The organism is Butyricicoccus faecihominis, assembly GCF_024462775.1.
Taxonomy (GTDB): Bacteria; Bacillota; Clostridia; order Oscillospirales; family Butyricicoccaceae; genus Agathobaculum; species Agathobaculum faecihominis_A.
In genome coordinates this window covers 1-57671 of record NZ_JANGCE010000015.1, presented here as the reverse complement: position 1 = coordinate 57671, position 57671 = coordinate 1, and the positions used below count along the sequence as shown (strand labels likewise).

Sequence of the window (57671 nt, the reverse complement as noted above, 5' to 3'; positions counted from 1 at the left end):
ATATCCGCGATATGATTTTAACCTTACAGATCAAGCCGGGCGAGAAGATTCCGGAAAGCTTGATCGCAGCAACGCTTGGCATTAGTAAAGGCCCGGTGCGAGAAGCCATTCGATTACTGTCATGGGAAGGGTTGATTGAAATCACCCCCAACCGCTCCGCCACGGTGACGGTCATTGATGAAAATGCGGTTCAAGAGCTTGCGCTGGTGCGGTGGCAGCATGATGAACTTGCCATTCCGCTGGCCATATATAATGGCAGCATCCGCGAATTTGCCGAGCTGCGCGAGCTGGCAGAGGCCTGTATCGCCGCCAATGAAGCGGGGGATATACTGCGCCGTCATGCGCTTGATGCACAGTTCCATTTAAAAATTATTGAAATTGGGAAGAATAAGCTTTTATATTCCCTCTATAACCGTATCATTTTGATGATACAGCTATGGCAAACCTTACACGTCACCTCGCCGGATAACTTGAAAGAAGGGCTGGAACAGCATCTGCGTATTGTGGACTGTCTGGAAAACCATCAAACGGAAGAAGCGCTCCATATGGTTCACAACCATACGAAAATTTCATATAACGTACATTTTGATGAGGAACTGCAAAAGCAGCTGAACATTGTTTGGCAGACCAAGGAAGCTTATGATGACAGGGCCTCAGAGAAATTTATTTGATTAGCGATCGATCAACGCCCGCAGGAGAATGGGTCCTGTGGGCGTTGATCTTTTTTTAAATGCACTTAAAAAGGCGGAAGCTTTTAGGGAAAAGCTGTTAGTACATCCTAAAATAGTTGGGCTGCTATATGAAAAATGGTGAAATTATATAAACTTTAGCTGCAAAATCAGTATAATTCGGCAATGGGATAAGCATTGACATTTTGTAAATAAAAACTTAATATATATTTATAAATTAAAAAGTAAAAAATAAAATGCATGAAGACGACAAAATAGGGAGGTGTAGCTTTTGGAAAACATACGGCTCGCAAGCAAAGGGAAACAGGCTTCTTTTCAGATCTATCCGTTTAGTGTCATGCCTGAAACGGATCGGATGCGAAGCAGTCAGGGGGAGTGGAGAGCCGGCATACCGCAGATACGTACAGCCGAACATTCCGCAGTCTCTCGGATTAACGCGGTATATGAGATCAAGGCGGAAAGACTGAAAAGAAACAACACATTTTTAGAGCGCCTTTTGTGTGGGGATCTGGATGGAAAGTATTTTCAGGAGCTGTTTCCCAAGCGGACAACAGGGGTGGGGATGATCCTGTTCAGTATGGATGTATCCAAATTGCTCAACATGTCTCTGCTGGATCAGCATGATGCCATTCTAAGCTGCATGAAGCAATGCGGCTGGGAGGGACACGTTTTTTCCGTACCACAGAGCATTTTTACGCTTTTACTGGAGGAAAAACATACGCAAGCGCTGGAACAACGGTTTACACAATTTGCGCAGCAGCTAAACGCGAAATTTGGATTTACTATTTTGACACATATCAGCGCAGCCTGCGAAAATACGGTGCAGCTCGGCGCCGAGCTGCAAAATAGCATGACAAGGATGCGTGCGTGCCAATATTATCATCACTCCTTGCCCGGTATCAGCAGAAGCGTACCCCTAAACGAACTGAAAGCCTGCCGGAGGGAAATAGAAAAGCTGTGTTGCGTCTGTTGTTTTGATCAAGCCGTGCTGCGCTTGAAAGAATTTGTCCAGAAGGCGCATGCGGAATTCTGTCGCCCATCCAGCATCAAAAATGCGGTGATGCGGTTGCTGTACGCTTTCGAGCCGGGGCTGGAAGAAAACGGCGGCGATCGAATTTACGACAGCGGCCAAAGCACGGTGGTGGAGCAGATCATGGAAGCGGATTCCCCGTCTGCAATGGAAGGGGCGCTTGAAAACTTCGGCATCTGTATGCTGAAGATCAAACTGAAGGGCAATCATGACGAATCGGAACCGATCGTGCAGGTTTTGGATTATATCCGACATAACTACTGGAGGCCGCTGCGGCAGGATGAAGTAGCCGTGGCAGCACATTTAAATAAATCTTACCTAAGTCAACTGTTTCAAAAAAAGCTGGGGATGACCTACAGCCGTTATTTGGAATATGTACGCATTCAGGAGGCGAAGCGTTTGCTGCGCACGACAAACAAAACCGCAGCAGAGATCGCAGAGGCGGTTGGATTTTCCGGGCAGAACTATTTTGCAAAGATATTTAAAAGCGAAGTCGGCGTCAGTCCGATCAAGTTTAGGAATGGAGGATGCGCATGAGTTTGTAACGTCAAACGGCTGATAGAAATTTGTAAGAAGTGTTTGCGTAGAAAATGATTATTGAATAAAAAGCCATACAGAGTCAATATCAACGGCGGAAACCATTTGCTATGATAAACGGGAACTGGTATAGGAGGAAAAAAATGAAAAGAAAGCTCGCTTTATTATTGATGACGGCTATGATGACATCGGCAATAGCAGGCTGCTCCGGCGGCTCGCCTTCTTCCGGCGAAGCAGGCGGCAACACGGAACAAGGCGGCGCCAAAACGGTGAATATCGGCGTGCTGCTGCCGCTTTCTGGCGAATCCGCGGTTATGGGCAGCAAGCAGAAGGACGCGATCGAATTATTCTTTGAAGACTACAACGCGGCCGGCGGGATTCAGTCGATGGATGGCGCGCAGGTGAATCTGGTTTTTGCAGATACTTTGGGTAAACCGGAGACCGGTGTTACCGAGATAGAGCGCCTGATCAATCAAGAGGGCGTGGACGCCCTGATCGGACCCTATAACAGTTCCGTCGGCGCGGCAACGGCGCCGATCGCGGAGCGGTACCAGAAACCGTATTTGATTTTAAGCAGTGTGGCAGACGAAATCATGAAGAACGATTATCAATACGTATTCCGCGCCAACTCTTGCACCTCGGATATTCTGGCTACCATCAGCACATTCCTGCAGGATTACAGCGGTCAAAACGGATTTGAACCCAAGACCTACGGCATCGTATATGAGAACACTGACTACGGTATGGAGAATTACATCCAGCTGAAGGATATGGTGGAGAACACCTTGGGCGGCACGTTGGTCCTCGACGAACCCTATCAGGCCAATACCTCCGACATGAGTTCAATCATCAACAAAATTAAAAGCGAACAACCAGACGTCGTGTTTCCGGTATGCTATCTGAACGACGCGATCCTGTTCGCGCAGCAGCTTTCCGAGTATCAGGCGAACACCACCCTGATTGCCACCGGCGGCGGCTTTGCCGTATCTGACTTCTGTACCAATGCGGGCGCGGCGGCTGAGTATGCGATCACCAATGCGGGGTGGAGCACCGGCATCCTTGACTACAAGCCTGAAGAAGCCAAGAAAATCAATGAGAAGTACACGGAAAAGACCGGCATGGAACTTGATGAGTACGGTGCGTTCGGCTACTTCAACGCTTCTGTTATGGCGAATGTTCTGGAGCGCGCGGCAAGCACCGACGCGGATGCAATCAGAGAGGCTTTCCTTGCCACGGATATTACTGCGGATGATCCGGAACTGCTGCTGATGCCTTATGAAGGCGTGAAGTTCGGTGAACGGGACGGCATGACGAACCAAAATATCTATAGTTGCAATATAGCTGTACAGATTCTGGATGGACGTTTCCAACTGGTAGCGCCGTACAGTCTTGTTGGAGATGAATCTCCGTTGGTGCTGCCTGTACCGGCCTGGGCGGAACGCTGATCGCTAATGCTTTTTGGCCTCATCTGCTCTGGTAGATGAGGCTAAATTAATAAAAACAGGGAGGGAAAGTGATGCAACTTCTCCAGTCATTGATCGACGGATTGCTCCTTGGCGGTGTTTACGCCACGATCGCCGCGGGACTGAGTCTGGCATTCGGGGTAATGCGTATTGTTAACTGGGCACATGGCGAATTCCTGATGGTTGCCATGTATGTAGCCAATGTTTTGGTGACGAGCACGGGAGTGGATCCATATCTGTCTATCCTCATTACAGGACCCGTCTTTTTTATCGTCGGTTATGTGCTGCAAAAAGGGCTGTTTAACCGTTTACTCCAGCGCGAAAAGGCCAGAGAGCCCATGAGCGTTATGATGTTTACGATCGGTCTGGCAATGGTGCTCACAAACGGCGCGCTGTTGCTCTTTAGCGCAAACACAAGAATCACGCCTACAATCTATCAGGGCAAATCCATCGTTCTTGGAGAAATGATGATTTCGATTCCGCGTTTCATTTCTTTCATGATCGCGCTGGTCATCACGACGGGCCTTTATTTCTTCCTCATGAAAACAGAGACCGGGCGCGCGCTCCGCGCATCGTCGCAGGATAGATCGTCGGCCACGCTGATGGGCATCAATGAGAAGAAGATATATTCGATTGCTTTCGGCATTTCGTTAGGGCTGGTCGGCGTCAGCGCGTCTCTGCTGATCCCCTTTTTCTCCGTCTATCCGACGGTTTCGCTCGTTTTCGGCTTTAAGGCCTTTGTCATTGTCGTTATGGGCGGTAAAGGCAGTATCCCCGGGGCGCTGCTGGGCGGCCTGATCGTCGGCTTGACAGAGAAGGTGGGCGGCCTGTTTTTCAGCGACGCCTATGCGCAGATTATCCTGTTCCTGCTGTTTGTAGTGATCTTGCTTTGCAAGCCCTCCGGGCTGCTGGGCAAAGAAAAAAGCTGATGACGGAGGCGATAATATGAAAGCAATCAATTTAAAATCCCCCAAGACGATTATCGCGCTTGCCGTCGTTCTGCTTGCGCTTGTTGCCCCGGCTGTGATTGACAACAGCTATATTCTCCAGTCGCTGATCATGATTGTCCTCTATGCATATTTGGCGTGCAGTTGGAACATAATCGGCGGATTCGGCGGACAGTTTTCACTTGGGCATTCGGTCTACTTCGGCATTGGCGCGTACATATCAACGCTTATGTTCAATCTCTATCAGGTTACGCCTTGGATCGGCATGCTGGTCGGCGCCGTTATTTCCGGCCTGCTGGCAATACTGATCAGCTACCCCTGCTTCAAACTGAGCGGATCGTATTTTACGCTTGCGACGATTGCGTTTCTGCATGTGATCCGATTGCTGATTACAACACAGGATAAGATTTTGGGCTTTGAGACCCGAGGTGCGCAGGGCTTGCAGGTAAAGTGGAGAAACGGCGGCCTGCTGGATATGCAGTTTCAAGACAAGAGGGATTATTTGTATGTGATTCTGCTGCTGCTCGCAGTTGTATTGATGGTATCCTATTACATTCGTCATTCCAAAACGGGTTACTATTTGGCGGCGATCAATACCAACCAGAATGCCGCGGAATCGCTGGGCGTGGATGTGACCCGCTATAAACTCAAAGCGATGTTTATCAGCGCGGTTTTTACCGCGATCGGCGGCACCTTCTACGCGCAGCTTATCCTATTCCTCGACCCGCAGCGAATCTTTGGCGCAGACTTTTCCATGGAGATCATGCTGTTCGCCGTGGTTGGCGGCGCGGGTACGATTTTGGGGCCGCTGCTGGGTGCGGTCTTGCTGGTCCCAATCAACGAATTAACACGAAGCTACTTCGGCGCGCAGTTTTCCGGCCTTGGCCCGCTGCTCTACGGACTGATCCTGTGTCTCGTTGTATTCTTCCTGCCCGGCGGTCTGCTTCCCAATATGAAGGCATTTTATAAGAAGCATAGGAATCCGGAACACCGCGAAACAAAAAAGGCGTTGGATTGAAATGGGAGGCGAAGTATGGAACAGATCTTAGCGGTAAGCAATCTTGTCAAAAAGTTTGGCGGTCTGGTTGCTGTCAGCAACATTGATATGACTGTAAACAAAGGAGAAATCGTTGGCTTGATCGGCGCCAACGGCGCGGGGAAGACAACAATTTTTAATATGATTTCCGGCTCGTTTCATCCGACCTCTGGAAAGATCCTATTGGAAGGGAAAGAGGTGCAAAACCTGCCGGCGCACAAAATGTGCAATTTGGGAATCGGAAGAACCTATCAAATTGTGCAGCCGTTTGCGGATTTGAGCGTGCTGGAAAATACCATGGTGGGCGCGCTGGTGCGCGACGCGGACGTGAATCGAGCCCGTACGAAATCAAAGGAGATCCTGAAATTTCTGGGAATGGAAAAGCGCATGCATGTGCTGGGCCGTGACTTGAACCTGCCGGAACTGAAACGTATGGAGGTGGCGCGCGCACTGGCGACCCAGCCAAAAATCCTTTTGCTCGACGAGGTCATGGCGGGACTCAATCCGTCGGACAGCGCTATGGTGATTGAACTTGTCAGAAAGATTAATGAATCTGGCGTGACGATTATTCTTATCGAACACGTGATGAAAGCGGTTATGTCGCTGTCGGATCGGCTCTATGTACTCAATCAGGGTAAATTGATTTCCAGCGGACTACCGGAGGAAGTTTCCAAGGATCCGGAAGTCATTAAATCCTATCTGGGTGAAAAGTCTCGTAAGAATCCACCGCAGAAGCAGGAGGAGTAATATGTTAAGGGTAGAGCATATTGATGTTAGTTATGGAAATTTTAAAGCACTTTATGATGTTTCGCTGGAGATTAATCCGGGTGAAATCGTTGCTCTGCTGGGAAGCAACGGTGCGGGAAAATCCACTACAATCAACACCATTTCAGGCATGACCAAAGTAAACGCCGGAAAACTCTATTTCAATGATACCTGCATTAACAATATGCCGCCGTATGAACGTGTCAAACTCGGTATTATACAGGTGCCGGAAGGACGCAAGCTGTTTCCGTTCATGACGGTGGAAGATAATTTGCTGGTTGGCTCCTATCTCAAGAGTGTACACGACAAGAGAAGTGACACCCTCTCTCTGTGCTACGAAATGTTCCCAAAGCTGTATGAACGCCGCAAGCAGATGGCGGGCTCCATGTCTGGCGGCGAACAGCAGATGTGCGCGATCGCCCGAGGATTGATGCAGCAGCCCAAGCTGTTGATGCTGGACGAGCCTTCGCTCGGTCTTGCGCCGGTCATTGTTGAGCAGATATTTGAAGTGCTGCAAAAGATCAATCAGATGGGAACCACCATCCTACTGGTTGAGCAGAATGTCATGTCGTCTCTGGAGATCGCTTCACGCGGCTATGTTCTGGAGATCGGGCGCAATGTAATGGAAGGAACCAGTCAGGAGCTGCTCAATAATGAAGAGCTGAAAAAGGCATATCTCGGTTTATAGAAAGCAGGGCAATGCGGCGTATTGCCTTAAGGCGCAGAATACACCGGGGAAGGCATACGTGGAGGTGATTTGTAAAACTTCTGAAAGAAGACAATGCTTTCCTGAGAGGGCTTGTCTTCTTTTTATTTGCCTGCAAGGGTCGAAAGAAGGACGATGTGTTGACGAGGATTTTTCATTTTGCAAATTCCAGCCTGTTTTTTTATGCGGATCGGACTGGGATACTGATTGATGGCTTGTTCGGCGCGGGACCGTATCAATGCTTTTCCCCGCTGTCCGCGCCGATCCGAAGGCAAATGCTCAAACGTCAGGGAATATTCGGACATGTGGATGCGCTGCTGTTTACGCATGCGCATGGCGATCACTGTGATAGGGATGCGCTGCACTTTTACCGACACCTTCACGAGCAGCCGCCGGCGGTATTTTTGTTCGGTGAATCAGATGACACGCTGCATGCCGACCGGGTGGACAGCAGAATACAGCGCTTGGAAGTAGGAGCCTTCACGATTTATGCTGTGGCGGCGCCGCATCAATGCATCGGTAAGAAGAATAAGGCATTATTTGCGCTGCCGAACTGCAGTTTTATCGTTTGTCAGGGAACAGAACGTTTTTTTGTAGCGGCAGATTCCCGTTGGAGGGAGGAGGACCTGAGGCTTGTGCAACCGTTTGGGCGCTTCAACGCGGTCTTTTGCAATGCCTATCACCTGATCTGGGATGAATCGAAAAGGTTTTTTGAAAAGCTGGATGCAGAAAGGATATATATTTATCATTTGCCCTTGCAAGAAGATGATATTTATGCATATCACAGTCTGGCAAAACACGCCGCGCAGAATTTTCGGATGCGGAATCAACGCCAACCGGCAATCATGCCGCAAATGGAATGGCTGGGCGAAGAAAAACCCCTCTGGGCGGAGAATCTGCAAAAAGCAAACCAACAGAAGGAAGAAGGCGAAACATGAAGCAAACAATGAAAGCGGTCGTGGTACGGGACAAAAATGACGTTGCAGTACGGAACGATATCCCGATGCCGCAAATAGGAGAATATGAGGCGCTGGTAAAGATGTATTCCTGCGGATTCTGCAATGGGACCGATTTCCACGTCATTGACGGTTCCCTGACCAAAGAAGAGGGCCTCGGGGCATATCCCACCATACTGGGGCACGAAGGCTGCGGCGATATTGTTGTAGTCGGGGCAAAGGTGCGGTATCTGCATATGGGGGATCGGTTGATTCATCCGGTCAACCGTCCCTGCGGCGATTATTCGATGACCTATGGCAATATGTGCGAATATGCGCTGGTTCCCGATCACTTGGCAATGTTGGAAGACGGATGGTCCAAAGATCAACTGCCGTTTAACGGAAATACAATTATTGGGGTAGAGCCGAATTTTGTGAAAATTCCGAAACATATCGATCCGATCGATGGGGGCGTATTGCTCAGTCTGTGCGAATGCCTTGGCGCGGTAAAAGATTTCGGAATCGGAGAAGGGGCAAGCGTGCTTGTCTATGGCTGCGGCCCAATGGGGCTTGCGTCAATGTATATCATGCGCGCGCTCGGCGTGAAGCGTATCGTCGCAGTCGATAGCATTGATTCACGCCTTGCAACCGCTAAAAATGAGGTTGGCGTCGACCAAACGATCAATTTTGAGCGGACAGCAGTGTCGGCGGCGCTGGCGGGGGAAAAATTCGACTTTACTTACGACGCGGTCGGAGCGGTTTCCATTATTGAGGAAAGCTCGCATTATCTGCGGCAGGGCGGAAAGGTTTGCGCGCTTGGGGTGTTGGGGGCAGGAAGAGACTTGCTTAATATGCATAAACTGCAAAACAACACCTCGGTACATATCCATAGCCAGCCGTATAAACGGTTTGGATTCATGACGGAGCTGGTTGCTCTTATTGAAGCGGGTAAGATCAATCCGAAGAATTTTTATTCTCACGTCCTGCCGATGGAAGACGTCCATCAGGCCATGGAACTGGTCAAAAACAAGCAGTGCCTAAAGGTGATCCTGAAGATTGCAGATTGAATTTTGTCAGGAAGCATGCCGAAACGGCTCGGCCGAATATGAAACGATAATGATTTTATAAGGAGTTAAGAACATGAAATACACCAGCAGCGGCTCTTTTGAGCAGGGCTATAATAAGATGATCTCCGCGGTTGAGAACCCGGAAATGAAGGGAATGGAGTTCGGCGTCGTCAAAATGGCGGCGGGCGATGTCATGCACTTTGACTACGCACAGGAGGTCGTTTATGATCTGCTCTCCGGCAAGGTGACTTTTGCGTGGGATGGGAAGAGTGAAACCGTGGCGCGTGAGGATTGCTTTCATGAAGGCGCGATTCTGCTGCATGTGCCACAGTGCGTCAAGGTAACGATCACCGCTGAAACCGAGACCGAGGTGGCGGTTGCGCGCACCGAGAACAAACGCAGCTTCGCAGCCAAGCTCATGCGTCCCGAGGATTGTCTGTGCGCCAACGAGGAACGCGGCGCGGGCCAAATGAACGAATGCTCCACCCGGATGGTGCGTACCTTCTTTGACCGTTCCAACTGCCCGGAAACCAACTTTTTTATCGGCGAGGTCGTGCACTTTCCGGGCAAGTGGTCATCCTACCCGCCGCATCAGCATGTGGAGCCGGAGATGTATTACTACAAATTTTTGCCGCAAAACGGCTACGGTCTGGCGGAGTTTGGAGACGACGCCTATAAGGTTAAGCACAACGACCTGACCGGCATGCCCGCACACGTGACCCACTCGCAGGCGGCGGCGCCCGGTTACGCGGAGTATTACCTATGGTGTATCCGATTGCAGGATGATAAAAATATCGTCACCACGACGGTGAAGGAATACGAGTGGATAACCGCGCCGGACGCCAAGTATTTTCCAGAAATCTAAGGGGGCGAAAGAAATGAAAGCCTTTCAGTTGGCACCAGCAATAGGAGAGTACGCGGATTTCGGAGCGCTGGCGCAGGAATTGCGTTTAGGGAGGACAGACCTGATCCTGACGAACGAATACATCTATCATCCGGCGATCTCGGCGCTCGACCTCGGCTGCCAGACCCTGTTTCAGGAGCGATACGGTGCGGGCGAGCCGACGGACGTGATGGTGGACGCAATTTTGGACGAGCTGCGGGATAAGGAATATGACCGCATCATCGCCGTGGGCGGCGGCACGATCATCGACATCGCCAAGGTGCTGGCGGTCGCGGTGGCAAACGACCGTGTGGACGACCTGTATGACCGCATGGCGTCGCTTACCAAGGTGCACCCGCTCATTATCGTGCCAACCACCTGCGGCACGGGCAGCGAGGTGACCAATATCTCTATTATCAACCGCACAACCAAGGGCGTGAAGCAGGGCATCGTTTCGCCGTCCATGTTTGCAGATGAGGCCGCGCTCATCCCGGGCATGCTGCAAAGCCTGCCGTACGGCGTGTTTGCCACCTCCTCGGTCGACGCGATGATTCACGCGGTTGAGAGCTACTTAAGCCCCAATGCCTGTGCGATCAGCGAGGTATTTTCCGAACGGGCGCTGCACCTCATTCTGTGCAGCTGGCGCGGCGCGGTCGCATCAGGCAGCAAGGACGGCTGGAAGGCTTATGCGGCGGAGCTGCTTCGCGCCTCCAACTTTGCGGGCATCGCCTTTGGGCACGCGGGCTGCGCGGCTGTACATGCTTTAAGTTATCCGCTCGGCGGCGTGCATCACATCCCGCATGGACAGGCCAACCAGCTGATGTTCGCGGATGTGATGCGCAAATATCAGGAGAAAAAACCGGTGGGCAAGCTGAACCGGCTGCAGGAATTGCTCGCAAACGAACTGAACTGCACACCGGAACACGCGCTGGACGCGCTGTATGCGCTAATGGATCAAGTGATCGAAAAAGCGCCTCTGCGCACGCATGGCGTGACCGAACAGGAGCTGCCGGTGTTCGCCAAGAATGTGCTGGAGACCCAACAGCGTCTGCTCGGCAATAATTACGTGGAACTTTCCGAACAGGATATTTTGGAGATCTACCGCTGGGCGTTTTAGGAAGGAGGAGACGAAAATGGACTGGAGAGAACACTATAAGAAGCGCACCATGACCCCGGAACAGGCGGTATCCCTGATCTGCGACGGCGACCGCGTGGTCTTCGGTCACGCGGTGGGCGAACCGATCGTGTTCCAGCGGACGATGGCGCGTTTGGCCGATCAGTTCAGCGGCGTAGAGGTGGCGCACATGGTCTATCTTGGCTCGGGCGAGTATTTGCAGCCCGGCATGGAAGGGCACTTTCGGCACAACGCGCTGTTCGTCGGCGGTCCGGCGCGCAAGGCGATTGCGGAGCACCGGGCGGATTACACCCCCGCGTTTTTCTCCGATGTGCCGCGCATGTTCCGCGACGGCTCGCTGCCGGTGGACGTGTTCGCGTTCACCTGCTCGCCGCCGGATGAGCGGGGTTATGTATCGCTCGGCCTTTCGTGCGACTACGGCGCGCAGGCGGTCAAGTCGGCGCGGACGGTCATTGCTGAGGTCAACCCCAATATGCCGGTGACCTTTGGCGAAACCTTTGTGCATGTGTCGGAGATCGACGCTTTTCTGTGCTCGTGGGAGCCGCTGCCCGAATCGGCGCCCGCGAAAATCAGCGAGGAGGACCGGCAGATCGGCAAGTATATCGCGGATCTGGTGCGCGACGGAGACTGCCTGCAGCTCGGCATCGGCGCGCTGCCCGACGCGGTGTGTACGTTTCTGGGCGACAAGAAGGATCTCGGCCTGCACACCGAAATGATCTCGGACGGCATCATCCCGCTGATCGAGTCGGGCGTGATCAACGGACAGCGCAAGCAGCGCGATATCGGCAAGATCTGCGTGACGTTCCTGATGGGCACCCGGAAGCTGTACGATTTTGTCGACCATAACCCGATGTTCCACATGCTGCCCGTGGATATCTGTAATAATCCGGCGGTAATCTCGCAGAACGACAATGTGGTTTCGGTCAATTCGTGCGTCGAGGTGGATTTACAGGGACAGGTGTGCGCGGAAGCGATCGGCCTGCGGCAGATCTCGGGCATCGGCGGCCAAATGGATTTCGTGCGCGGCGCAAACCTGTCCAAGGGCGGCCGATCGATCATTGCGCTGCACTCGACCACAAGCGACGGTAACCACTCAAAAATCGTCGCGACGTTGACCGAAGGCGCGCCGGTGACGACCAGCCGCTGCGATGTGGGCTATATCGTGACCGAATACGGCGTCGCGGCCTTGCGCGGACAAACGCTGCGTGAACGAGCGAAACGGCTCATCGCCATTGCACACCCCAAATTCCGTGCGGAACTTTCGGAGGAGTTTGAGAAACGCTTCGGCGAAGCGCCCGCATGCTGAATTATTGAAGAAAGAAGGAAAAAACGCCATGATGACAAAAGAGCAATACGTGGAATCCCTGCGGGGGCTGCACCTGAACCTGTACCGCTTTGGCGAAAAGGTGGAAAACGTGGTGGACGACGAGGTCGTACGACCCTCGCTCAACGCCTTCGCCGCGACCTACGAGCTGGCCGAGGACCCGCAGTACGAGGACCTGATGACCGCCGTTTCCAGCTTAACCGGCAAAAAGATCAACCGGTTTACCCACCTGCACCAGTCCGCCGACGACCTGATCAAAAAGGTCAAGATGCAGCGCCTGTTGGGGCAAAAGACGGCGGCCTGCTTCCAGCGCTGCGTCGGTCTGGACGCGGCCAACGCCGTGTTCTCCACCACCTTTGAAACAGACGAGGCCCACGGCACAAGCTATCACGAAAACTTCAAACAGTTCTGGACCGAGGTGCAAAACAACGACTGGGGCGTGGACGGCGCGATGACCGACGTGAAGGGCGACCGCTCGCTTTCTCCTTCCAAACAGGCTGATCCTGATCTGTTCCTGCACGTGGTCGAGCGCACGGCGGACGGCGTATACGTCACAGGAGCCAAGGCGCACCAGACCGGCTACTTAAATTCGCACTACGTGCTCGTCATGCCGACCATCGCCATGCGCGAGGGCGACGAGGACTACGCAATCTCCTTCGCCTGCCCGACCGACGCAGACGGCATCACGCTCATTCTCGGCCGGCAATCCTGCGACACGCGCAAGACTGAGGAGTATAACGATATCGACGTGGGCAACAAGGTATACGGCGGTCACGAGGTGCTGGTCATTTTTGACCGCGTGTTCATCCCGAACGACATGATCTTCCTGAACGGCGAAGTGGACTTTGCGGGCATGATGGTGGAGCGCTTCGCGGGCTACCACCGCCAAAGCTACGGCGGCTGCAAGGTCGGCGTAGGCGATGTACTGATCGGGGCGACCGCGCTCGCGGGCGACATGGCGGGTTCCGCCAAGGCCAGCCACGTCAAGGATAAGCTGATCGAGATGACGCATCTGAACGAAACGCTGTACTGCTGCGGGATCGCGTGCTCGTCGCAGGGCACCAAGACCAAGGCGGGCAACTACCTGATCGATCTGCTGCTGGCCAACGTGTGCAAGCAGAACGTGACCCGCTTCCCGTACGAGATCGCCAGACTCGCGCAGGACCTCGCGGGCGGCGTCATGGTGACCCAGCCCTCCGAAGCAGACTACCGCAACCCCGCGACACATGATTACATCGAGAAGTACTTAAAGGGCGTGGCGAGCGTGCCGACCGAGGACCGCATGCGCGTGCTGCGCCTGATCGAAAACATGACCATGGGCACGGCGGCTGTCGGTTATCTGCCCGAATCCATGCACGGCGCGGGCTCGCCGCAGGCACAGCGCATCATGATCGCAAGACAGTCCAACCTCGAAATGAAAAAGCAGCTGGCAAGGGACATTGCGCGTATTTCGTTATAAAAATAAGGTTCTTCAGATAGCGGCTCAATAGAACTGTGCTTAAGTATGGTAGCGTGTACTCAGAGAGTATCAGATATCTGCCGCTGTGGCAGGGGCTGTAAAAAACTGTTGCAAAATAGAAGAGTACCCAAATGTCATTCTGTACGAAGTGAAGAATCTCGCGCGAACGCGCGTTCCCAGCGTATCGGATGCACGAGACCTCATGCTTTTTCAGTCATTTGTTTTTTGGAATGGGGTACAAATCTGGTTTAGTGGAATACTTGTCTTCGTCTTGTGATGACCTCTGATTAGTGGTATAATAATCAGGCTATCAGAAGCATTGCGGAATGAAAAATGTATCAGGATGTGTCCGCGCATATCGCGGAAAGTGGCACGCTGTAATCTACTGATGGATGCAGAAAAAATTCGATGATCTTAAAAGATAATATAAGTGCGCAAAAAACAGTAAAATTTTCTTGAAATCGCACTGTATTTAGTGTTATAATTGAAAACGCACAGACATAAACGACGTTAAACAGACGTTGCGATCGAGTGTGTAAAAAGTGGCGCAGTATCCTAGTCAGCGCATGCGATTCCCAGGACGGGCCTAAAAATCCGTAGAAGGGCATATCGATGAAGTCTCTGGTGTTTGCTTCTTACGCCCAGTTTGGGGTGGATGCTGGAGGTTAAGGCTCGAGGGCGCGCTTCAATGGCATGAAGTACCGACCCTCCCGCCGTGGAGACCTGTATGCGTGGGACACCTATAGCACCTCTTCGGGGGTTGACGGATGGCCTACGGTACAGGATGAAACCTGTATTGCGGTGCGGCGGCAGCCGCGCGCGACGGGATTGAACCCCGTTTGCGCGGTACGTCAAAGCGCTGTGTGCAGTGTAGCCTGCCTTGCGTGGTTATGGTGGATAAGGTATCCGCCCGCGGTTTCCCGGCCAGGAACGCCGCGGGAATTGACGTTTGAAACCATAGCTGCAAAAGAGGCTAAGAATCGCGTTGCCTGTTGTGGAAAGCACCTAGGCTGTTCCAAAAGAGGCAGACAGAGGATTGCAGTACGGACTAAGTGGCAATTCGGTCCCGGTGATGGTAACATCCCGGCACGGGCTTTAATGGGAAACCCCCATAGCGGCGACGCATGGCAGCCCGCGGGGAAAACCAACCGAACCTCAAGCCGTAAGATTAACTCTGTCTGCCGCCACTTTATTTTATTAACCATCGCCCGTAAGGGCGTTATTTTCGTCAAAAGGGAGTTTCATCCTTGGAAGGAACCGACAAACAGAAGAAAAAACAGCGCGAAGCGCCGCGCCCGCCGCGTCTGATCAATGTGCGATGGGTCGTAACGATCATGGCGGTCAGCTTGGTGCTGAGCATGACAATGTCCTATCTCTCAAGCGAAGCGCTCAACAACGCGAATACGATCACTTCGTTTATCGTGTTGTTTCTTTTCATCGCGCTGGGCATCGTATTTGACATGATCGGCGTGGCCGCCACTTCGGCGACTGAAAAAGAATTTCACTCCATGGCGGCCCGCAAAGTGAAGGGTGCAAGGGAAGCGGTCTGGATGACGCGCAACGCCGAAAAGGTATCCAGCATCTGCAACGATGTCATCGGCGATATCGCTGGCATCATCTCAGGCGCGACCGGCGCGCTCATCGTCGCCCACATGACGGCGGGCGCGGGTGCGCTGCGCGCGGTCATCATATCCCTTGCGATCACCGGTATGATCTCCGCCATGACCATTGGTGGCAAGGCGGCCGGTAAGGGCATTGCGATCGCCAACAACGGCAAGATCCTCGCGGTATGCGGCAGGGTGCTCTCTGTGCTGCCCATCGCGTTCGATAAAAAGAAATAGCCGAAAAAAGGAGCTGCCACCCAAGGGGAAAGTATGAAAAAACGCTACGGAATTTTAGATAATGTAAAAAGCCCGGCCGATCTGCGAAACCTGTCCTACAATTCACTCGACGCGCTTTCAGCGTCTTTGCGCGAGTTTATTGTGGATCATGTTTCAAAGACGGGCGGGCATTTGGCGTCTAACCTCGGTGTGGTGGAGCTGGCCGTCGCGCTGGAACGCGAGTTCGATTCGTCGAAGGATCGCATCATATATGACGTCGGTCATCAGAGCTACGTGCATAAAATATTGACCGATCGGCGCGAAGGGTTTGATTCATTGCGTCAATTCGGCGGCCTTTCCGGTTTTATGAAGCCGGAAGAAAGCCCGGCGGATCCTTGTATCACGGGGCACGCGTCCAGTTCGGTCTCGGTCGCTCTCGGCATGGCGCACGCGCGCACGCTGAAAAATCAGAAATACCATGTGATCGCGGTGATCGGCGACGGCGCAATGACCGGCGGCATGGCCTATGAGGCGCTCAACAGCGCAGGCACCAGCCGCGAACCGCTGATCGTTGTGCTGAACGATAATAATATGTCGATCGCGCGAAACGTTGGCGGACTAAACCGCCACCTGTCCCGCTTACGTGTCAACCCGCGCTATCTGCGCGCAAAGACACGGGTGAAAGGCGTGCTGAGTCGTATGCCCGGCGGCCAAAAGCTGGCGGATGGCCTTTCCCGTATTAAGCGCCGCTTGAAGATTTTGCTGCTGCCGACCTCGATCTTTGAACAGATGGGGTTTGCCTATTTCGGCCCGGTGGATGGGCACGATATAAAATCCGTGTGCGAGCTGCTGCGTATGGCTAAAAAAATGAAAAAGCCGGTGCTGTTGCACATCATGACGCGGAAGGGCAAGGGTTATACGCCGTCCGAACAGGACCCGGAGACCTATCACGGCGTTTCTAAGTTTAATCCAGTGACCGGTATTACAGGCGGAGAGACCAAACAGGATTTTTCCGCCTGCTTTGGCAAGGAGCTTTGCCGGTTGGCCGAAACGGATGGCCGCATTTGCGCGGTTACGGCCGCGATGCCATCCGGCACAGGCCTGACCGGTTTTGCCGAACGCTATCGCAGCCGCTTTTTTGATGTCGGTATCGCGGAAGAGCACGCGGTGGCAATGGCAGCTGGTATGGCCAAGCAAGGGCTTTTGCCCGTATGCGCGATCTATTCCACTTTTTTGCAGCGCGCTTATGATCAGATCATTCATGATGTGGCGATCGAAGGGCTGCATGTCGTTTTAGCGGTCGACCGCGCGGGCATTGTCGGCGCGGACGGCGCGACGCATAACGGCGTATTCGACGTGGCCTTTCTGCGCTCGGTACCGGGCCTGAAAATTTACGCGCCGAGCAACTTTGCCGAACTGCGCGCCATGCTCAGTCATGCGCTGTATCATGATACCGGCGCGGTCGCGATTCGCTATCCGCGCGGCGGCGAGGCTTCCTTCACGGCTTCCACGGTATCCGAACCGTTTGTTCGTATCAAAGAAGGCAAGTCTGCCGCGATCGTTACCTATGGCACGATGCTGGAGGAGACGCTACAGGCGGCCAATACGCTTGCGGATACCGGATGTGAGATCGCTGTTTATAAATGGAACGAGCTTTCTGCGTCGCCCGGCGAAGCGCTATTACAAGAACTGGGCGCCTATCGCGCGGTGCTGGTCGCGGAGGACGTGGTGCAAACGGGTGGCATGGGAGAGTATTTGGCCGCGCTGCTTGCGGCGCGTAGCTGTGCGCCGCAGCGTTTGCTGTTCTGTTCTACGGGCGACCAATTTCTGCCGCACGGCAGCGTGGAGGAGGTGCGCCGGGCCTGTGGCTTGGATGCGGCCAGTCTGGCAAAAACATTGAGGGAGGCGATCGCGAAATGAGTAAACTGCGTTTGGACATCGCGCTGTTTGAGCGCGGTCTTGTCCCGTCGCGTGAGCGCGCGAAAACGACAATCATGGCCGGTCTGGTTTATGTGGATGGCCAAAAGGCGGACAAGGCCGGCATGACCATACCGGAAGATGCCAACATAGAAGTGCGCGATATGGGCAAGACCTTTGTCTCGCGCGGCGGCCACAAAATTGAAAAGGCGCTTGACTATTTCCAGATCGACCCCAAGGGCCTGACCGTGATGGACGTGGGCGCGTCTACCGGCGGTTTTACCGATTGCCTGCTGCGGCGCGGCGCGGAAAAGGTCTATTCGATCGACGTGGGCTACGGCCAGCTGGCTTGGAGTCTGCGGCAGCACCCGCGCGTTGTATGCATGGAGCGCACCAACATCCGCTATGTGACGCCCGAGCAATTACCGGACACGCCTTCGCTGTGTGTGATCGATGTTTCGTTTATTTCGCTTCGTATCGTTCTGCCCGTCGTGGCGGAGCTTCTGTCGGAGCAGGGCCGCGTCGCCTGCCTGATCAAGCCTCAATTTGAAGCGGGCCGCGGCAAGGTGGGGAAAAAGGGCGTTGTGCGCGAGCCGGAGATCCATTTAGAAGTGCTCGAGGGCTTTGTGGAAAATGCGCGCGCTGCCGGATTTGCCGTACGAAACGTCACCTTTTCGCCCATCAAAGGGCCGGAAGGGAACATTGAGTTTTTGGGTTATCTGCAAAAGCAGGGGACGGACAGCGTTCCCGACCTTTCCGAGATTGTGCGTCAGGCGCACGAGGAATTGGATGGATAAAGAATGATCAAAACCATTTTTGTTTACCCTAATATGCGCAAAGAAGGCGTGCGCGGTATCCTGCCCAAGGTCTGTTCGCTGCTGAGCGGGCAAGGGGCGCGTTTGCTGCTGCCTCTACGGCTGCGCGGGCTGGAGAGCACAATCGAGTGCGCGGATTTTCTGGAATCCGTCGATGCCATGCGTGTGTCGGATGCGGCGGTGGTTCTTGGCGGAGACGGCACCATGCTGCGCATCGCGCGAGCAGCGGCGCAGCACGGCGTACCGCTGCTCGGCATCAATTTGGGCCATATCGGTTTCATGACCGAACTGGAGCGTGACGAGCTTTCTCTCATGGAGCGGCTGTTTACCGGCGAATATACGCTGGATAGCCGGATGATGCTGCACGTGGCGATTCGGCGGGGGGATCGCGTGGTCTATGAAAACGATTCGCTCAATGATATCGTCATTGCCAAGGGTACCGCTTTTCGTGTGGTGTGTGTGCGCATTGCGGCGGATGATGAGGATGTCACAGCCTTTAACGGCGATGGCGTGATCGTTTCCACGCCGACGGGTACGACGGCTTACGGCCTTTCCGCCGGCGGGCCGATCATTGAACCAAGCGCGGAAAACCTTGCGGTCACGCCGATCTGCGCGCATGCGCTGCAAGCAAAAGCGTTTGTGTTCGGACCGGAACGCCGCATCACGATCAACGCGCAGTGCGAAGGCGGCAGCGAGGTATTCGTTTCCGCGGACGGCGGACAGGGCTTTGCCATTCGTCCGGAGGATCAAGTGGAGATCACGCGTTCTTCGCTGCGGACGAAGCTGATCCGTCTGAAGGGCAATAGCTTTTACAAGATATTACAGCAAAAATTATAGGGCGAGGAGGGATGCGGCATGAAATTTCAGCGTCAAGCCAAGATACTTGATCTGATCGATCGGTTTGAGATAGAAACGCAGGAGGAACTGACCGACCACCTGCGCACCATGGGCTACAATACGACGCAGGCGACGATCTCGCGCGATATCCGTGAGCTGCGGCTGATCAAAACGCTTTCCTCTGAAACCGGAAAATATAAATACGCCGCGGCTACATCCGGCACAGCGGAGAGCTTTACCGTACGCCTGCGTAATATTTTCCGCGAGTGTGTGACCAGCATTCAGGCTGCGCAGAACATGGTCGTCATCAAAACGCTGCCCGGTCTGGGGCAGGCGGCGGCAATGGCGATCGACGCGATGCGCGCGACCGAGGTCATCGGCACGCTCGGCGGGGACGATACGGTGTTCGCCGTAATGCGGGATAACGAAAGCGCGGAACGCTTTTGCCGCGAAGCGCAGGAAATCCTACAATGAAAATAAGCGGCTGGAAAGGGAGGTGCTGTCATGCTCGAGCTGCTGCATATTGAGAATATTGCCGTGATCGAGCAGGCGGATATCGAACTCGAACCCGGCCTGACCGTGATGAGCGGCGAGACCGGCGCGGGTAAATCGATCGTGATCGATTCCGTGGGCGCGATCCTCGGCCGTCGTGTCAGCCGCGAGCTAATCCGCTCGGGCGCGCAGAAGGGCTTTGTCAGCGCGGTATTTTCCGCGCTTTCACCCGGCCTTAACCGCCTTTTGGCGGAGCTCGACCTGACCGGCGAGGAGCCGGATACCCTGTATATCCAGCGGCAGATCAACGCGGACGGCAAGAGCGCCTGCCGTGTGAATATGAAGCCTGTTACGGCCGCGGTACTAAAGACGCTTGCGCCTTATCTGATTGATATTCACGGCCAGAACGATGGACAAAAGCTGTTGGACGAGCAGTATCACATTGATTACTTAGACGGCTTTGCGCAAAATGAAGCGCTGCTGGCGGAATATCAGCCGCGCTATCAATCGCTTCTGCAGCTGCGCCGGCAGATTACCGCGCTGGAAACCGGCGAGCAGGAACGTCTGCAACGGGTTGACATGCTCTCTTTTCATAAGGAAGAGATTGAGCAAGCTGCGCTTAAGCCGGGTGAGGATGAAACGCTTGCGCAGCAAAAGGCCTTTTTTGACCATGCGGGCAAGATAGCCGCGGCGCTTGAAGAGGCTCGCCTTGCGCTGGCGGGGGATGAGGATGCAGACGATGCGGCCGGCGCGTGTTCTCTGCTCGACCGCGCTGCCGAAGCGCTGGGGGCGATCGGAGAAATATCCGATGCGTATGAAGGCATCGCCGAGCGTGCGCAGGAGCTTCGATATCTCGCCGCCGATCTGCGGGACAGCGTGGCCGGTGGTTGTGGCAACCTAGAATTTTCCGCCGCGGAGCGTGACCAAACGGAGCAGCGGCTGGACGAGATCTATCGCCTGAAGCAGAAATACGGCGGTACGATTGAGGAGATCCTCGCTTATCACGCCAAGATAACGGAAGAACTCGATGGGCTGCAAAACGCAGATACCCGGCGTGACGCTCTGCGCGAGCAGTATCGTGTGGAATTGGCGGACGCCAAGAAAATCGCTGCCCGTCTGACCGAGGCCCGCGTAGAAGCCGCGGGACGGCTCGAGCAGGCGATCGTGCGGGAACTCGGCGAGCTGGACATGGAAAAAGTGCGGGTTCGCATCGCGGTACGTACCGGTACCAAGCTGACGCAGCACGGCTTTGATACGGTCGCGTTCGAGATATCGGTAAATCCCGGCGAGCCGGAAAAACCGTTATCCAAGGTCGCGTCCGGCGGTGAGCTTTCGCGGATCATGCTGGCGCTGAAAAATGTGCTGACGGCAGGCGAGGAGGTCGGCATGCTGATCTTTGATGAGATCGACACCGGCGTCAGCGGTCACGCCGCACAGCAGATTGCGCGTAAGCTGTCCGCGATCGCTGGACAAAAGCAGACCCTGTGCGTGACGCATTTGCCGCAGATCGCGGCGATGGGCGACCATCATTTGCGCATTTCCAAGTCGGTGCGGGGCGAGCGCAGTTATACGGATGTCAGCCAGATGGATGAAGCGCGGCGGATCGATGAGATCGCACGCCTTCTTTCAGGGGAAACGATCACCGACGCCTCGCGCGGCAATGCCGCCGAGCTGCTCCATGAGGCGCAGCGCTATAAGACGGATCGAGAGACCGGCTTTATTGATGAACGCCGCAAGGAACGGGCGCCGTGAATCTATGGTTAAAAAGTATTTAAAATAGATTTAAAAACAAGGAGAACAAGTGACGATGGGTATCTATCAGGAACTCGTTGACCGCGGATTGATCGCACAGGTCACAAACGAGCAAGAAATTAAAACAATGATCGACAATGGCAAGGCCACCTTTTATATCGGCTTTGACCCGACGGCGGATAGTCTGCATGTTGGTCATTTTATGGCCCTGTGCCTGATGAAGCGCTTGCAGATGGCCGGCAATAAGCCGATCGCATTGATTGGCGGCGGTACCGGCATGGTGGGCGATCCCTCCGGCCGTACCGATATGCGTTCGATGATGACGGTTGAAACCATCCAACATAATTGCGATTGCTTCAAAAAGCAAATGGAGCGCTTTATCGAGTTTGGCGAGGGCAAGGCGCAGATGGTCAATAACGCCGACTGGCTGATGAACCTGAATTATATCGAGCTGCTGCGCGATGTCGGCTCATGCTTTTCAGTCAATAACATGTTGCGTGCCGAGTGCTATAAACAGCGCATGGAAAAGGGCCTTAGCTTTTTAGAGTTCAACTACATGATCATGCAGTCCTACGATTTTTACTACCTGTTCCAGCACTACGGCTGCAACATGCAGTTCGGCGGCAACGATCAGTGGAGCAATATGCTGTTCGGCACAGAGCTGATCCGTCGTAAGCTCGGCAAGGACGCGCACGCAATGACGATCACGCTGCTGCTCAATTCGGAAGGCAAGAAGATGGGCAAGACCGCCGCGGGCGCGGTTTGGCTCGATCCGAACAAGACCTCGCCCTACGATTTTTATCAGTACTGGCGCAATGTCGACGACGCGGATGTGCTCAAGTGTATCCGTATGCTGACCTTCCTGCCGCTTGAGCAGATTAACGAGATGGACGGCTGGGAGGGCGCACAACTTAACCGCGCCAAGGAGATTCTTGCCTATGAGCTCACTGCGCTCGTGCATGGCAAGGAAGAGGCGAATAAGGCGCAGGACGCGGCAAAGAGCATCTTTGTCAGCGGGGGCTCCAGCGAAAATATGCCTACCACAAAGCTCACGGATGCCGATTTCATAAACGAAGAGATCGGCGTGCTGACCCTGCTGGTCAAATGCGGTCTCGCCGCTTCAAACGGGGAAGCGCGTAAGCTGGTGCAGGGCGGCGGCGTATCCGTTGCGGGCGCTAAGATAGCCGACCCCAAGCAGATGCTGAACAGATCGGTTTTTGAAAACGAATGTATCATTAAAAAGGGCAAAAAGACCTTCCACAAGGCGACCCTGTGATCAAGATATTTTGAAAACGCAGCCCGGAATGACTTAGCCGAGAATCATGGCTAAGTCATTCCGGAACACTTGAAAAAATGCTTGACAGGAGCACTTAAATTTGGTATTCTAATTAGGCAAGGTTTTGAGTTATTCCTTGTATTATCCGGGTGTAGCGCAGTTGGTAGCGTGCTTGACTGGGGGTCAAGAGGCCGCAGGTTCAAGTCCTGTCACTCGGACCAAAATGGGAAGGCCATCGAATTCAGTCGAATTCGATGGCCTTCTATATTCCAATAGATGTCTTCCGATTTATCTGTTATAATTGTCAAAACGGGGGTGTAAAATGTTTAACAGATATTTTGAAGCAGGTGAGGACAGTATTGAATTTCTCTTTGCCCATCTTGCAGTAAAAAATATTGATTTTGCAAAAATATCCCTTTCATGTATATTGGAACCGAATCACATAGATTATGCGCTTTTTCAAGACGAACATACTTATTTTTTCTTTCATATCCAAAGTATTTTGACGGCTTGCGGCAATTTGTATAACATATTTTACGGAAATGGTATGTGGATGCGATATCATAATAATAGTATAAATCGTCCCTTATTGTTGAGAGAAGCATTCGATATCAATATAAGTCAATTTCCGTTGGTGTTTGATAAGGCTGTCAGGAATACAAATGAACACTTTGATGAACGGTTCGATGAGTTTAGGTGGAACGTTGGCGATTATAACATCTTGGACCATAATACTCCGCCAGATATACGAGCAACAATTTTAAATGATAATCATCTTAGAACTTTTGACCGAAGTAATAATTGCTATTACACCTATATCCGTCGTAAGGGGCAGTTAGTCCCCAAAACTATTGATTTTCGAATATTGTTGGAGCAACTATTAAGGATGCGAACACAAATTATAACTCATCCAGTTTTTGAAAGTCGGTGGGAAGACAGAATGCCTGGGGATATTTTAGGTGGATGATTTTGTAATCTATATTTAAATACAGTTTGCCAATTGCCTACAAACCATTGATATAACTGGGTTTCTACAAATCCTATAATTACACTCCGACCATATAAATGAGACTTGAAAATTCAATTTTCGTGGGTTTTCAAGTCTTTTTCTATGTTGAAATACAAATCTGGTTGCTGTCTCCAACGACAAAGACGGAGCGCTGCGCAAGGTCTTTATACGTCGTGCACCCCGCATTGAGCAAGCGTGCCAATATGTGCAGGATTTTTACGGTAACAGCTATATGTCCGCTTTACGCGTGGCGTACGTGATCAATCCGATCTGAACAGATGCAAATAGACAACCCAATAATGTATTACTGTGACGCAGATGTAACAGACGGAGCGGTTACTCTGGATGTTGCGCCACAACTGATTGACGGACGTGCGATGCTCCCGGTGCGTGCGGCGTGCGAATATTGAAATGCAAAAGTTGACTGGAATGAAGACTCCAAGTCTATTGGGATTTTTCCGATTGCATTTGAAGTGATTGATCCCGGCATTCCCGGAGAATACGCAACGGGCAATATCAATAAGTTTTAAAAGATCGGCCGGTCTATACAGGGGATTAACATGGTATAGCAATAACCACCTTATGAAAATAAGGTGGTTATTGCTATACCTCAGCCAGCGCGCTTCTGCCGTTACTGCGCAAGGTTCCGGCTGCTCTTTTTACGGAGCAGTTGGACTTTCTTTTATATGCATAAATAGTCAAGCACCGGAGTACCTTTCAAAATATGACAAAATGCGATACGCTTCTTTTGATAAATAAAAGGAGGTATCCCATGTTAAAAGACATCGTTGCAAGAAATGCATTGCGGGTGCGGGAATTAAACCGGCCCGAACCGGATAAGCCGTTATCGCGCACCAATGTATATCCACAAGACGAGGCGGCAGCCAGCGCTGGCATATCGATAAAACTTCTAGGCAAAATAGAGCGCGGGGTGCAGAATACAACGCTGAAAACGATCAGGAAATTGAAATTTGGTTATAACCTACGTGATTATGAGCTACTTGACGAAAATGGAGGCATCGAGGGTGCACAACCGTGCTATGCCACGCTTAACTGCTTTGCCCGGTACTGTGTGAAGCGCTCAGATCATACGCCGGATACGGAACCTTCACACCTGCTCGATGATTTGGACAATGAACTGCTTGACCATTTCACTCTTGAAAGAATCGAAACGCTTGCGGTACGACAGCATATGAAAGAAGAGAAACTGGCGAATGGGAACATAGCGAGGCGAAGCTAACGCTGCTTCGCCCTTCATGGAACTCCTGTTTCCACCTGTATTTCCATATGAACCATATTTACGGCGTATTGAGGCGCATTATGCGGTTTTGACGTCGCGTTTTTTAAGCCAGAGCACGCCGAATGCGCAAGCTGCTAAAAAAAACAGGGTAGAGGTGGCCGCAAACAGCTGGGGAGCGCACTGCATCGGTTCATCCGGTTTGTTCGTGCACATGCTAAGCTGCAAAAGAGAAAAAGGAAAATACGCGCCAATGCCCTTGGCAAAAGCGGCGATTCCGCAGAAGCCGCCTAAAATGCCCAGACCGACAGGGATGGCGAATGATCGGATTACCAGCGCCACGCATAGAAGAAGAGCCGCCTCCACGGTCAGCGCCCACCAGCCGCGTATCAGCCATAAGTAGAGTTCGGGCGGCACGGGCGCGGTCAGCCCAGCCAGCTTGCCTGAAAGCAGGAACAATGCACCGATCAGCAACTGTGTCAACGCGGAAAGCAGGGAAACGATGGCGAGCTTGGCGAAGAAAATATGCGCCGGTGCGACCGGCATGGTCATTACACTGTTCCAGTTGCGTCCCAGATGCTCCAACCGGCACACATAAGCGCAGTATACGCCGGTTAGCGCGGGTGCGAATAGGGCGCAGTAAAACAGCGAATGCTGGGTCCAGAGCGAATACCACTGCTGGGTCAAAATACCCAGATTGTTTAGATAGTTAAACGTACCCATTACGGCGGAGAGCAGCGGCAGCACGGCAAGCGCCAGCCAAATAAAGGAGCGCCGCAGTTTGATGCTTTCGGCGCGAAACGATCTGATCAGCATACTTACACCTCCTTGCGAATAAACAGCCGCCGCCCGATCGCATATAGGGCAATGAAAAACAGGCAAATACAAAGCAGACCTGTTGAATCATAGCGAACAAAATAATAATCAACCACACGGGTCGCGCGATCCCAATCCATTCGCACGGTATAAAGCACGCCGTAATACGCCCAGATCAACAGCTTTTGGAATGATTGCGGGAAAAAGAGCGAGAACAGCCCGATGAATGCGCCGACCAGACCGAGGATCATGCCGATCATCTGATTGGGCACCAGCATGGACAGAATCAGCTGAAACAGCAGAATGGTTAGAGAGACCGCTAATGTGGACACGAAATAAAGCGCAATCTCATCGACCGGCGGGGCTCCCGCGAAGCCGCGCAGCGTGCCGAAAACCGTGATCGTCACCGTCTGCAGCACGATGGCTGCCGTAAGCCAGACGGCGGCGCAGAGCAGCTTGGCATCGAACAGCCGCCCGGGAGAAGCGACGGTTTGAAGCAGCTTATAGGTATTGCCCTTATGCTCGATATCGGCCGCGCGCGATGCGATCACCGCGGCGATCACCGGGGTCATCATCGCGTTGAGCATCGGAAAGTTATATAGGATATTGGCCCAGCCTTGTGAAAGCTCCTTGGCGCTCATGTCAGAAAAGGACCACAGCCCCCAAAGCAGCTGCGCGGTGAGCATCAGCAGCGGAGCGAGCCATATTTTACGGCGCTTTAGCTTATAAAACTCCATTTGCAATACTTTCACAGACTGGCAGCCCCCTCCGTCAGCTCTAGAAATAGATCTTCCAGATTTTTTTGCCGGTCCTCCAGCCGTACGATACCGATATGGTTTTCAAGCAGCAAGCGCATACACCATGCCGTCTTTTCATCCGCAAAGGGTGGCAGCAGCAGGTAATCGTCCAGCGTTTCACAGGGTACGCCGTGACCGGATAGCACGCTTTGCGCCTGCGTGTTTTGCAGCGTGCGCAGAGCGAGTCGGTGCTCGCTTCGCTCGTGCAGCCTCTCGATTCGATCCTGATACACCAGCGCGCCGTCCGCGATCACGCCGACATGGGTCGCCATCTGGTCGATCTCGCTCAGCAAATGGCTGGATACCACGACTGTCATGCCAAATCGACGCGGCAGATCGCTGATCAGCTCGCGCATCTCCTGTATGCCCGCCGGATCAAGACCGTTGGTCGGTTCATCCAGCACGAGCAAACGCGGCCGTGACAACAGCGCGGCCGCCAAGCCCAGCCGCTGTTTCATGCCCAGTGAATACTGCGATACTTTTTTATCCTTTTGTCCGGTCAAACGCACGATTTGCAGCGCCTCGTTGACCGCTTGCTTCGGCAGCCGACGCAGGGTCTGTAAAATATGCAGGTTTTCCTCCCCGGTCAAATGCCCATAATAGGAAGGGGATTCAATCAGCGATCCAACGCTTTGCAGGATCGCAAGGCGGTTTTTCGGCTCCATCCGTTTGCCGAAAACCGTGACCGTGCCCTTTGTCGGCCGGGCTAGGCCGAGCACCATTTTCAGCGTTGTCGATTTGCCCGCGCCGTTTGGTCCGAGAAATCCGTATATCGCGCCCTCCGGCACGGCGAGGCGCAGGTCTTTCACGCGCAGCTTACCGCCGTAAGCCTTGCACAAGTCCTCTGTTTCGATCATATTGCGCATATCATTGCACACATCCTTTCCATACCGTATCATAAAGCAGCTACCTTACGGCAGCATGAAGCCTGCCTTACTTTTTCCTTACATTTTGCAGCAAGGCGGCGCTTTTGTGCTATGATAAAGATGGTGAGTAAAATGAATGCTTTATCAAATTTTCAAATTCTGATCGTAGACGACGAACCGGCGCTTTGCCGCATGATAAGCGATATCCTGCGGGACGCCGGCTTTACCTATGTGCTAACGGCGCAAAGCTGCGCAGAGGCGCGGCGGCAGTTTGCTGAATGGAGGCCGGACGCGGTTCTGCTTGATGTGATGCTGCCGGACGGCGATGGTTTTAGCCTCATTGAAGAGTTGCGACGCGGACGCGACGTGCCCATCCTGTTCCTCTCCGCGCGCGACGCGGACGAAGACCGGCTGCGCGGTTTGGGACTTGGGGCGGACGATTATATCGCAAAGCCCTTTTTGCCGCGGGAGCTGGTGCTCCGCCTGACCGCGGTGCTGCGCCGCGCCTATGCCGACCGCCTAAAATGTGCGGACGGCCTACTGCGGTTGGGCGCCACAACGGTCGATTGGGCAAGCGGCACGGTATCGCGCGGCGGCACACAGACGGCGCTGACCGCCAAGGAATACGCTCTGCTGCGTAAACTTGCAGATAACCGCGGCCATATCGTAACGATCGACGCCCTTTGCTACGCGGCTTGGGGTGACGAGAACTTCGGTTATGAGAACACGCTGATGGTGCATATTCGCCGCTTGCGGGAAAAGATCGAGGAGGAGCCCTCGCGCCCCCGGTATTTGCTGACAGCGCGCGGACTGGGCTATAAGCTAAAACGGGAGGATAGCTGATGCGGGGACTGACCAAAATGCTCAGCCGCTACGTCGGCGCGGCTATCGGTGTGGGGCTTTTTTTGCTCCTGCTCAATTTTTCGTTGTTTATTGCCTTTGGCGTGCTTTGTCAAAAGAGCGCGCCCGAGACCAAGGACCGCGTGACGTTGATCGCAAATGGCGTCTCCCGGCAGGCGGACGGTTCCTTTGCCGTTTCAGACGAGGCACGGCGCGCGCTGGATGAGCGATACGTTTGGGCCATGCAGCTGGATGAGCAAGGCAATGTTATTTGGGGCGACCGCTTGCCGGAAGATCTGCCGCGCCATTACAGCGCCAGCGATATCGCTTCCTTTGCCCGCTGGTATTTGGAGGATTATCCGGTCTATGTCTGGTCGGACGGGGACGGCCTGCTGGTGCTGGCAAGCGCGCGCAGCAGCGAATGGAAATATGCGGTCACCACATCCTCTTTCCTGATCCAGCAAGGCATCCGCTGGGTTCCCGGCGTATTGCTACTCAATCTGCTCACGGCGCTGCTGTTGGCGCTGTTGCTGGGCTGGCGCATGTATCGCGCGGCGGCCCCGCTCGCAGGCGGGATCGAACAGCTCGCGGAGGAGCAGCCGGTCGCGCTGCCCGTGCGCGGCGTGCTGGGCGATCTTTCGGCCGATCTGAACCGCGCTTCCCAAAAGCTTCGCACACAGCGCGACTTGCTCGATAAGCGCGACCGCACGCGCACCGAATGGATCGCCGGCGTATCGCACGATATCCGCACCCCGCTCGCGCTGGTGCAGGGCAGCGCGGCGCAGCTGGAGGAGGATGCGCGGCTTCCGGCGGACGCCCGACAAAGGGCTGCGCTGATCCGTCAAAACAGCCAGCGCATGGGGCGTCTGGTCAGCGATTTAAATTTAGCTTCCAAGCTCGAATATGAAATGCAGCCTTTGCAGAAAATACTGTTGCGGCCGGCCGCACTGCTGCGCACCGTCGCGGCGGAAGCGCTCAACAGCTTGCCGGAAGACGCCGCCGCGCAAATCGAAGTGCGAATCCCGCCGGAGCTTGGCGAGCTGTCCATTTATGGTGATGAAAAATTGCTCATAAGGGCGGTCGAAAACCTGTTGCGCAATAGTCTGGCGCACAACGGGAACACTGTTTCCATCCGCCTATCGCTGCGGCGCACGGCAAACGCCTGTCATATTCTGGTGACGGACAACGGCGCAGGGCTGCCGGCCGATGTTCTGGCGCGTTTGCGCACCCCCCATCAGGATACGCTGCCCGCGCACGGGCTGGGGCTAATATTGGTCCGCCAGATCGCGCAGGCGCATGGCGGCGCGGTGCTGTTTGAAAATCTGTTACACGGGCTTTGTGTGACGATCAGCCTGCCCATGTGAAGAAGAGGCGCGTTGTTCGACATTTTTTTCGCAGCCGCTCTTTCGCTTTGTCCATCGCTGTGATACAATAAAGACTCGAAAGGGGAGTGGATGATATGCAAAGAATCGCACAATTTTACAAGGTTAGTAATTTTCGCTTTCTGGCGGATTGGTGCGAGCAAACGCACTGCGACCCTTCCCGCGCGCAAGCGATTTTTGAGAGTATACGGTTGCCCCGCCGCGCGACCGCGGGCTCGGCAGGGTACGACTTTTTCGCGCCCGTTTCCTTTTCTCTTCAACCGGGAGAAACGCTTCGCATCCCGACCGGCATCCGCGCTGAGATCGCGGAGGGCTGGGTGTTGCAGCTCTACCCGCGTTCGGGGCTGGGCTTTCGCTACCGGCTGCAGATGGACAATACCGTAGGCATTATCGACAGCGACTATGCCTATGCGGATAACGAGGGGCATATCTTTATTAAAATGACCAACGATTCCAAGATCGGCAAATCGCTGCACGTCAACGCGGGCGACGGCTTTGCACAGGGCATTTTCGTGCCCTTCGGCATTACGCAGGACGACAATGCCGTCGGCGAGCGGCACGGCGGCTTTGGCAGCACGACAAAATCCGCCAAGAACCAAGATTAGACCCGGCAGAGCATCCGTTTTTACGGGTGTTCTTTTTCTTTGCGGGGCTGTAACACCTTGGCAAAAACGCGCCTATACTGTTGATAGGAGCGTGATGCGCAATGTTTTGCCGTGGTCAGGCGATCGGCCTTGCACTCATAAGTTTTGGCGCCGGCGTAGTGTTCGGCTGTATCTTGCCGCTGGGGCTGTTTCTGGTGCTGCTCTCCCTTGCGCTGATCGTGGCCGGCGTGTTCATTGCAAGATGGTGAAGGGGAGGTGGCGGAATGAAGGTAGTGATATGGCAGAGTCCGAAGTATCTGCGCGGTATCCTAAGCAGGCTGTTCCATATAGATAAATGATTACATGACAAAAGGGGCCTTGGCGAAACGATGAAAAGCATCGTGCGCTGCGGCCCCTTTTCGTGCGGTTGTATTTGCTATTGCTGTTGCGTATAGATCGTGCAGCGGCCCTTTCCGCTGTGCTTGGAACGGTACATCGCCTCATCCGCCTGCTGATAGAGCTGCGCGAAGGCGCGGGCGCCCTCGGCGTCCGCGATGCCGATACTGCAGGAAATCGGAATGGATATGTTTTGCGGCGCTTGCAGCTGCAGCAGCTTTTCCATCAATACGGCCACACGCCCTTCGGCCAAGGTCTGGGCGGTTTCTTCCGGCACAAACGCGCCAAATTCATCCCCGCCCAGCCTGCCGAGGATGCCGCCTGCTTGGAACTGCTCCTTGAGCGCCTCCGCGACGGATACCAATACAAAATCCCCAAAGGGATGCCCAAAGGTATCGTTTATTTCTTTGAAGCGATCGATATCCAGCATGAAAAACGCGCCTGTCGCTTGCGGTCTATGGGATAAAAGGCGTTCCACGTGATGTACGAAAGCCGTGCGGTTATAGATCCCCGTTAAGTCGTCACGCTCCGCTTTGTTCTTCATCTCAAGTTCCCGGCGCTTCTGCTGATCGATATCCTTAACATACATGATGCCCTTGTGCTCGCCGGTGATACAGTCGGTGATCAGGCGGATAACGGTCACGGCCCAAAAGGAGCTGCCGCCGGGGTGGCTCAGCATATATTCGCAGCTGATCTCGGTTTCGTTTCGCTCGATGGCGTCTAAAACGCTGCCCAGTGAAAGCTTGGATAAAAATTTCTCCCGGTCTTCCTCCGCCACATACTCCGGTATCTTTTCGCGCACAAAGGCTTCGTACGGCGTGCCCGGCTCGGCATAGGCGCAAATGGTTTGGTTCACCTGACATTGTTCAAAGCAGTTCTTGGAAAAATTGACGATGTAAAACGCGACCGTGTCCGCCAAAACCGCTTGTTGGAACTGCTGCTCCGCCATAAAGGCTTTTTCACCGATCTCCTTGCGCATGTTTTGCAGCAAATTTTCCGCAACCTTGAGCGGATAGGCCTCCATATTTTCCGCCGTGATCGCGGGTGCGGACGCGTGCAGCCCGCATATCTTCCAATCGCCACCCTCTTTGACAAAGATCAGCGTTTGCAAAAGCTTGCTCTTGGTAACGTTTCCGTTTTCCGATCGGTGGATGATCACCTCGCCGCAGGCGTTGGCAAATTGCCCGTCATGGATCAAAATATCCAGCCGCGCATATTGCAGCGAATAAGCCGCGCAGTCGTCTTCACGAAGCCCGCTGGCGAATATTTCTTGAATATCACTTTTGGATCGGACAAAGCCCTGTTCGCCGATGCCGATCCCAATGACACGATCTGCAATGCAGCTTAAAACCTTATCGATATCCTTGGATACCAGACCGCCATCCTCAAAATCCTGAAAAACCTGCCTGATTCGCTCTTCATCAGTCATATATTGTTCCTCCGCCTGATTGAGGCATTATTTACTATTGTACCCTTTTGCCGAACGCTTTGCAAGCTACACACGAAGTGTGTGCGCGGTAAGTTATGTGAACCGGCCTTCAACGGTCCGCGCGGCGGGATACGCCTCTGCGCTTTCTTTTTTTGCAGAGCTTTTCATATTCACGTCGGGGTGGACATATTGTTTATCAGGAGCAGCAGTGAAAAGGAGGAGCAGCACAATGGAACTGAACCAAACAAGCATCTGCTATTATGACAGACGGCTGCAGCGCACCGCTATGAGCACCGAATCGGCCGACGCGATCGTGCCAGACACCTACCCGGACGTGGGCCGCGTGGTGTGTGCGTATGGGGTCGCGTCCGTCAAGGATCAAACGCCGCAAAATGGGCGCTTGCTGATTTCCGGTATGGTGCGTACGACCGTCGTTTACCAGCCGGAGGAGGGGGGCGGCCTGCGGCTGCTGAATATCCCGATCAGCTTTGCGCATATCGAGGAATGCGAAGCGCTGAACACGGACGCGGTGTGTCTGGCGACCTGCCGGGTGGCAAGCGTGGAGGCCGTAGCGGTAAACAGCCGTAAGCTGACGGTAAACGCATCCCTCTGCTTTGAATCCGAGGGGTACCAAAAAACGACATGCAATGTGACCGAGGGGGTCGACCTGCCGCAGGCGGAGCTGCGCTGCACGCCGCGCCTTGTCACGCTGATCGAACAGGCGCAAACCTGCCCGATTACAGTGCTGGAGGACGTGACCATGCCGGACGCCGCCGGGCTTTCGCTTCTACACGCCGAATGCGTGCTGCGCGCGACCGAGTGCCGCGCCATGCAGGGCAAAGCGGTGCTGAAAGGCGAGGCCAGCATCACCTGCCTTGCCTTGCAGGAGGACGACGCCGTGCGCGTTCTGACCAGCGCGACGCCTTTTACCCAGATCCTCGAGATGCCCGAGGTGGGCGAGGGCGACAGCCTGTCGGCCAGCCTGACCGCACGGGAGCTGGACTGCCGCCTTGAGCCGGACGGCCTGCTTTCCTATACGGTCAACGCAGCGGCTCTTTTGCTGATGCGTCGCGCCCAAACGCTGCAAAATATCGACGACCTGTACATCCCGGGCAAGGAGCTGCAGCTTTCGCAGGAAAAGACCGTGCTGCGTTCAACGCCGCCCGCCACCGCCTTTGCCGGTGAGACGACGGAAACGCTGCAAACCGCGCGGCACGTATCCCATATCGTTTCCGCCGGGGCGTTTAGCTGCGATGCGAAGCGCGCGGACGGGGAAAAGGCCCAGATGACCGCCGCTGTGCAGGTGCTTTATCTGGACGACGACCAGCAGCTTTGTTTTCTCCAGCGGATGCTGCCCGTATCAATCCCATGCTCCGGGCAGGGCGAGCTTTCGCAGCTGGAACTTGTGGCGCGGGGCGCGCCTTCCGGCGAGCAAGGCATGATGTTAACCCTTTCCGCAAAGGGTCAGATCGCGGCGGAGGAGCAATGTACGTTCCGCTGCATCACCGAACTAAACGAAATCGACGCGCCCTGCGCGGCGGACGGCGTGACGCTCAAGCTGCGCTACATCGACCGCGAGCAGCCGCTGTGGGATATCGCCAAAGCCTGCGGCACAACGATGGAGGCGATACGCCGGGCAAACGAACTGCCCGCGGATGCGCAGACGGCGGCCGAGACCATGCTGCTGATTCCGATTGGAGGCTGAAAGGTGGGGGATTCAATGGAAAGCAACGCGATTTATGAACAGATCAGCGCACGGACGGGCGGCGATATCTACATCGGCGTAGTGGGCCCGGTGCGCACAGGCAAATCGACGTTAATCAAGCGCTTTATGGAAACCATGGTGCTGCCCGACATGGAGAACGTATATAAGCGCGAGCGGGCGCGGGATGAATTGCCGCAGTCCGGCACCGGGCGGACGATCATGACGGCGGAGCCCAAATTCGTTCCAGAGGAAGCGGCCGAGATCGCGCTGCCGGATGGCGGCGGCTGCCGCGTGCGGCTGGTGGATTGCGTGGGTTATTTAGTGGACGGCGCGCTCGGCAGCATGGAGGACGACGCGCCGCGTATGGTATCCACCCCATGGCGCGAAGCGCCGATGACGCTGGCCGAGGCCGCCGAGCTGGGCACGCACAAGGTGATCGGCGAGCATTCCACCATCGGCCTTGTGGTGACGACGGACGGCACCTTTACCGAGATTCCGCGCGCCAGCTATGAACCGGTGGAAGGACGCGTCATCCGCGAACTGCGCGAGATCGGCAAGCCGTTCGTCGTGCTGGTCAACTCCGCCGAACCACAGGGCGAAGCGGCGCGTTTTGCCTGCGACAGCCTGCGCGAGCAATACGGCGTCGATCCGATCGCGGTGGATTGCCTAGCGCTGGACGAAGCGGGCATAGCCGACGTTTTACAGCGGGTGCTATATGAATTCCCGGTTCAGGAGATCAGTTTTGTATTGCCGCGCTATGTCGGTTCGCTGCCGCCCAGCCACCCGGTGCAGGCGAGCATTTACCACGCCATCCGTTCCGCGGCCCGTCCGGGCCAGTGCATGCGCGATATCCGCGCCATGTGCGGCGTGCTGGCTGAAAATGAGTACATCGGCCGCGCCACGATCGACCAGCTCGCGCTCGGCACGGGGCAGGCGCAGCTGCGCTTTGACATCCCGGAAAGCGTATTTTACGGCATCGTCGGCGAACAGACCGGCATTCATATCGGCGACGCCGCCGACCTGATCGCCGTTCTGGATGATTTCTCCAAGGTCAAGCGCGAGTATGACCGCATCCGCGGCGCGCTTGATCAGGTATATCAGACCGGGTATGGCATCGTCATGCCCTCGGTCGAGGAGCTGTCGCTCGAACCGCCGGAAATCGTGCGGCAGGGCGGGCGGTACGGCGTGCGCCTGAAGGCCTCTGCCACCTCGGTACACCTGCTGCGCGCTAATATCAAGGCCGAGGTCAACCCGATCGTCGGCACGGAAAAGCAATCCGAAGAGCTGGTGCACTATTTGCTCAGCGAATTTGAAGAGCAGCCCGAAAAGATCTGGGATACCAATATCTTCGGCAAATCGCTCAGCGAGCTCGTTCGCGAGGAGCTTTCCCACAAGCTTAGCCGCATGCCGGACGACGCGCGCGGGAAAATCCGCGAAACGCTGGAAAAAATTATTAACGAAAGCGCCGGCGGGCTGATTTGTATCATCCTGTGACGGTAACGACCCTGGAAGCCGAAATGGTTCGGTATCCGGGGTCGTTTTTTGTGTATTTTTGGCAGAGTTATCCCGGGTTACCGCTTGCCTTGCGCTATATGTTGTGCTAAAATTGAAAAGTATTAAGGCATATGTGGGGTGAAACATGAAGAAACGTGTTTTTATCATAAACGGCAGCGGGGGGGTCGGCAAGGACACGGTGTGCGAACTGGCTGCCAAGCGCTGGAAGGTGAAAAACATTTCGTCCATCACGCCGATCCTAACCGTGGCGCGCGCGGCAGGCTGGGACGGTGAAAAAACGCCCGCGGCACGGCGTCTGCTCTCGCGCCTGAAAGAGGCGTGCACGGAGTTTAACGATCTTTCCTTTTGCTACTGTATGGAGCAATATGAAAAGTTTTTGGCAGGTCCGGAGGAACTGCTGTTCGTCCATATCCGCGAGCCTGCGGAGATCGAACGTTTTCGGCAAGCCGTCGGCAGCGGCTGCGCCGCGCTGCTCGTGCGGCGGCCCTCGCTGGAAGCCGAGCGCGGTCTGCTCGGCAACCGTTCGGATGACGGGGTGCTCGACTTTTGCTATGACCATATTTTTATCAATGACTGCGGATTGGACGAGCTGCCCGAGCGAGTGGAACGTTTTTTTGCAGATAAGCTGACATAGCCGGCTACCGCATCGCATGGGCGGCAGTTTTTACGGCATTGCGCGCGGAGCGGAACAAGCGCCGCTCCGTCTACGTCAAAATGATGCTAAAATGATGCCAAACATCGCTTGACAGTTCCACCTGCGCAAGGTATGATGATGGGTGTATGAGACAGCTTAGTACACTCCCGGACCGAGTAATACTTGGATGTATAAAGGAAGGATTCGTTTATGAGCGAAGAAAATAAGCAGCAGAACCCCCCCGAGCAGAAGGGCGGGGCCCATGTCGCTAAGGCAGGCACCTCGATCGCCAAATCGGCAAAGGGCGAAGTAGCCGTTCCCGAAGAAACGCTGCCCGCGGAGTCCGCGCCCGCAACCGAGGGCGAAGAGAGCCCCGCGTCCGAAGGCCCAAAGCGCAACAAATACGCGGATAAGATGAACAAAAAGAAGCACAAGCTGAGCCGCGGCGTGCGGATCGGCATCACAGTGCTGATCATTGCGCTGCTGATCGGTCTGGGTATTTTCCTCGTCATGCGCAGCCGCAAGCCCGCTGACGACGGCGCCGCGAGCAAGACGGCGTTCGCCACGCGCGGTATGCTGGAAACGTATATCGAGGGCGAAGGCTATACCGCCGCAAAAAAGCGTGAGGAGCTTGGCAAGGATCTCAAGGGCAAGGTGAGCAAGGTGCTCGTCGAAGTGGGCGACGAGGTCAAGAAAAACGACCAGCTATTGGTCGTCGACCCGACCGAGACACGCAAGGAGCTGACCACCGCGCAGGAAGAACTGGCCGACGCGCAGCGCGCCGTCGCCACCGCGCAATCCGATGTGACCAAGGCGCTCAACAAGGTCAGCGCCGCGCAGAAGGATCTGGGCAAGCTGACAATCACCGCGCCGTTTTCCGGCAAGATCATTCCGGGGCTGAAGGAGGACGGCTCGGCCGCGCCTGAATTTAAGGTGGGCCAGCAGATTTCCAGCGGTCAAGTGATCGGCTACATGGTCGATGATAGTTCGATGAAGCTGACCCTATATTTCAGCACCGCTTACATGAGTGATATCCAGTCCGGTCAGGAAGCCACGGTTTCCATCCCCTCGGCCATGAGCGAGGTGACCGGCAAGGTCAGTTCGATCGAGCAGGCCGAAAAAGTATCCGCCGAGGGCGTTAAGCTGTTTCGCGCGATCATCACGGTGGACAACCCCGGTACGCTGACCGACGGTATGAACGCGACCGCCGTAATCAAGACAGCCGCGGGCGACGAAGTTTATCCCGCCGAGTCCGGCACGCTCAAGTATTCTCGCGAAGAGGCCATTACGGCGGAGGTGTCCGGCGAGATTACCTCGGTCGGCGGCATCGATTATTACAATTATTCGAGCGGCGCGGTCATTATGCGCCTGACGAGCGACAGCGCGCAGAACGATGTGAAGGATGCGCAGAGCGATGTGGTATCCGCGCGCAATAATGTAACCACCGCGCAGAAGACGGTGAAGACCAAGCAGGACCGCATCACTGAGCTGAAAAAGCTGATCGAAAACGCGACCATCAAGTCCCCGATCGACGGCGTTGTCGTCAGCCTGCCGGTATCGGCCGGTCAGGATGTGGAAGGCACGAGCGCGCTCTGCGTCGTAGCCGATCTGAGCGATATCATCGTCAACGCGCAGATCACCGCGACCGACGTTTCCGCCGTACAGCCCGGCCAGATGGCTACCATGACCATGTACACCAACGATGGAGAAGCGATGCTGACCGGCACGGTCGAATCAGTTTCGATGGAAGCCACCAAGGATCAGTCGGGCGGACAAGGCAGCATGCCGACCTTCCCTGCGGTCATCACGCTGGATCCCATGGAAGGGCAGACGCTGCGTTCGGATTATCCGGTGCAGTATAAAATCACGACCGCCCAGTCGATGGACTGTGTCATGGTGCCTTCCAGCGCGGTCGTCAATACCGAAGAAGGCGCGGCCGTATTTGCGAAGCCCGCCGAGGGCGAAACCTTTGAAAACGCGTTGCCGCTGCCCGAAGGCACCGATGTGCCGCCCGAATTTGTGCTTGTCCCGGTAGAAGTGGGCATCGCGGACGCGGCGAACACCGAAATCCTTTGGGGCATCGACGAGGGCGCCGAGGTTTATTTGGCCGGTCCGGACGATCTGTATGCGGAGATGAACGATAGCATGACCGTTGCAGTCGGTTAAGGAGGCTGCCACATGTTTCATAGAAAAGCGCCGCCCATCGAGGATATCGCGCATCAGGAAGCAGAGTCTGCTTCCGATCTGCTGATCGATGTGCAGCAGCTCAGTAAAATCTATAACGAGGGCAAGGAAAACGAAGTGCGCGCGCTGGACTGCATTTCGCTGCAGGTCAAGTGGGGCGAGTTTCTGTGCATTCTCGGCCAGTCCGGCTCGGGCAAATCCACCTTGATGAATATTTTGGGCTGCCTTGATATTCCGACCTACGGCAGCTACCAGCTCAACGGTCAAGCGGTAAGCGATATGAAGCCCTCCGTCCTTTCCGGCATTCGCAACAGAGAGATCGGGTTTATTTTTCAGGGTTTTAACCTGATCCCCGCGTTGACCGCCGAGGAGAACGTCGAGCTGCCGCTCATCTATCGCGGTATGGGCCGCGCAGAGCGGCATGAGCTGGCGGTGGATGCGCTCACCAAGGTCGGCTTGGAAAAGCGAATGGATCACCGGCCGGGCGAAATGTCCGGCGGCCAGCAGCAGCGCGTGGCGATCGCCCGCGCGGTAGCGGCCAAGCCGCCGATCATCATGGCGGACGAACCGACCGGCAACCTCGATTCAGCTTCGGGTCGCGAAATCATGGACCAGCTGATCGAGCTGAACCGGCAGGGCACCTCGATCATTCTGATCACGCACGACAACCATTTGGCGCAGTCGGCGGGGCGCATCGTCACCATACAGGACGGCCACATCATATCAGATGAGCCGGGGAAGGGGGCCGTTCAATGAACTGGATGCAAACAGTCCGCATGGCCTTCAAATCAATTTCCAACAGTAAGGTGCGTTCGTTTTTGACCATGCTCGGCATCATCATCGGCGTGGCGTCCGTTATCGCGATCGTCGCCTCCATTCAGGGCACGAGCAAGTTGCAGCGCATGCAGTTTGAAGCGATGGGCGCCAACCAGATACAGATCTATGGCTACGGTCCGAAAAACGCGGACTGGAAGGCCATGGAGGAGTATTTGGATAACGAAATGTCCGACAAGGTTTCGGCGTGGTCGCCGCAGAGCCAGTATTGGGATTGGCAGAACAAGGGCATCAAATATCGTTCCAAGACGCTGGATGTCAATAACACGCAGATCTATTTCGGCAATCAGGATTACGGCGTTTGCACCAATAATGTGATCACCGCCGGACGCGATCTGTCCGAGACAGACTGTAATAACGCCGCGAAGGTGTGCGTCATCGGCGAAACGGTGCGTAAGTCCTTTTTTGGCGCCATGAGCCCGATCGACCAGACGATCCGTATCGGCGGCATGAGCTTCAAGGTTGTCGGCGTTTATAAGGGAAAATACGGCGGTAAGCTTAACTCGCAGGATCAAATGATCGTGCTGCCATACTCACTGGAGCAGCGGATGATGAGCTATTCGGGCGGCAGCAAGCAATATTATATTCAAGCGAAGGACAAGGATTCCATTCAGCCCGCAATCGATCAGATCAAGGAATTCATGTCCACGCGTTACGACCAAAACAACGGCTACTTTGATGCTTATTCCAATAATCAGTATCAGGAGCAGGCCGAAGCTTCCAGCAATCAGCTGGCGCTGCTTGGCGCGGGCGTGGCCGGCATCTCTCTGCTGGTCGGCGGCATCGGCATTATGAATATCATGCTCGTTTCCGTTACCGAACGTACGCGTGAGATCGGCATTCGCATGGCGATCGGCGCGCGCAAACGGGATATCATCGGCCAGTTCCTGATCGAGGCGGCGGTCGTATCCTGCTGCGGCGGTATTATCGGCATTATTTTAGGCTGCTTCTTATCCGCGATCATCGGCAATCTATTGCTCGCGCAGCAGATGCAGCAGCAAATGTGGATGCCGCAGGTCGAGCAGTTCACCGTGTTGCCGTCGGTGCCGCTCATCATCGGCGCGTTTCTGTTTTCCGCGCTGCTCGGCATTTTGTTCGGCCTGTATCCGGCAAATAAAGCGTCCAATCTACAGCCTGTCGATGCGCTGCGCACGCAGTAAGGGGAGGAATCACTAGGAATGAAAAAAAGATTATTAAGCCTTGCGCTTGCGCTGACGATGCTTTTGACATCCGCTTCCGCCGCGTTTGCGGATGTTTCGGATGCCAAGCTATCGCAGACCGCATCGGTGCTGAGCGCGCTCGGCATTATGCAGGGCGTGGGCGGCGACCGGTTCGATCCAAACAGCGAGCTGACGCGCGCCCAGTTCTGTAAGCTGGCCGTGACCGCCTTGGGCGTTGACGATGTGAGCGCGTTTCGCAGCTATACGATTTTCCCGGATGTGAAAAGCTCACACTGGGCCGCGCCTTACATCAACGCCGCGGTCCGTCACGCGGAACTGAAAAAGCTATCCATCATCCGCGGCTACGCGGACGGCAACTTTGGACCGGACAAGACCGTGAACTTTGGCGAAGCCTGTACCATGCTGCTGCGCATGCTGGCCTATACCGAGGAAGACGTAGGTCCCTTCTGGCCGTCGGACTATATCGCCAAGGCCAAGAGTCTGGGCCTGACGGACGATGTGTCCATTACGGATTCCAAGACCGCCGTCAAACGTGCGGACGCGGCGCAAATGCTGCTTAACACCCTTGGCGTCAAGCAAAAAGATGGCGATTTGCTGCTGAAAAAGGTGGCCAGCGGCGTGGTGGAGAACAGCATTCTGCTCGCGACCAGCGAGACCAATTCCAAGCTGCGCGCCGGAGAAGCGCTATTTTTTGAAAACAGCGATGTGCAGACCCGCGCAACAATCGGCTCGCTTGATCAATCGATGGTCGGTCTGAGCGGTACTGTGATCTTTGATAAGGATAACGATTCCGTCGCCATCGGCATCGTGCCCAACCACAACAAGGTGGAAACGGTGACCGTGCAGAGCATCGGTCCGGACGGCATCAAAACCGAAAAGGAAACCATTCGACCGGATCGGGATACGCTGCTTTATACCGGCGAAACCTCCACGCCCAAGAAGCTGTCCGAGGCATGGGCCGACGTTCCCGCCGGCAGCAAGCTGCAGCTGTTTTACAATAGCTACGGTCAACTGTCACTGATCGCTTACCTGCCGACGACGACCGTGTCCGCGAATGCCAACTCGTTCGTTTACGGTCTGCAAACCTCCGCTAACATTCCGAACAACTTTACCATCGTCAAAAACGGTGTGACCATCGACCGCACGGGCGTGAAGAAATACGATGTGGTCACGCTCGATCCGACGAATAAGCAGGCGCTCGTATCCGATACGCGCCTTTCCGGCCGCTATGACAAGGGCGAACCCACGTTCAGCTATCCGCAGAGGGTCAGCATGTTCGGCACAGACTACACGATCTCGGACAATGCCGCCAAAACCTTTGCGGATCTGAAGCTGGACGATTACATCACTCTGCTGTTTGACGCGGCGGGCGGCGTGGTCGCGGCTTACCCGAAAAATACGGTGAGCGCCGAGATGCAGGGCGTTGTGACGAATATCAAGGATAGTGAAGTTACTATTTTGCTGACAAATGGTTTAACCATTAAACCGAAATGCGAAGGTGAAAAGCTTAGCTCTTTAAATGGATACTTTGTATCCGTAGGATCTTCTTCTAACGGTAAGGCGTATTTAACGCGCATTGCGTTAAACAGTAAGCAGCCCGGAAGCTGGACAGTCGAATCCGGTAAATTAGGAGACCGCACCGTGTCTCCCAAGGTACGGATTTATGAGGAGGTTCTGAGCGGTTCGCCACTCAATGCGATTTCTTTGTCCGATATCCATCTATCGTCTATTCCATCCAGTGATATTCGCTACACTGTTGCGGATAATTCCGGATCCATCACCAATATTATACTGGGTGATGTGACAGGAGAAAGCTGGGTATATGGTATGGGAAATATTATTAGTGATTACTCAAAACCGGACGAAGATGTATGGAAAAACATGTCTGCCGAAGAACAGCGTCAGTATAAGAATGATCATGAAACCTATAAGTATGCTGTTACAAATTGGAAGGATGGACAATCTGTTGTTGACACATTCCCGGTCATATCGTTGTATTCCGGCGCAGGTAGTGGTCCGATAGGTGTACCCAAGGGATATAGTACAGAAATCGCGAATTCCTCCTTCTCTACGTTGCCATTATCACTTATCGATACTGTCGGTATAGATGCCTTTGAAGGTTCTACTGGCGTGCGTACCAAGGACGGATATTTTGAACTCGCTGATGATATTGGTGTGTATGTTAGCGCACGGAAGGAGTTCATCTCGCTTTCCAGTGCAAAAATCAATTATAAGGATTTCCGCTTATATGCCAATAAGTCACTTTCAGACGGCGGTAAAATTCGCGTTATTATGGCCTCTTAATCTATAAAAAAGCCGGGATGCATGGCATCCCGGCTTTTTTATAGGGAAGCTGAAGTCGATCGTCAAGACCGTTGCAGTTCTTGAATGTGCTGACCATTGCCACGGTGGGCACGGCATACCAAATGGCCTGCGATATCGGCATCATTCGCGGCGGGGATGACACGGCGTTTGGCGCAAAGCTGAATTTGGTCAGCATGTGGTGCATCGTGCTGCCGCTGTCCGCCATGACGGCATTTTATTTTCAAAAACCGGCCTTTAAGGCCGGTTTTTTATTGACGAAAGCGGTAAAAAGCGGTATAATATATCCGTTCATACGAAAAGTGCGATGACAAAGCGAGTTTTCACGGCAGCGGTTTCAAGAGAAGGGGAATTGGTGAAAGCCCCCAGCCGCTTGCGGAAAGCAGCCACTTTGGAGCAGCCTGTGAAAAGCAGGCCGGTTTTGATCCCCGATACCGGATCGCTAAGATGCCCGCGAATGCGGGCAAATTAGGGTGGTACCGCGGAAGGATCGCTTTCGCCCCTAACAGACAGGGGCGGAGGCTTTTTTATTTCGTTATTATTATTTGGAGGAATATCATGCAATACAGAAGTTTAAACGAACTGCGCGAAATGTTCCTATGCTTTTTTGAAAGCAAAGGCCATCTGCGTCTGCCGAGCTTTTCGCTCATCCCGCAGAACGATCCCTCGCTGCTGCTCATCAACTCCGGCATGGCGCCGATGAAGCCCTTCTTCACCGGTGAGCAGGAGCCGCCCCGCCACCGCGTCACGACCTGCCAGAAGTGCATCCGCACCGGCGATATCGAAAACGTCGGCAAGACCGCGCGGCACGGCACTTTCTTTGAGATGCTGGGCAACTTCTCCTTTGGCGATTATTTTAAGAAGGAAGCCATCGCGTGGAGCTGGGAGTTCCTGACCAGCCCCGATTGGGTCGGCATCGACCCGGACCGCCTATATCCCTCGATCTACGAGGACGACGACGAGGCGTTTGAAATTTGGAACAAAGATATTGGCATTCCGTCCGAACGGATCTTCCGTTTTGGTAAAGCGGACAATTTCTGGGAGCATGGCTCCGGCCCGTGCGGTCCGTGCTCTGAGATCTATTATGACCGTGGCCCTGAGTTTGGCTGCGGCCAGCCCGGCTGCACGGTCGGCTGCGACTGCGACCGGTATATGGAAGTCTGGAACAACGTTTTCTCCCAGTTTGAAAGCGACGGACAGGGCAACTACGCCGAGCTGAAGCAGAAGAATATCGATACCGGCATGGGTCTGGAACGTCTGGCCTGTGTGGTGCAGGGCGTAGGTTCTCTGTTCGATGTGGACACCGTGCGCAATATCACGACCCACATCTCTAAGATCGCGGACAAGCACTACGGCGACAGCGACAAGACCGACGTATCCTTGCGCGTCATTACCGATCACATCCGCTCCACGGTCATGATGGTCTGCGACGGTGTGATTCCCTCCAACGAGGGCCGGGGCTATGTGCTGCGCCGCCTGCTGCGCCGCGCCGCGCGCCACGGCAAGCTGCTCGGCATCAACCGTCCCTTCCTTTCCGAGATCACGGACACGGTCATTCAAGAATCGGGCGGCGCTTATCCCGAGCTTGTCGAAAAGCAAGTCTATATTCATAAGGTCATTGAAAATGAAGAGGCTAGCTTTAATAAGACCATTGACAGCGGACTTTCCATTCTAAACGATATGATCGCGGCTTCCAAGGCATCCGGCACGCTTCCGGCGTCCGACGCATTCAAGCTGTACGACACCTATGGCTTCCCGATCGATCTGACCCTCGAAATCTTGGAAGAGCAGGGCATGACGACCGACCGCGCCGAGTTTGACCGCCTGATGAACGAACAGCGTCAGCGCGCCCGTGAAGATCGCAAGAAGATGGGCGATCTTGGCTGGCAGAGCGAGGACCTCGGTCTTGACAAAGCGATTAAAACCCGATTCGATGGCTATACCACGCTGCGTGAGGCCGCCAAAGTGCTTGCTATCATTTGCGAGGGCGAGCCTTCCGGTACGGCCTCTGTCGGCGAGAAGATTACCATCGTTTTAGATCATACGCCCTTCTATGCGGAAATGGGCGGCCAGATCGGCGACCACGGCCGTCTCGTCGGCAAGAACGGCATTGCGGCTGTGGCTGACGTGCAAAAGACCAAGGACGGCAAGTTCATGCACATCGGCCGCGTGACCGAGGGCAGCCTTTCGGTGGACGACGAGGTAGAGGCCGAAGTCGATCCCGCCTACCGGCAAGCCATTTGCCGCGCACATACCGCGACCCACCTGCTGCAAAAGGCGCTTCGCACGGTGCTGGGCGACCATGTCGAGCAGGCAGGCTCCTACACCGCCGCCGACCATATCCGTTTTGACTTTACCCATTTTGCCGCTCTGACCGAGGACGAGCTGCGCGAGGTGGAAACAATCGTAAACGACGCGATCCTCACCGGTTTTTCGGTCAAGACGGAGGAAATGCCGATCGAGGAAGCCAAGAAGCGCGGCGCGATGGCGCTCTTTGGCGAAAAGTACGGCGCTACCGTGCGCGTGGTACAGGCCGGTGATTTTTCGGTAGAGCTGTGCGGCGGCACCCATTTGGATAATACGGCTAAGGCCGGCGTGTTCAAGATCATCGGAGAGGCTTCGGTGGCCGCCGGTGTGCGCCGTATCGAGGCTGTGACGGGCAAGGCTGTGCTCAGTCTGATCGACGAGCACCAGCAGCTGCTGTCAGACGCGGCCAAGAGCCTGAAGACTACGCCGGTTGAGCTGGTACAGAAGGTCGGCCAAACGGTGACCGAGCTGCGCGAGCTGGGTAAGAACGTTGAACGCCTGAACGCCAAGCTGGCGAATCTGCAAATGGTGGACCTATTCAATGTTTCGCGCGATGTAAAGGGCGTAAATGTGGTGGCGGCTAAGCTGGACGACGCAACGCCCGATATGCTGCGCACCATGGGCGACAGCGTGAAGGAAAAAGCGCCCAATATGGTCGCCGTCCTGTCCTGCGTGGCGGGCGAAAAGGTGAGCATCCTCTGTGTTTGCGGTGCAGAAGCTGTGAAAAAGGGCGCGCACGCGGGCAAGATCGTCAAGGAAGTCGCGAAGATCTGCGGTGGCGGCGGCGGCGGTAAGCCGGACAGCGCGACCGCGGGCGGCAAGGACGCCGCGAAGCTTGAAGAGGCGCTCGAGGCAGTCAACAATATCGTTGATTCTCTCCTCTGAAATTCTTGAAAGGAGCGTATGATCATGGATTGTCTGTTCTGCAAGATCGCGGCGGGCGAGATCCCATCTAAAAAGGTCTATGAGGATGACCTTTGCTACGCCTTCTACGATATCGATCCACAGGCGCCCACGCATTTTCTTGTCATACCGCGGCAGCATATCGAATCCGCCGCCGCGGTCGACGCCTCAAACAGCGCGGTCGTTGCGCACTGCTTTGAGGTGATCGCCAAGATTACGAAAGAGCTGGGCTTGGAAAGCTTCCGCGTGGTCTCCAACATTGGGGAGCAGGCGGGACAAAGCGTATTCCATTTGCATTTCCACGTGCTCGCGGGCCGCGATATGACTTGGCCGCCGGGCTGATCGATCAAACCATTTGCTGATTAAGGGGAGGTGCCGCCCGCATGACCAAACGGCCAGTTGTATTCTGCGTGCCGGTCTGCGCAGCGGCATTTTCCCTTGGGGTGCTGTATGGCGTCAGCATCGATCTGCGCCTGCTGCTGCTCGTGTTAGCGGCGCTGCTTGTGGCGATGGCGGTGTTTTTGGAACGGCCCCGTATACGAACGGTATTGGTGATTGCGCTTGCCGCGGCAAGCGCTTTTGCCTATCTAGCGGTTTATGATTTACTTCTTGTTCGTCCGGTGCAGGCTTTGAACGGTAAAACCATAACGGTTTCCGCAGTACTGTGCCATGATCCAACCGTTTACGAAGACAGTCAGCGAGCGACCCTTCGTGTCAAAGCAGGGGACATGGTACCGCGCGCCTTTAAGACCCAGTGCTATTTACCGCTGACTGAAAAGCCGCTTCAAGCGGGCGACACGATACAGGCAACGGTAAAGTTTTACCGTGCGAGCGATGCCGAGGGCTTTGACCGTTTCCGCTTTCAGGCGGCGGATGGATGTTTTATCGCCGCTTCCTATGCCAAGGATGCGGACCAACAGGACGGTTCGCCCGCCTTTTTCGCTGTTACCGGCAGTGAGCGCGATCGGCTTCTTTTCTTGCCGGAGCGCTTTGCCGGCCAATGCCGTGCCGCGATACAGCAGCTTCTGCCCGAACGGGAAAGCAGCTTGCTCACCGCCTTATTGCTCGGCGACAAAAGCGGTCTGTCAAATAGGGATGCTATCGCGCTGCGCAAGGCGGGGCTCAGTCACCTCGTGGCGGTATCCGGACTGCACGTGGGCTTTTTGGTTGGGTTCTGCTTTTTGCTATTCGGCAGAAGGTGGGGCACGCCGCTTTCCGTGCTGCTCATTTTGTTTTTCATTCCGGTATCCGGCGCAACGCCCTCGGTAATCCGCGCGGGCATCATGTATTGCATCGCAGCGGGCGCGTTCTGCTTTAAAAAACAGGCGGACAGTCTCAATTCGCTTTTTATCGCTTTGGCGGTGTTGCTTGCGGCCAATCCGCATGCGATCGCCAGCCTAGGCTTGCAGTTGTCCTTCTTGTCAACGCTTGGTCTGATCCTCTTGTCCGGCAGAATGCAGCGCAGGCTGATGCAGGGGGCTGAGAAGTGGCCGCGTCTACTGCGCGGCGCCTTTTCCGTGCTGGCTAGCGCGGTGTCGTGTACGGTTTGCGCCACCTTGTTCACCACACCGGTGCTGCTGTCTTCCTTCGGCTATGTCTCTGTGTTGTCGCTGCTCAGCAATTTTTTGGTCGTCGGCGTAACAGGCCTTTGCTTTGTCGGCGGTTTTGCCGCCTGCCTGTTATTTCCCATACTGCCCGGCGCCGCTCATGTGGCTGGTGCGCTAATCGCGCCGTTTCTGCGGTATGTTTTGTTTGTTGCAAACAGCGTTGCCATGCTTCCGTTTGGCCTGATTCACTGGGGCGATGCCTTTGGCATGGCGTCGGTCTTACTCTTTTTCACCGCTGTGCTCCTTTGGACCTTCGATACGCAGCGCGTGAAATGGCGCGTTGCGTTGCCTGTGTTCTGCGGCGCGATCTGCCTTTGTACCGTGCTGGGGTCAGCCTACGCCGAACGGCATTATACGGTTACGTATTTGCCCTGCGGCACAGGGCAGGCTGTGCTGGTATCCCGTGCGGGCTCGGATCTGGCGTTGATCGATTGCAGCGGCAGTGGCTATCGGGATGCGGCTGGCAAAGTCCGCGAATGGATGGCGTGGCACGAATTCGACCAGATCGATACTCTGGTCCTGACCGCCGTGGATCTAGGACATGCGCGCGACCTGCCACAACTGTTGCAGGATACGGCTGTCGGTATGATCGTGATCCCCGCAGGTTATAAACAAACCAAACACAATACCGAACTGATAAAACTGCTGGATACAACTCAAGTGCCGGTGACGCAGGTGAGCGGGCAAGAGCAGGTTTCGAGCCGCTTACCGCTTACTGTTTTTTCAGTCGCCGATGGAAAGCTTGGCGTGCAGATCGGCACACATACGCTGATTTTGCACAGTCCCACACAAAAACAACTTGCTGCATTTCTGCAAGAAAACGAGGTGCACGGGCAAACGCTTGTGCTCTCGCAGAGCCATATCGAAGACCCGGATTTATTGCGCCGTACAATTGCGAAAACAGGCGCGGAAAGTATCCTGCTGGCATCGGGTGCGCCCGCGATCGGCCGGTTTGACGGGATTCCTGTGGTGACGCCATATGAAGTCGGAGAGATCGAACAAGTTTATCCTTGGAAGGAGGAATAATCCTTGGCGGCAAAAAACGCGTCCGAAGGGAAGGCGCAGCTGATCCGCGACCTGCGGGAGGGGAGCGTCGGTTCGCTCTACCTTATTTCCGGCGAAGAGACCTATATGAAGGAACACTATCTAAGTGAGCTGAAGCGAGTGGTCGTTGATCCGACCTTTGCGGAGTTCAATTTGACAGAGTTTGAAGGCAAATCCCTTACGCCGGAGCTACTGACCGAAGCAATAGACAGCTACCCGGCCATGGCGGAAAAAAAGCTGGTCGTCGTCACCGATTTCGATCTTTGGAAGCCGCCCGGCGGTTTTGCCGATCTGCTGCCCGGTCTTCTTACCGATCTGCCCGACTATTTATGCCTTGTCTTTTATTACGATGTCATGGACGGCAAGCCGGATAAGCGCACCAAGCTATATAAAGCGCTTGAAAAAAAGGCCTGCTTCGCTCAGTTCGACCACTTGGAGGAACGAGAGCTCTGCGCGTGGATCGAGCGTCGGTGCCGCGCGCTTGATCGGGCGATTTCGCCAGAAAATTGCTCCTACATGATTTTCCTGTGCGGCAATTCCATGACCAATCTTTCCGGCGAAATCGAAAAAGCAGCAGCGCATGCCACGACCGGCGAGATTTTAAAATATAACATCGATTCCGTTTGTTCCCGCGTGCTCGAGGCTGTCGTATTTGACCTGACCGACGCGATCACCGAGGGAAGGTTCGACCGCGCCGTTGCCCTTACCGGCGATCTGATCGCGCAGAAAAATAACGAGGTCATGATCTTTACGGTCATTCTGCGTCATATCCAGCGCCTTTACGGGGCGAAGCTTTGCGACGAGGCAAGGGGAGGGGAGCGGATGCTCCTTGAACTTCTTGGCACAAAATCCCCCTACTATGCGCGCCGCATTCAAACGTCCGCGCGGCGAGTGCCGCTGAGCTGGCTGCGCCGCGCCGCGGCCATCTGTGCAGAGACAGACGCCGCGCTCAAGGGCAGCGCCGTGGACCGGCAAAAGCAAATAGAACTGACGTTACTCACGCTTGCAGCAAATTTTAAAAACGACAAAAAGCGATAAAAAAGCGTTCCGAAGTTTTTCGGAACGCTTTTTTTATCGCGTTAAATCAAATCAACGGTTGACCTCGGTGCCTGCATGGTGGAACGAGATCTGCTTGGATTTAATAAAAACACTGAGCTTTTTATAGACCAGCATGGTGATCAAAGTCAGGATCGCGCCCTTGATCAGGTTAAACGGCAAAATACCGAACAGCAAATAACCCGCCATACCGGTAATAGAGGGATTGACCTGCGCACACATGCCAAAGATCGCTTCCAGAGGCATCATCGTGGAATAGAAGGGGATAATCAGCAGGTAATTGGTCAGCATGCCGACGAACGACATGGCGACGCCGCCCAGCACACAGCCCAGCACTGCCATCTTGCGGCTTTTATGCGTACGATAGAGCAGTACGGCAACCACAACCAGCGTGGAAAGCATGAGGAAATCTGCCAACTCACCGGAACCGGCGGTCTGCGACATGGTTAAATGGATCAGATCCTTAATACCGATCATGGTAATGGCCGGACCGATGCCAAAGATAAACGCGCCGATTAGCACTACAGCGCCGGACAGGTCGACCTTCAGAAACGGAGGCATGAGCGGTAGCGGGAATTCAAAAAACATCAGGATGGTGGCGATGGCGGCAAATACCGCGGTGTACGTGATCTTACTTGCTTTTGTCATAGTCGTCGATCTCCTTTTGATAGGAGTTCTGCTTTCAACGGGGTCAAAAATACCCTTGGACATAAAAGTCCAAGGGCGTGCAGACGTACCGAAATACACCTGTTTCTTTCATCCGGACTATACCGTCGGTTGGGATTCACACCCATCATGCCTTGCGGCTCGCAGACTATCGGGGAAAACCCCGTTCACTGCCGGTGGAGAATTTCACTCCGCCCTGAAACAGAACTGATTTAGTTTACGGTATCAGTATAGCGCTGTCGCTCACATTTGTCAATGACTATCCGAAAAATCCGCTAAGATTCGATCAATTTCTTCGCGCGTGCCCACAGCGTTGACGAAATCCAGTAGGGCGCCCGCGGTCATATGCTCGGGCAGGCGCAGCGCGCGCAGCAGAGCGCGGCGGCGGATTGCGCTGTCCGGCCGCCCGGTCAAACCCATTTGATATAGATCGGCTTTGGTGAGGGGCGGGTGCTGGGCGGCATACGATCCATCGCCGTCTAAAAAGGTAGCGCCGGCACGATGCAGCGCTTCCAAGATCGTTTCCGGACGCATGCCTTCCACACCAAGTTTTCCTTCCTTGGAACCATGCCGCTTGCGGCGTTCCTTACCGGCGATATCCGGCACATAGGCCTGCTTGATCGTACCAGCCGCGAGTGCACCCTTTAAATAACCTCGAATGACAAAGCCCGCGCCATCCGAATCCGTCAGGATGATCAGCCCGCGCGTTTCCGCGATCCGGCGTAGAAGATTTAACTTTTCGTCATCCTTAAAGATACGAAAACCGCCAGTTTCCAACACAACGGTATCAACGACTTGACGAACGGTGTTGATATCGTAGCGTCCTTCGACCAATATTGCTTCTTTGATGCGTGTTTTCATAAACACAGAACTTCCTAAACAAGGAGGGAGTCGTTCAAGGCAGGTAAAAAAGTATATATCCAATTATACAAAATGATTCATCCGTTTTGTTCAACTCGTGCGATGCTTTGTAATGCTTGCTGGATTTCTTCGCGCGTGCTGGTGGCGTTCATGAAGTCAAGCAGGGAGTTGGGGGTCATGTGTTCGGGCAATTTTAGGGCGTGTAGAAGTTGCTGGCGAAGTCTTGCGCTATCTGGTTGTCCGGTAAGGCCCATGGTGTAAAGGTCTGCTTTGGTTATTTGTTCGCGGCTTGGTTCTGGTGCTGTATCTTCAAAGGTTGCCCCGGCGCGTTGCAGCGCTTCCAGAATCGTTTCTGGTCGCATACCTTCTACGCCGAGCTTTCCCTCCTTGGAGCCGTGTCGCTTTCGGCGCTCCTTACCGGTTATATCCGGCACATAGGCCTGCTTGACCGTACCAGCCGCGAGTGCGCCCTTTAAATAACCTCGAATGACAAAGCCAGCGCCATCCGAATCCGTCAGGATGATCAGCCCGCGCGTTTCCGCGATTCGGCGTAGAAGATTTAGTTTTTCATCGTCCTTGAAGATTCGGAAACCGCCTGTTTCCAGAACAACGGTATCAACGACTTGCCGCACGGTGTTGATATCGTAGCGTCCTTCTACAAGGATTGCTTCCTTAATTTTGGCTTTCATGGATATCCTCGCTTCATTTTGTAACACAAATAGATTGCAGCTGCTCTTCGATCAGGAAGGCAGCTGCTTTTCTTTTGTGTGCTATCGCTTCCAAACACCCTTGCCGTATCCTCTTTTTTCTAGTACGTCCAGCACGGTATTGGTTACTACCCAAGTAATAAATTTTAGGATTAGTATGTTGATCACTACGACGATCGCGACGAAAAGTAGGAAAAGGATTACGCTGTCTGCAATTAGATTGCTTGCTACTTGTGTTGTCATTTCTCTATCCCGCCCTTAACGTTATTTGTCTATATCTGTACGTCCTAGGAGTAGGTCAACTGATGTTTCGTATATATCGGCTAGCTGGGCTATTTTTCCGATGCTGGGTGTTCTCCTACCTGCTTCCCAGTTCGCATAGGTGCTTTGGCCGATTTTTAATTGTTTTGCTATTTCCTCTTGTGATAAGCTGAATTTCTCTCTAAGGTATTTTAATCTTAACGGTATTATAGTTTCATAGTCGACCATTTTACACCTTCTTTCATGATTATAATTATATGATTTTTATTTTATCACAATTTCATTCCGAAATATATTGCGCTTTGAAATAATCTGTGATATCATTTCATTATGAAATATACAATCGTTTACAGGGTAATACTTACCACTTGACAAGATTATGTATGCACCCACTGAATGAAAATGGTGATTTTATGGACAGTGAATCCTACTGGGCAATCGTAAATTGCATCAATCGTGACGAAGGTGTTTTCATCGTTAGCAGGCCTGATGAAACATGGCGTTTGGTCACTTCGGCGGGTGAAGAAAAGGAGATGAACCGTAATGGCACAGAGCGAAAAAGAGCTCGGCACGGAAATTAAGAAACAAGACTTTTTTAGTTGTAACGTTTTTCCGAGTTATTGTACATCTATATGCGACGAGTGCGAGTTTGTTGGTTTTTGTTGTTTTTGCGATAACCATTTCGATGAACAGTGGTGTTTGGAACACTGCATTCATTGGCCAGAAGGGATGGCTTCTTATGAAAACTAATTGTAGGTCGTTCCGATTTTCGGATGAAGTAGACGCGATTCTCGCCCAGCAGCCCGGCAAATCTCAGAATGACAAGTTTGAACAGCTTGTGCTGCGCTGCTTCTACATGCTTCCGAATCTTGAAAAGCGGGAAGCAGAGCTACAACAATCCATTATGGACAAGCTTGACAAGGTTCGGCAGCTTCAACGAATTTATGAATCGCTTCGATCATTGGAGACTAAGGCATCGAATTGCGTTATGGAGGTTGACCGTTTATATAACGAGTTTAACCGGGTTAATAAGGTTGTAACACAAAATTTTGCGCCGGCAGATCCTGCAGCTGAAGGATCGCCGCGTGAAATGTGTGACAATAGAATTTTGAAGAAAGGAGTAGCCAAATGAAAGTAACGTATCTTGGTAAGGGCGATACATCATTCACAGACCAGAAAACAGGTGAGCTGGTAGAAGGAATGCGCATTTTCTATGCCTACGCTGATCCGCATGTTGATGGAATGGCCTCCGCAAAGTTTTTCATCAAGAAGGGTTCACAGGTTCGGTTGCCCGACGGTTTGAAACCCAATGATTCACTGAACCTTGAGTTTAACCAGTATGGCAAGGTTTGCAGTCTGTATAAGTGAGGTATCTAAGTGACCGATGAAGCATTACAGCAGCTTGTTCAGCTGACTGATTTTTTGCAAAACTATGCGGTGTTCGTCACCATTGGTTTCGGTCTGATCATTGGTTTATTACTCGTTCTGATCATAAAGACAGGTGGTTAATATGGAACAGGTGTTAACGACACATTTGGATATCCTTTGTATTGCGGTAGGTGTTGGGTTGGCGCTTGGGTTCTTTGCGTTGGTTATTCATTATTGCCTGTCAGCGATCTTTCGAGTTTTAAAACTAACATTTTAAAAAGGAGGTAGATCAAATGAAATGGTTTAATTCTAAGATGACAAAGCTGTCCCTTATGGTTGCTGGTGCGCTTTCTACGCTTTTGTGCTTTGCTGGTGCTTCCGCTGATACACCTACGGTTCAGTCGGCCATGACCGCTGCGGCTACTACGATTGCAGATGATGCCATGGGTGGTATGGCCGCTGTCTTGCCTATTATTATCAATGTTGTCGGCTTTGGTATCGTCGCAATCCTCGTTATTAAGTTTATCAAACGGCTGGTCGGCAAGGCATAACTATCAATTTTGCAAACATAATCTCTCTGCTGAAAAACCCCGATTCTTCGGGGTTTTTTGGTAGGGGAGAGAGGTACACACATGATTACATTTTATACAGGTACGCCGGGTAGTGGCAAGAGCTATCATCTTGCCCAGCGCTGTTTTGAGATATTACGCTACAACAAGACTAATATCATTGCTAATTTTGCTTTGAATATGGACTATGTAGCTTATACGTGGCTTGGTTGGCTGAAACATCTTATTACCGATAAGACGCACGGTAAGATCACCTTTTCCAAGTATAATAAGCGTGCCTTAAAAGGGCATTTTGAGTATTGGTCAAATCCTGAGATCACACCGGAGAATCTTTTAAAATTTGCAAATGAGCATCATAAGAAGCAGAAGGAAGGTCAAACGCTGGTCATTATTGATGAAGCTGGGATAGTCTATAACTGCCGTCAGTTTGGGTCGAAGGATAGACAGGATTGGACGGACTTCTTCGCAAAGCATCGTCATTATGGGTTTGATTTTATCCTTGCGACACAGTTTGACCGGCAAGTGGACAAGCAGATCAGAATGTGCGTGGAGTATGAAATGGTACATCGTAAGTTGCGCAATTATCAGTTTTTGGGGCTTCTTTTATCCTTGCTGGCTGGCGGTAATATCTTTATCGCAAAGCAGTATTGGTACGCCAGCAGGGATAAGCTTGTTATTAAAACTCGTGCAATGAGATATAGAAGTCGAATTGGTAGTCTGTATGATACTTACGCTGAGTTTTCCCGCGACGGCTCGGACGCTGCTGCGGGTGGGGAACTCGGGGGCCCCGCACGCGATGCGCCCGAACCGATCGCGGAGCCGACACCGGATTGTGTCGCACAGGATGCTGTAGCGGCTTCGGCATTATCTCGGTTACGATCTTCTATTTACGATTTCTTTCATTCGGCCATCCCGCAGATGGTGGACCACGTGGAATTGTCAGATTTGTTTGGGGGTAATGTAGATGTTACTAAGCCGCTGTCAGATAGGGAAGCGCATACTGTTCCGGTTGCTGGCGTTTGTGATGATGATCTTAATTGCTGTGATGCCGATCATGATACCAGCGGCGGAAGCAGTTCTGGTTGAAGCCCTGACGACTGCGAAGATTATTCATATCATAGCAACTGTGATAATTGGCTCGGGCTTTATCTTTCGATTGGTTGAGGATGCCCGCGCAGCTGCCGGGCAGATATGGGATTGGCTGCAAACCAATAGGGCAGATATTGCAACATTTTTTAGGACTTGGGCGGAAAAGTATACCGGGTTGGATAAAATCAATGCTGGTATTCGGGTTTCGGGGCAGGTGATCGACGCGATTAAGGATGCTATTTTATCTTTAACGGTAGATGGTGAAATTGTTGTTCCATCAGATGATACGGTTTTTGATGATATTTCTAATCCCTTGGTCGATGGTGAAATATATAGTGTGCCGTCTAATTATGATATTTTGTACACGGAAACTGATCGGTCTAATGGGGTTGTTGCAAGGCAATATCGTTTTTATTATGATGCTGTCGATGATTCATATCGTGTGACTAATTTGTATGGTACTAGTATTTCTGGTTTGGATGGTAAACGGTTGTATTGGTTTTATATGTTGCGTAATTCTGTTACATTTTCATTTAATCCTGATTCTAAATTAGATGCAAAAATGCAAGGTAATATTGATTATTGGCATTATTCTATTTCGATGTCTGGTTCGGTATCTATTCCAGTTGGTGGTGATCTAGTATATCCCAGTGATGATTATATAGTCAAAGCGCCTGATCTGCCAGACGTGGTGACGGATGCTGACGGCAAAGAATTAGTTGTTTATCCTGAATTGCCGTTGAATCCTGCTGATCATTTGGCCGATATTCCGATTGCTGATACTGGTGAAAAAGTTGATGTTCCGTTTGATGTTCCAGTGGATTTAACTACCGGCGAACAGATAGACGTTGACAACCCGGATATACCGGATAATCCAGATATTCCGGACACGCCCAGCGGCTCGTTGCCGAAGCCGGGTGATTTGACTATTCCGCAGCTGATCATCACCAAGTTTCCGTTTAGTATTCCGTTTGATCTTTACGCTATGCTGCAGGTGGTGGACGCTGATCCGGTGGCACCTGTTTTTCATATTCCCGTCAAGATTCCAAATGTAGCAGATACGGAATTTGTTTTGGAGTTTTCACAATATGCAGAATTGGTTGAGATTCTTCGCTGGGGTGAATATATACTTTTCCTCGTTGGTCTTGCTATCGTTACTCGTAATGTAATCAAGTGGTGATGATATGGATATTATAAAATCTCTTACTTCGTGGGTTGTCGATGGTATCAAGTCTGTTATAGACCTTTTGCCAGACAGCCCATTTAGGATAGATTGGGTACCTGATTTTGTTCAGCAGATGCTAGGATATGTGAACTATTTTGTGCCGGTTGGCAAGATGGTAAAAACCATGCTTGCGTGGACTATTTGCGTTGGTGTATTTTATGCGGCTATGATTTTTATGCGCTGGCTTAAGGCCATTGAATAATGTCACACATTATTTGATGGCTGCCGCGCTGATCGGAGATCGACGGTGTGAATGATTGTGTGACAAGGGAAGGGGAAAGACATATGGAATGCAAAAACTTGATTGACTACTTAACGATTCGCTGGGCCGGTAAATCAGATCCGGACGAGGTGGTGGAGCAGCTTGGTCTTGACCCCGCGCTATTTGAGATTCGGGAATCTTCACCGCTTCCGGGTTATCGTCGATCTAAGGTGTTTGGTGGTATTGCTGTTTGTTATGATTCTTCGGGGTTGTTTCCAGATACTAAGGATTCTAATCATAATTCTAAGTCGCCGGAGCAGATGGGTGTATGTGTTTCTATGCCCGGCTCTGGCTGCCGTACTTTTGAAAATATGTCTGTGTTTCGATTTAAGTCAGAGGGTGCTTTTGCCTATCTTTTGCAGTTGGTTTATCTAAATCCCGATATTAATGCTACCCGTGTTGATCTGGCTGTTGATGATCATAGCGGTACATTGGATATGGATACGATTATTCGTTATAAGTCTGCGCAATGTATTGATTCCCGTATCACTTCTTTTGATGTCCATATTTCAGAAAAAGAGGGGAAGTGCCGTGGGCAAACTTTATATATTGGTGCGCCTACTAGTCCATTTAGAATCCGTATTTATGATAAGGCAAAAGAGCAGTTCGAGCCGGGGGAGCAGGGGTATAACGAACCTTGGGTTCGTGTTGAAATGGTCATGCGTGGTAAATTGGCGCAAGGCTTTGTTGCTGCATATTGCAATTCGGATGATCTCGGCCAGCTTGCCAGCGGCATTTTAAACGATCATATTCGTTTTATCGAACGTGACGATTCTAATATTACGCGCTGTTCGACTGCACAATTTTGGCTGGACTTTTTGCAAAGTGTGGAAGCTGTGAAGTTACTGTTGCCAGAGCCGATACAGCATACCATCGAAAGATCGAAGGAATGGTTGATGTATCAGATTGCGCCTAGTTTGGCCATGTATGATCAGGCCTTTGGTACTGGTGGTTTGATCGAATTACTTAAGTTCGGCCGACAAAGGATGTCGGCAAAACATCGGGCCATTTTAGAAGATTTCGAGAAACGAAAAGCCATGTAACACATTTTCTTAGATCGATGCCGGCCAGCTGCAGCAAAAATGTGTTACATCATATATTCTTTATTAAAAACCAAAATGGCCGAATCA

Annotated in this window: 54 protein-coding genes, 1 tRNA gene and 1 riboswitch (1 of these 56 running past the window's edge); of the genes, 47 read left to right on the top strand and 8 right to left on the bottom strand. The window is 53.5% G+C overall.

The features are described from left to right. From NE562_RS09430 to NE562_RS09320, 23 genes are all read left to right on the top strand, one after another. On the top strand, positions 1–671 hold the 3' portion of the coding sequence (locus NE562_RS09430; RefSeq protein WP_280962160.1) for a GntR family transcriptional regulator. It extends 46 nt beyond the left edge of the window; only the last 671 of its 717 coding nucleotides appear in the window; its start codon lies off the left edge, out of view; the stop codon is at positions 669–671. A 289-nt stretch (positions 672–960) separates the two neighbouring features. Beyond that, complete coding sequence (locus NE562_RS09425; protein WP_280962159.1) at positions 961–2256, top strand: helix-turn-helix transcriptional regulator; 1296 nt, start codon at positions 961–963, stop codon at positions 2254–2256. Positions 2257–2435: 179 nt separating this feature from the next. After that, a complete protein-coding gene (locus tag NE562_RS09420) occupies positions 2436–3701 on the top strand; it encodes an ABC transporter substrate-binding protein (RefSeq protein WP_280962158.1) in 1266 nt (421 codons plus the stop codon). Between the two features lie 71 nt (positions 3702–3772). Next, positions 3773–4648 carry a branched-chain amino acid ABC transporter permease gene (locus NE562_RS09415; RefSeq protein WP_280962157.1) on the top strand — a complete coding sequence of 292 codons (876 nt, stop codon included), beginning with the start codon at positions 3773–3775 and terminating at the stop codon, positions 4646–4648. A 16-nt stretch (positions 4649–4664) separates the two neighbouring features. Further along, positions 4665–5684 (top strand): branched-chain amino acid ABC transporter permease, encoded by a 1020-nt coding sequence (locus NE562_RS09410; RefSeq protein ID WP_280962156.1) that lies wholly within the window; start codon positions 4665–4667, stop codon positions 5682–5684. Between the two features lie 15 nt (positions 5685–5699). Next, positions 5700–6449, top strand: a complete 750-nt coding sequence (locus NE562_RS09405) for an ABC transporter ATP-binding protein (protein ID WP_280962155.1) — start codon at positions 5700–5702, stop codon at positions 6447–6449. Position 6450: 1 nt separating this feature from the next. Beyond that, a complete protein-coding gene (locus tag NE562_RS09400) occupies positions 6451–7155 on the top strand; it encodes an ABC transporter ATP-binding protein (protein WP_280962154.1) in 705 nt (234 codons plus the stop codon). Between the two features lie 158 nt (positions 7156–7313). Then, positions 7314–8111 (top strand): MBL fold metallo-hydrolase, encoded by a 798-nt coding sequence (locus NE562_RS09395; protein WP_280962153.1) that lies wholly within the window; start codon positions 7314–7316, stop codon positions 8109–8111. Beyond that, positions 8108–9175, top strand: coding sequence for a zinc-dependent alcohol dehydrogenase (locus tag NE562_RS09390; protein WP_280962152.1), 1068 nt, complete (start codon positions 8108–8110; stop codon positions 9173–9175). Before NE562_RS09395 ends, NE562_RS09390 begins: the two co-directional genes overlap by 4 nt. Before the next feature lie 73 nt (positions 9176–9248). Beyond that, on the top strand, positions 9249–10040 hold the full coding sequence (locus NE562_RS09385; protein WP_280962151.1) for a 5-deoxy-glucuronate isomerase: 792 nt from the start codon (positions 9249–9251) through the stop codon (positions 10038–10040). Positions 10041–10053: 13 nt separating this feature from the next. Then, the gene (locus NE562_RS09380; protein WP_280962150.1) at positions 10054–11175 is read left to right on the top strand and encodes a 4-hydroxybutyrate dehydrogenase; all 1122 of its coding nucleotides are present in this window, start codon (positions 10054–10056) and stop codon (positions 11173–11175) included. Between the two features lie 16 nt (positions 11176–11191). After that, positions 11192–12499 (top strand): acetyl-CoA hydrolase/transferase family protein, encoded by a 1308-nt coding sequence (locus NE562_RS09375; protein WP_280962149.1) that lies wholly within the window; start codon positions 11192–11194, stop codon positions 12497–12499. Between the two features lie 28 nt (positions 12500–12527). Then, positions 12528–13976, top strand: coding sequence for a 4-hydroxyphenylacetate 3-hydroxylase family protein (locus NE562_RS09370; RefSeq protein ID WP_280962148.1), 1449 nt, complete (start codon positions 12528–12530; stop codon positions 13974–13976). A 1247-nt stretch (positions 13977–15223) separates the two neighbouring features. Then, complete coding sequence (locus NE562_RS09365) at positions 15224–15817, top strand: hypothetical protein (protein ID WP_280962147.1); 594 nt, start codon at positions 15224–15226, stop codon at positions 15815–15817. 33 nt (positions 15818–15850) lie between these two features. Next, the gene (dxs, locus tag NE562_RS09360) at positions 15851–17716 is read left to right on the top strand and encodes a 1-deoxy-D-xylulose-5-phosphate synthase (RefSeq protein ID WP_280962146.1); all 1866 of its coding nucleotides are present in this window, start codon (positions 15851–15853) and stop codon (positions 17714–17716) included. Next, the gene (locus NE562_RS09355) at positions 17713–18510 is read left to right on the top strand and encodes a TlyA family RNA methyltransferase (RefSeq protein WP_280962145.1); all 798 of its coding nucleotides are present in this window, start codon (positions 17713–17715) and stop codon (positions 18508–18510) included. The genes dxs and NE562_RS09355 overlap by 4 nt, the downstream gene beginning before the upstream one ends. A 3-nt stretch (positions 18511–18513) precedes the next feature. Continuing rightward, positions 18514–19365, top strand: coding sequence for an NAD(+)/NADH kinase (locus tag NE562_RS09350; RefSeq protein WP_280962144.1), 852 nt, complete (start codon positions 18514–18516; stop codon positions 19363–19365). A gap of 18 nt (positions 19366–19383) precedes the next feature. Beyond that, entirely contained in the window at positions 19384–19839 is a 456-nt protein-coding gene (locus NE562_RS09345; protein WP_280962143.1) for an arginine repressor, read from the top strand. 30 nt (positions 19840–19869) lie between these two features. Further along, positions 19870–21609: a DNA repair protein RecN gene (gene recN, locus NE562_RS09340; protein ID WP_280962142.1), complete on the top strand. Its 1740-nt coding sequence runs from the start codon at positions 19870–19872 to the stop codon at positions 21607–21609. A gap of 55 nt (positions 21610–21664) precedes the next feature. Further along, entirely contained in the window at positions 21665–22885 is a 1221-nt protein-coding gene (gene tyrS / locus NE562_RS09335) for a tyrosine--tRNA ligase (RefSeq protein ID WP_280962141.1), read from the top strand. Positions 22886–23030: 145 nt separating this feature from the next. Further along, positions 23031–23106: transfer RNA gene (locus NE562_RS09330), tRNA-Pro, on the top strand. Between the two features lie 101 nt (positions 23107–23207). Further along, positions 23208–23852, top strand: coding sequence for a hypothetical protein (locus NE562_RS09325; RefSeq protein WP_280962140.1), 645 nt, complete (start codon positions 23208–23210; stop codon positions 23850–23852). Between the two features lie 814 nt (positions 23853–24666). Beyond that, on the top strand, positions 24667–25134 hold the full coding sequence (locus NE562_RS09320; RefSeq protein WP_280962139.1) for a helix-turn-helix domain-containing protein: 468 nt from the start codon (positions 24667–24669) through the stop codon (positions 25132–25134). A gap of 78 nt (positions 25135–25212) precedes the next feature. On the opposite strand, the gene NE562_RS09315 is transcribed toward NE562_RS09320, so the two are convergent. The 3 genes from NE562_RS09315 to NE562_RS09305 are packed head-to-tail and all read right to left on the bottom strand — an operon-like array spanning position 25213 to position 27610. Beyond that, positions 25213–25947, bottom strand: coding sequence for an ABC transporter permease (locus NE562_RS09315; RefSeq protein ID WP_280962138.1), 735 nt, complete (start codon positions 25945–25947; stop codon positions 25213–25215). A 2-nt stretch (positions 25948–25949) separates the two neighbouring features. Continuing rightward, positions 25950–26699 carry an ABC transporter permease gene (locus NE562_RS09310; protein ID WP_280962137.1) on the bottom strand — a complete coding sequence of 250 codons (750 nt, stop codon included), beginning with the start codon at positions 26697–26699 and terminating at the stop codon, positions 25950–25952. Continuing rightward, positions 26696–27610, bottom strand: a complete 915-nt coding sequence (locus NE562_RS09305; protein ID WP_280962179.1) for an ABC transporter ATP-binding protein — start codon at positions 27608–27610, stop codon at positions 26696–26698. Before NE562_RS09305 ends, NE562_RS09310 begins: the two co-directional genes overlap by 4 nt. Positions 27611–27742: 132 nt before the next feature. Between NE562_RS09305 and NE562_RS09300 the strand changes: the two genes are divergently transcribed. From NE562_RS09300 to NE562_RS09285, 4 genes are all read left to right on the top strand, one after another. Continuing rightward, positions 27743–28453: a response regulator transcription factor gene (locus NE562_RS09300; RefSeq protein WP_280962136.1), complete on the top strand. Its 711-nt coding sequence runs from the start codon at positions 27743–27745 to the stop codon at positions 28451–28453. Next, positions 28453–29814, top strand: coding sequence for a sensor histidine kinase (locus NE562_RS09295; RefSeq protein ID WP_280962135.1), 1362 nt, complete (start codon positions 28453–28455; stop codon positions 29812–29814). Before NE562_RS09300 ends, NE562_RS09295 begins: the two co-directional genes overlap by 1 nt. A gap of 95 nt (positions 29815–29909) precedes the next feature. Further along, positions 29910–30437, top strand: coding sequence for a dUTP diphosphatase (locus tag NE562_RS09290; RefSeq protein ID WP_280962134.1), 528 nt, complete (start codon positions 29910–29912; stop codon positions 30435–30437). A gap of 101 nt (positions 30438–30538) precedes the next feature. Then, on the top strand, positions 30539–30685 hold the full coding sequence (locus NE562_RS09285) for a hypothetical protein (RefSeq protein WP_280962133.1): 147 nt from the start codon (positions 30539–30541) through the stop codon (positions 30683–30685). A 167-nt stretch (positions 30686–30852) separates the two neighbouring features. On the opposite strand, the gene NE562_RS09280 is transcribed toward NE562_RS09285, so the two are convergent. After that, on the bottom strand, positions 30853–32241 hold the full coding sequence (locus tag NE562_RS09280) for a diguanylate cyclase domain-containing protein (protein ID WP_280962132.1): 1389 nt from the start codon (positions 32239–32241) through the stop codon (positions 30853–30855). 229 nt (positions 32242–32470) lie between these two features. Between NE562_RS09280 and NE562_RS09275 the strand changes: the two genes are divergently transcribed. The 12 genes from NE562_RS09275 (at position 32471) to holA (ending at position 49515) form a co-directional block, all read left to right on the top strand. Continuing rightward, positions 32471–33946, top strand: a complete 1476-nt coding sequence (locus tag NE562_RS09275; protein WP_280962131.1) for a DUF3794 and LysM peptidoglycan-binding domain-containing protein — start codon at positions 32471–32473, stop codon at positions 33944–33946. Positions 33947–33961: 15 nt separating this feature from the next. Then, positions 33962–35440: a stage IV sporulation protein A gene (spoIVA, locus tag NE562_RS09270; protein WP_280962130.1), complete on the top strand. Its 1479-nt coding sequence runs from the start codon at positions 33962–33964 to the stop codon at positions 35438–35440. Positions 35441–35585: 145 nt separating this feature from the next. Then, entirely contained in the window at positions 35586–36095 is a 510-nt protein-coding gene (locus NE562_RS09265) for a hypothetical protein (protein WP_280962129.1), read from the top strand. A gap of 210 nt (positions 36096–36305) precedes the next feature. Next, complete coding sequence (locus tag NE562_RS09260; protein WP_280962128.1) at positions 36306–38261, top strand: efflux RND transporter periplasmic adaptor subunit; 1956 nt, start codon at positions 36306–36308, stop codon at positions 38259–38261. 12 nt (positions 38262–38273) lie between these two features. Beyond that, entirely contained in the window at positions 38274–39035 is a 762-nt protein-coding gene (locus NE562_RS09255) for an ABC transporter ATP-binding protein (RefSeq protein ID WP_280962127.1), read from the top strand. Next, entirely contained in the window at positions 39032–40273 is a 1242-nt protein-coding gene (locus NE562_RS09250; RefSeq protein ID WP_280962126.1) for an ABC transporter permease, read from the top strand. Before NE562_RS09255 ends, NE562_RS09250 begins: the two co-directional genes overlap by 4 nt. A gap of 18 nt (positions 40274–40291) precedes the next feature. After that, positions 40292–42598, top strand: coding sequence for an S-layer homology domain-containing protein (locus NE562_RS09245; RefSeq protein WP_280962125.1), 2307 nt, complete (start codon positions 40292–40294; stop codon positions 42596–42598). A 71-nt stretch (positions 42599–42669) separates the two neighbouring features. After that, the gene (locus NE562_RS09240) at positions 42670–42927 is read left to right on the top strand and encodes a hypothetical protein (RefSeq protein WP_280962124.1); all 258 of its coding nucleotides are present in this window, start codon (positions 42670–42672) and stop codon (positions 42925–42927) included. Positions 42928–43174: 247 nt separating this feature from the next. Beyond that, positions 43175–45808 carry an alanine--tRNA ligase gene (gene alaS, locus NE562_RS09235; protein WP_280962123.1) on the top strand — a complete coding sequence of 878 codons (2634 nt, stop codon included), beginning with the start codon at positions 43175–43177 and terminating at the stop codon, positions 45806–45808. A gap of 21 nt (positions 45809–45829) precedes the next feature. Then, positions 45830–46168 (top strand): histidine triad nucleotide-binding protein, encoded by a 339-nt coding sequence (locus NE562_RS09230; RefSeq protein ID WP_280962178.1) that lies wholly within the window; start codon positions 45830–45832, stop codon positions 46166–46168. 41 nt (positions 46169–46209) lie between these two features. Further along, on the top strand, positions 46210–48459 hold the full coding sequence (locus tag NE562_RS09225; protein WP_280962122.1) for a ComEC/Rec2 family competence protein: 2250 nt from the start codon (positions 46210–46212) through the stop codon (positions 48457–48459). A 3-nt stretch (positions 48460–48462) separates the two neighbouring features. Then, on the top strand, positions 48463–49515 hold the full coding sequence (holA, locus tag NE562_RS09220; protein WP_280962121.1) for a DNA polymerase III subunit delta: 1053 nt from the start codon (positions 48463–48465) through the stop codon (positions 49513–49515). Between the two features lie 51 nt (positions 49516–49566). On the opposite strand, the gene NE562_RS09215 is transcribed toward holA, so the two are convergent. The 4 genes from NE562_RS09215 to NE562_RS09200 all read right to left on the bottom strand — a co-directional run bounded on the left by NE562_RS09215 (position 49567) and on the right by NE562_RS09200 (position 52256). Next, entirely contained in the window at positions 49567–50181 is a 615-nt protein-coding gene (locus NE562_RS09215) for an ECF transporter S component (protein ID WP_280962120.1), read from the bottom strand. A 96-nt stretch (positions 50182–50277) separates the two neighbouring features. Then, a riboswitch (FMN riboswitch) is annotated at positions 50278–50407 on the bottom strand. Positions 50408–50451: 44 nt separating this feature from the next. Then, positions 50452–51060, bottom strand: a complete 609-nt coding sequence (locus NE562_RS09210; protein WP_280962119.1) for a toprim domain-containing protein — start codon at positions 51058–51060, stop codon at positions 50452–50454. 77 nt (positions 51061–51137) lie between these two features. After that, on the bottom strand, positions 51138–51749 hold the full coding sequence (locus tag NE562_RS09205) for a toprim domain-containing protein (protein WP_280962118.1): 612 nt from the start codon (positions 51747–51749) through the stop codon (positions 51138–51140). 282 nt (positions 51750–52031) lie between these two features. Then, the gene (locus NE562_RS09200; protein WP_280962117.1) at positions 52032–52256 is read right to left on the bottom strand and encodes a helix-turn-helix domain-containing protein; all 225 of its coding nucleotides are present in this window, start codon (positions 52254–52256) and stop codon (positions 52032–52034) included. A 511-nt stretch (positions 52257–52767) separates the two neighbouring features. On the opposite strand from NE562_RS09200, the gene NE562_RS09195 reads away from it, so the two are divergent. From NE562_RS09195 to NE562_RS09160, 8 genes are all read left to right on the top strand, one after another. Next, positions 52768–53160, top strand: a complete 393-nt coding sequence (locus NE562_RS09195; protein WP_280962116.1) for a hypothetical protein — start codon at positions 52768–52770, stop codon at positions 53158–53160. Beyond that, positions 53157–53396, top strand: a complete 240-nt coding sequence (locus NE562_RS09190) for a hypothetical protein (protein ID WP_280962115.1) — start codon at positions 53157–53159, stop codon at positions 53394–53396. Before NE562_RS09195 ends, NE562_RS09190 begins: the two co-directional genes overlap by 4 nt. A 9-nt stretch (positions 53397–53405) precedes the next feature. Further along, positions 53406–53537, top strand: a complete 132-nt coding sequence (locus NE562_RS09185; RefSeq protein ID WP_280962114.1) for a hypothetical protein — start codon at positions 53406–53408, stop codon at positions 53535–53537. 152 nt (positions 53538–53689) lie between these two features. Next, on the top strand, positions 53690–53947 hold the full coding sequence (locus NE562_RS09180) for a hypothetical protein (RefSeq protein ID WP_280962113.1): 258 nt from the start codon (positions 53690–53692) through the stop codon (positions 53945–53947). Between the two features lie 81 nt (positions 53948–54028). After that, positions 54029–55051, top strand: coding sequence for a zonular occludens toxin domain-containing protein (locus NE562_RS09175; RefSeq protein WP_280962112.1), 1023 nt, complete (start codon positions 54029–54031; stop codon positions 55049–55051). Beyond that, positions 54987–56234, top strand: a complete 1248-nt coding sequence (locus tag NE562_RS09170; protein WP_280962111.1) for a hypothetical protein — start codon at positions 54987–54989, stop codon at positions 56232–56234. Before NE562_RS09175 ends, NE562_RS09170 begins: the two co-directional genes overlap by 65 nt. A gap of 4 nt (positions 56235–56238) precedes the next feature. After that, entirely contained in the window at positions 56239–56481 is a 243-nt protein-coding gene (locus tag NE562_RS09165) for a hypothetical protein (protein WP_280962110.1), read from the top strand. Between the two features lie 83 nt (positions 56482–56564). Beyond that, positions 56565–57584: a replication initiation factor domain-containing protein gene (locus tag NE562_RS09160; RefSeq protein WP_280962109.1), complete on the top strand. Its 1020-nt coding sequence runs from the start codon at positions 56565–56567 to the stop codon at positions 57582–57584. Positions 57585–57671 lie beyond the last annotated feature (87 nt).

Excerpts from the sequence above, each read along its gene's own strand:
- NE562_RS09405 (WP_280962155.1), top strand. The coding sequence starts at position 5,700 with ATGGAACAGATCTTAGCGGTAAGCAATCTTGTCAAAAAGTTTGGCGGT.
- NE562_RS09415 (WP_280962157.1), top strand. The coding sequence starts at position 3,773 with ATGCAACTTCTCCAGTCATTGATCGACGGATTGCTCCTTGGCGGTGTT.
- NE562_RS09315 (WP_280962138.1), bottom strand. The coding sequence starts at position 25,947 with ATGCTGATCAGATCGTTTCGCGCCGAAAGCATCAAACTGCGGCGCTCC.
- NE562_RS09355 (WP_280962145.1), top strand. The coding sequence starts at position 17,713 with ATGAGTAAACTGCGTTTGGACATCGCGCTGTTTGAGCGCGGTCTTGTC.
- NE562_RS09275 (WP_280962131.1), top strand. The coding sequence starts at position 32,471 with ATGGAACTGAACCAAACAAGCATCTGCTATTATGACAGACGGCTGCAG.
- NE562_RS09245 (WP_280962125.1), top strand. The coding sequence starts at position 40,292 with ATGAAAAAAAGATTATTAAGCCTTGCGCTTGCGCTGACGATGCTTTTG.
- NE562_RS09400 (WP_280962154.1), top strand. The coding sequence starts at position 6,451 with ATGTTAAGGGTAGAGCATATTGATGTTAGTTATGGAAATTTTAAAGCA.
- NE562_RS09285 (WP_280962133.1), top strand. The coding sequence starts at position 30,539 with ATGTTTTGCCGTGGTCAGGCGATCGGCCTTGCACTCATAAGTTTTGGC.
- NE562_RS09420 (WP_280962158.1), top strand. The coding sequence starts at position 2,436 with ATGATGACATCGGCAATAGCAGGCTGCTCCGGCGGCTCGCCTTCTTCC.
- tyrS (WP_280962141.1), top strand. The coding sequence starts at position 21,665 with ATGGGTATCTATCAGGAACTCGTTGACCGCGGATTGATCGCACAGGTC.
- NE562_RS09160 (WP_280962109.1), top strand. The coding sequence starts at position 56,565 with ATGGAATGCAAAAACTTGATTGACTACTTAACGATTCGCTGGGCCGGT.
- NE562_RS09345 (WP_280962143.1), top strand. The coding sequence starts at position 19,384 with ATGAAATTTCAGCGTCAAGCCAAGATACTTGATCTGATCGATCGGTTT.
- NE562_RS09195 (WP_280962116.1), top strand. The coding sequence starts at position 52,768 with ATGAAAACTAATTGTAGGTCGTTCCGATTTTCGGATGAAGTAGACGCG.
- NE562_RS09225 (WP_280962122.1), top strand. The coding sequence starts at position 46,210 with ATGACCAAACGGCCAGTTGTATTCTGCGTGCCGGTCTGCGCAGCGGCA.
- NE562_RS09260 (WP_280962128.1), top strand. The coding sequence starts at position 36,306 with ATGAGCGAAGAAAATAAGCAGCAGAACCCCCCCGAGCAGAAGGGCGGG.
- NE562_RS09175 (WP_280962112.1), top strand. The coding sequence starts at position 54,029 with ATGATTACATTTTATACAGGTACGCCGGGTAGTGGCAAGAGCTATCAT.
- NE562_RS09205 (WP_280962118.1), bottom strand. The coding sequence starts at position 51,749 with ATGAAAGCCAAAATTAAGGAAGCAATCCTTGTAGAAGGACGCTACGAT.
- NE562_RS09250 (WP_280962126.1), top strand. The coding sequence starts at position 39,032 with ATGAACTGGATGCAAACAGTCCGCATGGCCTTCAAATCAATTTCCAAC.
- NE562_RS09180 (WP_280962113.1), top strand. The coding sequence starts at position 53,690 with ATGAAATGGTTTAATTCTAAGATGACAAAGCTGTCCCTTATGGTTGCT.
- NE562_RS09305 (WP_280962179.1), bottom strand. The coding sequence starts at position 27,610 with ATGCGCAATATGATCGAAACAGAGGACTTGTGCAAGGCTTACGGCGGT.
- NE562_RS09265 (WP_280962129.1), top strand. The coding sequence starts at position 35,586 with ATGAAGAAACGTGTTTTTATCATAAACGGCAGCGGGGGGGTCGGCAAG.
- alaS (WP_280962123.1), top strand. The coding sequence starts at position 43,175 with ATGCAATACAGAAGTTTAAACGAACTGCGCGAAATGTTCCTATGCTTT.
- spoIVA (WP_280962130.1), top strand. The coding sequence starts at position 33,962 with ATGGAAAGCAACGCGATTTATGAACAGATCAGCGCACGGACGGGCGGC.
- NE562_RS09165 (WP_280962110.1), top strand. The coding sequence starts at position 56,239 with ATGGATATTATAAAATCTCTTACTTCGTGGGTTGTCGATGGTATCAAG.
- NE562_RS09210 (WP_280962119.1), bottom strand. The coding sequence starts at position 51,060 with ATGAAAACACGCATCAAAGAAGCAATATTGGTCGAAGGACGCTACGAT.
- recN (WP_280962142.1), top strand. The coding sequence starts at position 19,870 with ATGCTCGAGCTGCTGCATATTGAGAATATTGCCGTGATCGAGCAGGCG.
- NE562_RS09255 (WP_280962127.1), top strand. The coding sequence starts at position 38,274 with ATGTTTCATAGAAAAGCGCCGCCCATCGAGGATATCGCGCATCAGGAA.
- NE562_RS09300 (WP_280962136.1), top strand. The coding sequence starts at position 27,743 with ATGAATGCTTTATCAAATTTTCAAATTCTGATCGTAGACGACGAACCG.
- NE562_RS09190 (WP_280962115.1), top strand. The coding sequence starts at position 53,157 with ATGAAAGTAACGTATCTTGGTAAGGGCGATACATCATTCACAGACCAG.
- NE562_RS09280 (WP_280962132.1), bottom strand. The coding sequence starts at position 32,241 with ATGACTGATGAAGAGCGAATCAGGCAGGTTTTTCAGGATTTTGAGGAT.
- NE562_RS09325 (WP_280962140.1), top strand. The coding sequence starts at position 23,208 with ATGTTTAACAGATATTTTGAAGCAGGTGAGGACAGTATTGAATTTCTC.
- NE562_RS09350 (WP_280962144.1), top strand. The coding sequence starts at position 18,514 with ATGATCAAAACCATTTTTGTTTACCCTAATATGCGCAAAGAAGGCGTG.
- NE562_RS09385 (WP_280962151.1), top strand. The coding sequence starts at position 9,249 with ATGAAATACACCAGCAGCGGCTCTTTTGAGCAGGGCTATAATAAGATG.
- NE562_RS09380 (WP_280962150.1), top strand. The coding sequence starts at position 10,054 with ATGAAAGCCTTTCAGTTGGCACCAGCAATAGGAGAGTACGCGGATTTC.
- dxs (WP_280962146.1), top strand. The coding sequence starts at position 15,851 with ATGAAAAAACGCTACGGAATTTTAGATAATGTAAAAAGCCCGGCCGAT.
- NE562_RS09375 (WP_280962149.1), top strand. The coding sequence starts at position 11,192 with ATGGACTGGAGAGAACACTATAAGAAGCGCACCATGACCCCGGAACAG.
- NE562_RS09320 (WP_280962139.1), top strand. The coding sequence starts at position 24,667 with ATGTTAAAAGACATCGTTGCAAGAAATGCATTGCGGGTGCGGGAATTA.
- NE562_RS09215 (WP_280962120.1), bottom strand. The coding sequence starts at position 50,181 with ATGACAAAAGCAAGTAAGATCACGTACACCGCGGTATTTGCCGCCATC.
- NE562_RS09410 (WP_280962156.1), top strand. The coding sequence starts at position 4,665 with ATGAAAGCAATCAATTTAAAATCCCCCAAGACGATTATCGCGCTTGCC.
- NE562_RS09390 (WP_280962152.1), top strand. The coding sequence starts at position 8,108 with ATGAAGCAAACAATGAAAGCGGTCGTGGTACGGGACAAAAATGACGTT.
- NE562_RS09200 (WP_280962117.1), bottom strand. The coding sequence starts at position 52,256 with ATGGTCGACTATGAAACTATAATACCGTTAAGATTAAAATACCTTAGA.
- NE562_RS09295 (WP_280962135.1), top strand. The coding sequence starts at position 28,453 with ATGCGGGGACTGACCAAAATGCTCAGCCGCTACGTCGGCGCGGCTATC.
- NE562_RS09370 (WP_280962148.1), top strand. The coding sequence starts at position 12,528 with ATGATGACAAAAGAGCAATACGTGGAATCCCTGCGGGGGCTGCACCTG.
- NE562_RS09290 (WP_280962134.1), top strand. The coding sequence starts at position 29,910 with ATGCAAAGAATCGCACAATTTTACAAGGTTAGTAATTTTCGCTTTCTG.